Annotated in this window: 54 protein-coding genes (2 of these 54 running past the window's edge); 15 read left to right on the top strand and 39 right to left on the bottom strand. The window is 63.0% G+C overall.

The features are described from left to right. The 3 genes from IB265_RS18180 to IB265_RS18170 form a co-directional block, all read right to left on the bottom strand. Nucleotides 1-516, bottom strand: partial view of a HAMP domain-containing sensor histidine kinase gene (locus IB265_RS18180; protein ID WP_113133310.1) — the 5' portion only. The gene continues 942 nt to the left of window position 1, outside the view; only the first 516 of its 1,458 coding nucleotides appear in the window; it begins with the start codon at nt 514-516; its stop codon lies beyond the left edge, outside the window. Further along, nucleotides 513-1,187, bottom strand: coding sequence for a response regulator transcription factor (locus IB265_RS18175; RefSeq protein ID WP_113133309.1), 675 nt, complete (start codon nt 1,185-1,187; stop codon nt 513-515). Before IB265_RS18175 ends, IB265_RS18180 begins: the two co-directional genes overlap by 4 nt. 109 nt (nt 1,188-1,296) lie before the next feature. Continuing rightward, nucleotides 1,297-1,677 carry a hypothetical protein gene (locus IB265_RS18170; RefSeq protein ID WP_113133308.1) on the bottom strand — a complete coding sequence of 127 codons (381 nt, stop codon included), beginning with the start codon at nt 1,675-1,677 and terminating at the stop codon, nt 1,297-1,299. A 264-nt stretch (nt 1,678-1,941) separates the two neighbouring features. On the opposite strand from IB265_RS18170, the gene IB265_RS18165 reads away from it, so the two are divergent. After that, nucleotides 1,942-2,166, top strand: a complete 225-nt coding sequence (locus tag IB265_RS18165) for a hypothetical protein (protein ID WP_113133307.1) — start codon at nt 1,942-1,944, stop codon at nt 2,164-2,166. Nucleotides 2,167-2,190: 24 nt separating this feature from the next. Here IB265_RS18165 and IB265_RS18160 read toward each other — a convergent pair whose 3' ends face one another. Continuing rightward, complete coding sequence (locus tag IB265_RS18160) at nt 2,191-2,496, bottom strand: hypothetical protein (RefSeq protein ID WP_113133306.1); 306 nt, start codon at nt 2,494-2,496, stop codon at nt 2,191-2,193. Between the two features lie 534 nt (nt 2,497-3,030). On the opposite strand from IB265_RS18160, the gene IB265_RS18155 reads away from it, so the two are divergent. After that, the gene (locus tag IB265_RS18155; protein WP_113133305.1) at nt 3,031-4,179 is read left to right on the top strand and encodes a hypothetical protein; all 1,149 of its coding nucleotides are present in this window, start codon (nt 3,031-3,033) and stop codon (nt 4,177-4,179) included. A 10-nt stretch (nt 4,180-4,189) separates the two neighbouring features. Here IB265_RS18155 and IB265_RS18150 read toward each other — a convergent pair whose 3' ends face one another. From IB265_RS18150 to IB265_RS18085, 14 genes are all read right to left on the bottom strand, one after another. Beyond that, on the bottom strand, nt 4,190-5,272 hold the full coding sequence (locus IB265_RS18150) for an ABC transporter ATP-binding protein (RefSeq protein WP_113133304.1): 1,083 nt from the start codon (nt 5,270-5,272) through the stop codon (nt 4,190-4,192). 3 nt (nt 5,273-5,275) lie between these two features. Then, nucleotides 5,276-6,322: an NAD(P)-dependent alcohol dehydrogenase gene (locus IB265_RS18145; protein WP_113133303.1), complete on the bottom strand. Its 1,047-nt coding sequence runs from the start codon at nt 6,320-6,322 to the stop codon at nt 5,276-5,278. Between the two features lie 32 nt (nt 6,323-6,354). Beyond that, on the bottom strand, nt 6,355-7,176 hold the full coding sequence (locus IB265_RS18140; RefSeq protein ID WP_057251240.1) for a carbohydrate ABC transporter permease: 822 nt from the start codon (nt 7,174-7,176) through the stop codon (nt 6,355-6,357). Continuing rightward, nucleotides 7,176-8,036, bottom strand: a complete 861-nt coding sequence (locus tag IB265_RS18135; RefSeq protein ID WP_192494946.1) for a carbohydrate ABC transporter permease — start codon at nt 8,034-8,036, stop codon at nt 7,176-7,178. Before IB265_RS18135 ends, IB265_RS18140 begins: the two co-directional genes overlap by 1 nt. 90 nt (nt 8,037-8,126) lie before the next feature. Then, the gene (locus tag IB265_RS18130) at nt 8,127-9,404 is read right to left on the bottom strand and encodes a sugar ABC transporter substrate-binding protein (RefSeq protein WP_192494945.1); all 1,278 of its coding nucleotides are present in this window, start codon (nt 9,402-9,404) and stop codon (nt 8,127-8,129) included. A gap of 229 nt (nt 9,405-9,633) precedes the next feature. Continuing rightward, nucleotides 9,634-10,566: an AraC family transcriptional regulator gene (locus tag IB265_RS18125; RefSeq protein ID WP_192494944.1), complete on the bottom strand. Its 933-nt coding sequence runs from the start codon at nt 10,564-10,566 to the stop codon at nt 9,634-9,636. A gap of 58 nt (nt 10,567-10,624) precedes the next feature. Then, nucleotides 10,625-11,857 (bottom strand): peptidase T, encoded by a 1,233-nt coding sequence (pepT, locus tag IB265_RS18120; protein WP_192494943.1) that lies wholly within the window; start codon nt 11,855-11,857, stop codon nt 10,625-10,627. Between the two features lie 147 nt (nt 11,858-12,004). Beyond that, the gene (gene hpaI, locus IB265_RS18115) at nt 12,005-12,817 is read right to left on the bottom strand and encodes a 4-hydroxy-2-oxoheptanedioate aldolase (protein WP_192494942.1); all 813 of its coding nucleotides are present in this window, start codon (nt 12,815-12,817) and stop codon (nt 12,005-12,007) included. Between the two features lie 8 nt (nt 12,818-12,825). Continuing rightward, nucleotides 12,826-13,629, bottom strand: coding sequence for a 2-oxo-hept-4-ene-1,7-dioate hydratase (gene hpaH, locus IB265_RS18110; protein WP_192494941.1), 804 nt, complete (start codon nt 13,627-13,629; stop codon nt 12,826-12,828). 3 nt (nt 13,630-13,632) lie between these two features. Next, the gene (locus tag IB265_RS18105) at nt 13,633-14,502 is read right to left on the bottom strand and encodes a fumarylacetoacetate hydrolase family protein (RefSeq protein WP_192494940.1); all 870 of its coding nucleotides are present in this window, start codon (nt 14,500-14,502) and stop codon (nt 13,633-13,635) included. Next, the gene (locus IB265_RS18100; protein ID WP_192494939.1) at nt 14,499-15,935 is read right to left on the bottom strand and encodes a pyridoxal-dependent decarboxylase; all 1,437 of its coding nucleotides are present in this window, start codon (nt 15,933-15,935) and stop codon (nt 14,499-14,501) included. Before IB265_RS18100 ends, IB265_RS18105 begins: the two co-directional genes overlap by 4 nt. A gap of 53 nt (nt 15,936-15,988) precedes the next feature. Next, nucleotides 15,989-16,969, bottom strand: a complete 981-nt coding sequence (hpaD, locus tag IB265_RS18095) for a 3,4-dihydroxyphenylacetate 2,3-dioxygenase (protein WP_057251231.1) — start codon at nt 16,967-16,969, stop codon at nt 15,989-15,991. Between the two features lie 33 nt (nt 16,970-17,002). Then, nucleotides 17,003-18,520, bottom strand: coding sequence for a 5-carboxymethyl-2-hydroxymuconate semialdehyde dehydrogenase (hpaE, locus tag IB265_RS18090; RefSeq protein WP_057251230.1), 1,518 nt, complete (start codon nt 18,518-18,520; stop codon nt 17,003-17,005). Between the two features lie 63 nt (nt 18,521-18,583). After that, nucleotides 18,584-18,976: a 5-carboxymethyl-2-hydroxymuconate Delta-isomerase gene (locus IB265_RS18085; protein WP_057251229.1), complete on the bottom strand. Its 393-nt coding sequence runs from the start codon at nt 18,974-18,976 to the stop codon at nt 18,584-18,586. A gap of 108 nt (nt 18,977-19,084) precedes the next feature. Between IB265_RS18085 and hpaR the strand changes: the two genes are divergently transcribed. Further along, nucleotides 19,085-19,573: a homoprotocatechuate degradation operon regulator HpaR gene (hpaR, locus tag IB265_RS18080; RefSeq protein ID WP_057251228.1), complete on the top strand. Its 489-nt coding sequence runs from the start codon at nt 19,085-19,087 to the stop codon at nt 19,571-19,573. A 20-nt stretch (nt 19,574-19,593) separates the two neighbouring features. On the opposite strand, the gene IB265_RS18075 is transcribed toward hpaR, so the two are convergent. From IB265_RS18075 to IB265_RS18050, 6 genes are read right to left on the bottom strand one after another with little or no spacing between them, the layout of a single operon-like run. Continuing rightward, nucleotides 19,594-20,604, bottom strand: a complete 1,011-nt coding sequence (locus IB265_RS18075; protein ID WP_057251227.1) for a phosphotransferase — start codon at nt 20,602-20,604, stop codon at nt 19,594-19,596. 7 nt (nt 20,605-20,611) lie between these two features. Then, the gene (locus IB265_RS18070) at nt 20,612-21,895 is read right to left on the bottom strand and encodes an aspartate aminotransferase family protein (RefSeq protein WP_057251226.1); all 1,284 of its coding nucleotides are present in this window, start codon (nt 21,893-21,895) and stop codon (nt 20,612-20,614) included. A 4-nt stretch (nt 21,896-21,899) separates the two neighbouring features. Beyond that, nucleotides 21,900-23,255: an aspartate aminotransferase family protein gene (locus IB265_RS18065; protein ID WP_057251225.1), complete on the bottom strand. Its 1,356-nt coding sequence runs from the start codon at nt 23,253-23,255 to the stop codon at nt 21,900-21,902. A 2-nt stretch (nt 23,256-23,257) separates the two neighbouring features. Continuing rightward, nucleotides 23,258-23,920 carry an HAD family hydrolase gene (locus tag IB265_RS18060; RefSeq protein ID WP_057251280.1) on the bottom strand — a complete coding sequence of 221 codons (663 nt, stop codon included), beginning with the start codon at nt 23,918-23,920 and terminating at the stop codon, nt 23,258-23,260. A gap of 20 nt (nt 23,921-23,940) precedes the next feature. After that, a complete protein-coding gene (locus tag IB265_RS18055; RefSeq protein ID WP_057251224.1) occupies nt 23,941-25,194 on the bottom strand; it encodes a Tm-1-like ATP-binding domain-containing protein in 1,254 nt (417 codons plus the stop codon). After that, on the bottom strand, nt 25,194-25,976 hold the full coding sequence (locus IB265_RS18050) for an IclR family transcriptional regulator (protein WP_057251223.1): 783 nt from the start codon (nt 25,974-25,976) through the stop codon (nt 25,194-25,196). Before IB265_RS18050 ends, IB265_RS18055 begins: the two co-directional genes overlap by 1 nt. A 295-nt stretch (nt 25,977-26,271) precedes the next feature. Here IB265_RS18050 and IB265_RS18045 point away from each other — a divergent pair, with 295 nt between their 5' ends. Further along, the gene (locus IB265_RS18045; RefSeq protein ID WP_057251222.1) at nt 26,272-27,723 is read left to right on the top strand and encodes an APC family permease; all 1,452 of its coding nucleotides are present in this window, start codon (nt 26,272-26,274) and stop codon (nt 27,721-27,723) included. Between the two features lie 117 nt (nt 27,724-27,840). Then, nucleotides 27,841-29,319 carry an aldehyde dehydrogenase gene (locus tag IB265_RS18040; RefSeq protein WP_057251221.1) on the top strand — a complete coding sequence of 493 codons (1,479 nt, stop codon included), beginning with the start codon at nt 27,841-27,843 and terminating at the stop codon, nt 29,317-29,319. Nucleotides 29,320-29,372: 53 nt separating this feature from the next. Here IB265_RS18040 and IB265_RS18035 read toward each other — a convergent pair whose 3' ends face one another. The 3 genes from IB265_RS18035 to IB265_RS18025 all read right to left on the bottom strand — a co-directional run bounded on the left by IB265_RS18035 (nt 29,373) and on the right by IB265_RS18025 (nt 32,868). Next, on the bottom strand, nt 29,373-30,626 hold the full coding sequence (locus tag IB265_RS18035; RefSeq protein WP_057251220.1) for a sensor domain-containing diguanylate cyclase: 1,254 nt from the start codon (nt 30,624-30,626) through the stop codon (nt 29,373-29,375). A gap of 158 nt (nt 30,627-30,784) precedes the next feature. After that, nucleotides 30,785-31,297: a flavin reductase gene (locus IB265_RS18030; RefSeq protein ID WP_057251219.1), complete on the bottom strand. Its 513-nt coding sequence runs from the start codon at nt 31,295-31,297 to the stop codon at nt 30,785-30,787. Between the two features lie 8 nt (nt 31,298-31,305). Beyond that, a complete protein-coding gene (locus IB265_RS18025; protein ID WP_057251218.1) occupies nt 31,306-32,868 on the bottom strand; it encodes a 4-hydroxyphenylacetate 3-hydroxylase N-terminal domain-containing protein in 1,563 nt (520 codons plus the stop codon). Between the two features lie 94 nt (nt 32,869-32,962). Here IB265_RS18025 and IB265_RS18020 point away from each other — a divergent pair, with 94 nt between their 5' ends. Beyond that, on the top strand, nt 32,963-33,841 hold the full coding sequence (locus tag IB265_RS18020) for a helix-turn-helix domain-containing protein (RefSeq protein ID WP_057251217.1): 879 nt from the start codon (nt 32,963-32,965) through the stop codon (nt 33,839-33,841). 46 nt (nt 33,842-33,887) lie between these two features. Here IB265_RS18020 and IB265_RS18015 read toward each other — a convergent pair whose 3' ends face one another. Genes IB265_RS18015 through IB265_RS18000 form a run of 4 tightly spaced genes read right to left on the bottom strand, consistent with a single transcriptional unit; the run spans nt 33,888 to nt 37,849 of the window. Next, nucleotides 33,888-35,012, bottom strand: coding sequence for a P1 family peptidase (locus IB265_RS18015; protein ID WP_057251216.1), 1,125 nt, complete (start codon nt 35,010-35,012; stop codon nt 33,888-33,890). A gap of 2 nt (nt 35,013-35,014) precedes the next feature. Continuing rightward, nucleotides 35,015-35,845, bottom strand: a complete 831-nt coding sequence (locus IB265_RS18010) for an ABC transporter permease (protein ID WP_057251215.1) — start codon at nt 35,843-35,845, stop codon at nt 35,015-35,017. An 8-nt stretch (nt 35,846-35,853) separates the two neighbouring features. Beyond that, a complete protein-coding gene (locus IB265_RS18005) occupies nt 35,854-36,753 on the bottom strand; it encodes an ABC transporter permease (protein ID WP_057251214.1) in 900 nt (299 codons plus the stop codon). Nucleotide 36,754: 1 nt separating this feature from the next. After that, nucleotides 36,755-37,849 carry an ABC transporter ATP-binding protein gene (locus IB265_RS18000; protein ID WP_057251213.1) on the bottom strand — a complete coding sequence of 365 codons (1,095 nt, stop codon included), beginning with the start codon at nt 37,847-37,849 and terminating at the stop codon, nt 36,755-36,757. Nucleotides 37,850-38,018: 169 nt separating this feature from the next. Here IB265_RS18000 and IB265_RS17995 point away from each other — a divergent pair, with 169 nt between their 5' ends. Beyond that, entirely contained in the window at nt 38,019-39,092 is a 1,074-nt protein-coding gene (locus IB265_RS17995; protein ID WP_057251279.1) for a spermidine/putrescine ABC transporter substrate-binding protein, read from the top strand. Nucleotides 39,093-39,263: 171 nt separating this feature from the next. Continuing rightward, nucleotides 39,264-40,121, top strand: coding sequence for a MurR/RpiR family transcriptional regulator (locus IB265_RS17990; protein WP_057251212.1), 858 nt, complete (start codon nt 39,264-39,266; stop codon nt 40,119-40,121). Nucleotides 40,122-40,292: 171 nt separating this feature from the next. Here IB265_RS17990 and IB265_RS17985 read toward each other — a convergent pair whose 3' ends face one another. The 6 genes from IB265_RS17985 to IB265_RS17960 form a co-directional block, all read right to left on the bottom strand. Then, nucleotides 40,293-41,591, bottom strand: coding sequence for an amidohydrolase family protein (locus tag IB265_RS17985; RefSeq protein WP_057251211.1), 1,299 nt, complete (start codon nt 41,589-41,591; stop codon nt 40,293-40,295). Nucleotides 41,592-41,640: 49 nt separating this feature from the next. Further along, nucleotides 41,641-42,600 carry a GlxA family transcriptional regulator gene (locus IB265_RS17980; protein WP_057251210.1) on the bottom strand — a complete coding sequence of 320 codons (960 nt, stop codon included), beginning with the start codon at nt 42,598-42,600 and terminating at the stop codon, nt 41,641-41,643. Next, complete coding sequence (locus IB265_RS17975) at nt 42,600-43,595, bottom strand: SLAC1 anion channel family protein (protein ID WP_057251209.1); 996 nt, start codon at nt 43,593-43,595, stop codon at nt 42,600-42,602. Before IB265_RS17975 ends, IB265_RS17980 begins: the two co-directional genes overlap by 1 nt. Nucleotides 43,596-43,754: 159 nt before the next feature. Further along, nucleotides 43,755-44,516, bottom strand: coding sequence for a sulfite exporter TauE/SafE family protein (locus IB265_RS17970; RefSeq protein ID WP_057251208.1), 762 nt, complete (start codon nt 44,514-44,516; stop codon nt 43,755-43,757). 28 nt (nt 44,517-44,544) lie between these two features. After that, nucleotides 44,545-45,420 (bottom strand): MBL fold metallo-hydrolase, encoded by an 876-nt coding sequence (locus tag IB265_RS17965; protein WP_057251207.1) that lies wholly within the window; start codon nt 45,418-45,420, stop codon nt 44,545-44,547. Then, a complete protein-coding gene (locus tag IB265_RS17960) occupies nt 45,413-46,909 on the bottom strand; it encodes an aminotransferase class V-fold PLP-dependent enzyme (protein ID WP_057251206.1) in 1,497 nt (498 codons plus the stop codon). The genes IB265_RS17965 and IB265_RS17960 overlap by 8 nt, the downstream gene beginning before the upstream one ends. Nucleotides 46,910-47,012: 103 nt before the next feature. Between IB265_RS17960 and IB265_RS17955 the strand changes: the two genes are divergently transcribed. Beyond that, nucleotides 47,013-47,495, top strand: a complete 483-nt coding sequence (locus tag IB265_RS17955) for an Lrp/AsnC family transcriptional regulator (RefSeq protein WP_057251205.1) — start codon at nt 47,013-47,015, stop codon at nt 47,493-47,495. Between the two features lie 30 nt (nt 47,496-47,525). On the opposite strand, the gene IB265_RS17950 is transcribed toward IB265_RS17955, so the two are convergent. Then, on the bottom strand, nt 47,526-48,218 hold the full coding sequence (locus IB265_RS17950; protein ID WP_057251204.1) for an RraA family protein: 693 nt from the start codon (nt 48,216-48,218) through the stop codon (nt 47,526-47,528). Between the two features lie 10 nt (nt 48,219-48,228). After that, nucleotides 48,229-49,419 carry a mannonate dehydratase gene (gene uxuA / locus IB265_RS17945; protein WP_192494952.1) on the bottom strand — a complete coding sequence of 397 codons (1,191 nt, stop codon included), beginning with the start codon at nt 49,417-49,419 and terminating at the stop codon, nt 48,229-48,231. Between the two features lie 213 nt (nt 49,420-49,632). Here uxuA and IB265_RS17940 point away from each other — a divergent pair, with 213 nt between their 5' ends. The 6 genes from IB265_RS17940 to IB265_RS17915 form a co-directional block, all read left to right on the top strand. Next, nucleotides 49,633-50,376, top strand: a complete 744-nt coding sequence (locus IB265_RS17940; protein ID WP_192494938.1) for a FadR/GntR family transcriptional regulator — start codon at nt 49,633-49,635, stop codon at nt 50,374-50,376. Nucleotides 50,377-50,494: 118 nt separating this feature from the next. Then, nucleotides 50,495-51,460 (top strand): substrate-binding domain-containing protein, encoded by a 966-nt coding sequence (locus IB265_RS17935; RefSeq protein WP_057251201.1) that lies wholly within the window; start codon nt 50,495-50,497, stop codon nt 51,458-51,460. Between the two features lie 69 nt (nt 51,461-51,529). Continuing rightward, the gene (locus IB265_RS17930) at nt 51,530-53,074 is read left to right on the top strand and encodes a sugar ABC transporter ATP-binding protein (RefSeq protein WP_082615855.1); all 1,545 of its coding nucleotides are present in this window, start codon (nt 51,530-51,532) and stop codon (nt 53,072-53,074) included. After that, nucleotides 53,071-54,063 carry an ABC transporter permease gene (locus IB265_RS17925; protein WP_057251200.1) on the top strand — a complete coding sequence of 331 codons (993 nt, stop codon included), beginning with the start codon at nt 53,071-53,073 and terminating at the stop codon, nt 54,061-54,063. The genes IB265_RS17930 and IB265_RS17925 overlap by 4 nt, the downstream gene beginning before the upstream one ends. Before the next feature lie 106 nt (nt 54,064-54,169). Beyond that, complete coding sequence (locus IB265_RS17920; protein ID WP_057251199.1) at nt 54,170-54,955, top strand: SDR family NAD(P)-dependent oxidoreductase; 786 nt, start codon at nt 54,170-54,172, stop codon at nt 54,953-54,955. Between the two features lie 19 nt (nt 54,956-54,974). Then, a protein-coding gene (locus IB265_RS17915; RefSeq protein WP_057251198.1) for a mannonate dehydratase crosses the window boundary here: on the top strand, nt 54,975-55,882 show its 5' portion. 205 nt of this gene lie beyond the right edge of the window; only the first 908 of its 1,113 coding nucleotides appear in the window; it begins with the start codon at nt 54,975-54,977; its stop codon lies beyond the right edge, outside the window.

Genomic DNA, 55,882 nt, shown 5'->3' with positions numbered 1-55,882 from the left:
GCGTGCCATGTCGACATTGACGCTGATCTGCACGTCCAGCGGGCCATCGTCGCGGCGCGAAGCAACGGTCGAGGTGATGATCTGAACGCGGCCGGCGTCGGTGTCGGCGTTGTGGAGGACCGCGTCCGGTAACTTTCCGCCATCATCGAAGAGCAGCTTCGCACCTTCCACACGTCGGAGCAGGGCGCCACCGCTTTCGCCATAGGGAGGAGGAACGTTTCCCTGTCGGAGAACCTGACCGGCGTCGTCGCGGATGATGAACCAGAGATTGGGATGGGACTGGCGTAGCTCGCGCAGCTCGTCGGTCTCACGGACCATCAACGCGCCGCTCGCATCGCGCCCGACGCCGCGGTCGAGAACATCCACCGCCGCTTCGTTGTCGACGAGGAGGCGCGGCTGGGCGATGAACAATGCCACGAAAAGCAGGCCGATAAAGACAAACAGCGTTGCCGCCTGCAGCAGGATGAGGCGGCGCACGAGCACCCATTGCAGTGAGCGGGGCCGAGCCTTCGTCATGTCGTTGCGCGCAGGAGATAGCCGAGGTTGCGGATAGCCCTGATCTCGACGCCGGCACCGACATCATCGAGCTTCCGGCGCAGGCGCGACAGATGCGAGTCGAGCGCATTGGATTCGATCTCGTCTTCCATGGCGTAGACCGATTCCTCCAATGTCGCCCTGAGCACGGTTCGGCCCGGTCGACGCATCAAGGCTTCGAGCGCAAGGCGTTCTCTGCGCAGGAGATCGAGGGGCTTGTCGTCCACGGCCGCTTCGCGGTGATGGAAGTCGTAGATCAGGCGTCCGACCTTGGTCTGCTCGGCTTTCAATGAGACGGGGCGGCGGGCGAGCGCCCGCAGCCGGGCCATCAGTTCTTCGACGGCAAACGGCTTGGACAGATAGTCGTCGGCGCCGGCATCGAGCCCGGCGACCCGATCGTTGATCGATCCCAATGCCGTCAGCATCAATATCGGCGCCGCAACCCCGAGACTGCGCAGTTTCGGAATGAGGTCCAGGCCCTCGCCATCCGGTACTCGGCGATCGAGCACGACGACGTCATAGGGCCAGAGCTCGGCGACGGCTTCGGCATCGGCCAGCGTCGCGACGTGATCGACGATCACCTGACGCCGCTCCAGCGCCGCCTTGAGGGCCGAAGCCATCTCCGGCTCGTCTTCCAGCAGCAGGATGCGCATGCCAGTTCTCCCGATTGCAGGTCTTCCTGAGCAGGTTACTCAATGAAAAGATACATAAATTCAAATGCTTACAATGAACTCCATCCGCCTCGCAGTGAGGTTGAAGCCATCACTCGCATTCCAGCTTCGGCTGGCGGAAATTGGTGATGTACCAGCGGCCCTGCTGCATGCGCGCGTAGAATGTATAGAAGCATTCCTGCTCTTCGACGTAGCCCGGCGTCGAGTATTCCTCGTAGCGCATTCCTCGGCGCGTGTCCCTGATTTCACCACTGGATGTGCCGGAGACGACATTCGTCGAGATCTTGCGCCATTGATAGGCCCGTTCGTTCCAACTGAGATCAAGAATGTTCGTCGGCGGACCGTAGTCGATGATGACGGATTCGACCGGCTGGCCGATATAGGTTTTCATGGTGTCGGAAGCGCAGCCGGCGAGGAGCAACGCGGTAGCGGCAAAACATGCGAGGGCGCGGCGCCCCTTGCTGAAGAACATGACGGGTCCCGGTTTGTCCCGCATCGCCAGGCGTCCACCCGGACGCACAAAGCCCGCGGTCGTGCATTGACCTTTGGCATCCCCCGGTCGATCGCGAGTCCGGAGTGATGCAGCGAGAGAGCGGGTGCTAAAGGGGCAAGATTACAGGGACATTGCGTGGCCCGAGGCGCGGGACGTCGATGCGCTGTCATCGGACCAGAATCGAACCGGAGAACAGCCTGTGACTGACGATGGGCAAAACGAGCCTACGAAACGATACTGCGCGTGCTCGCCGTCGTTCTGATCGAGATCAGGGCGACCGAAAACCTGCAGATGGCCCAGATACTTGCGGACGTCTTCCACAACGTTCCGGCCGGGATCTCCAGCGGGTTCTACGCTGAGGCGATCGAGGCCGAGGTTATTGCACGGGCGGCGAGACTGGACTGTCAGCGCCAGATCGCAGCGATGTTCGACGCCGCGACGAGAAAATCCGTGAAACAGGGAGACTGACTCCGCAACCTGAAGCAAGAATCTTCAGGCAGCGCGATCCGCTTTTTTCCCCGGCTTCGCAGCGTCAGCCGCATAAACGAGACCGGGCTGGACGATCCATTCGCCGGTACGAAGTGCCCGCACGTCGAAGCCGCCGGATGTCAGGCGCGGCGCCACGCCAACGAAGCGGTAATGAAGGCCGTCGCCATCGCTTACGGCTTCCCGTATGGGCTTGCCGGCAAGATAGCCGATCACGGCGCCCTCGAATGCGACGTCCGCCAGAATGAAGTATTCCGTCGGCAATCGGCGGCTGGTCTTGGGGCTGGGCTTGAACCCGTTCGTGAATTTCATTGTCTTGCTCGTCGTGAGACGTTCCGGAACCGGGGAGGACCGGTGCCGAGGCGTCTATGCATTTCTCTCGTTTGCCACGCGGGGCGCGATGGGCGTCTACCCACCGCTGCAGTCAGGCTGCATATTGCAAAGATAACACGTACCGCATGCCGGCGATGTTCCCGGCGGCACGGCGCGTCTCAAGCCATCGAAAAACGGCGCTACGAAGGCGGAGCCATCGGGGTAGCTCGAACCAAGGTAGGAAATCGCTTGGGAAGTCAGGCGCGGGGCATAAAGAACCCATAAAGGCCGGAGCATAGTGGCGTTTTCAGGCAGCGCCTCCGCAGTACCGGCGGAAGGTCGCGTTTCGGATCGGCTGCGTCAAAAAAATCTTGCCAACACCGTTGTATCGTTTCATTCGGCCATATTCTCGACACCGAGATTGTCGACCTCTTCCCGCAGGCTGGGACCACCCGGCGCTCACCGAGCGCCCGCTTCCGCCTCCTTTATGGGAGGCAGGGGCGGGCGTTTTGCGCCTTTCGAGAGATCATCCACTTGTCATACGACAAACCCTCCGGGCACGTCACGAAACGTATCGTGCTGCACTTTCCGGGCTTTGAGCCCTTGGACGCCATCAGGCACCAGGCGCGCTACAAGCGATCAGCGGTGAAGACCGCCAAGCTTCAGGACTTCGAGGTCGAGGTGGGACCGGTACACACCGAAGGGCCTAGCCGCTACTTCGATGTCGACAGTCAAGGCGTCGATTGGCGAACGATGAGCCGCGTCTATGTTTTCGATCACGACGAAATCGTCAAAAGCCTGAACGGCCGGTCGACGCTGCGCAGAATGGTTGCGGGATATTCGAGTGCCGCGCGCGTCGTCTGGGAAGGCGGCGCATTTTCCTACTTCCGGCATGCCTGGCGCTTCGGCCTGTTCTTCATTTTTCCGTTCCTGCTCGTCGCGATCGGCATTGGCCTGAGCCTGCTGATCGGCACCGCGCCCTATTGGCTTGCGCTGGAGTCTTCGTTTCTGGTCCTGAGCGCGATCGTCGCCTACGTCGCCTTCTTCAAGCTGTTTCTCCCCTGGTCGGAGAAATGGCACACCCTGCATCTCTTTTCCGATTGGGAATTGGCCGTCGCAGTCGCCAGACTGGAAAAACCATATTTTAAACAATGGCTTGAGGAGAACCTGGCATCCGTGCGGGCAGCGCTCAACGAGCCGGCCGACGAATATGTCATCACCTCCCACAGCATGGGGTCCAGTATCGCCACTCAGGTTATCGGCACTTTGGTGGAAAGAGAGCCGAGCCTGTTCGAGGGAAAACGCATCATCTTCGTCACACTCGGCGGCGCGATCCTGCAGTGCGCGCTGCTGCGCTCCGCCGAGGTCTTGCGGGCGCGTGTCGGGGCCATCGCCCGTGTGAAGGACATCTTCTGGTTCGATGTCCAATGCCTCACCGATGCGATCAATTTCTACAGATGCCAGGTGGTGGCACTCGCCGGGCACCATGATGCGCCTCAGCCGCCGATCGTCTTCATACGGCTAAAGCACATGCTTTCACCGGAACGCTATCGCAGGATCAAGCGCGATTTCCTTCGGGTTCACCGCCAATATGTGCTCGACGCCGACGTCCGCGCGCCCTTCGATTTTACGCTAATGACGGCCGGACCATTCCCGGCCGCCTCATTTGCAAATCCGAACTGACGAAGGCGTCTCAGGATTTCAGCAGGGAGATGCCGCTTTCCCGATCGAAGAGGTGGAGACCTTCGGGCTCGACCGCGAAGGTGACAGCGTCGCCCGGTTTCGGGCAGGCGCTGGCCTTGACCAGCGCGCCGATTTCCTTGCCAGCAAAAAGGAAGGTCACCAACGCGTCATTGCCGTGAAACTCGACGAGATCGGCAATGCCTGACATGCGATTGGGGCCGGCCTCGGCGATTTTCAGATCCGCCGGCCGTATGCCGAGCACCAGCGGTTGGCCATGGCGCAGGGCGAACTTTCCATCCGAGATCGAGAAGTTGCCACCGGCACTGCGCAGCAGCCATCCGCCTTCGGTCCTATCCGCGGTGACGTCGATGAAGTTCATGTTGGGCGTGCCGATGAAGCCGGCGACGAAGAGCGTGCGCGGGCGCTCGTAGATTTCGGCCGGCGTTCCGACCTGTTCGATCGCACCGCCCTTCATCAGCACGATGCGGTCTGCGAGCGTCATCGCCTCCAGTTGGTCGTGCGTCACATAGATGGTCGTGGTCTTCAGCTTCTGGTGCAGCCGTGCGATCTCGACGCGCATGTGGTTGCGAAGCTTGGCGTCGAGATTGGAAAGCGGTTCGTCGAAGAGGAAGACCCGCGGCGTCTTGATCATGGCGCGGGCGATGGCGACGCGTTGTTGTTGTCCGCCGGACAACTCTGTGGGCTTGCGGCCGAGATAGGGCTCGAGCCCCAGCGTCGCAGCCACAGCACGGATGCGCGTGTCGATCTCCGCCTTCGGCACCTTCATTCGCTTTAGTCCGAAGGCGATGTTGTCGTAGATCGTCATGTGCGGGTAGAGCGCGTAGTTCTGGAAAACCATGGCGACGCCGCGGTCGCGTGGCGGCAGGTCGTTGACCGTCCGCCCGCCGATCGACACGGTGCCGCCGGAAATATCCTCAAGACCGGCGATCATGCGCAGAAGTGTGGACTTGCCGCAGCCCGAAGGACCGAGAAACACGATGAACTCGTGATCGGCCACATCGAGGTTGAAATCCGTGATGACGTCGACGGCGCCATATTGCTTGTCAACGCTGGAGCAGACGATGTTCGCCATGGCTCAATCCTTCCCGCTGTCCATGAGGATCTGCAGCTTGATGTCGGTTGGCCGGGCTGATGCGGCTCGCTCGAAGGCTTTGATGCTGTCTTCGAACCGGAACGTGTCTGTGATCAGCGGCTTCAAGTCGACCTTGCCCGATGCGATCAGCTGCAACGCGCGGTCGAAGATATTGGCGTAGCGGAACACCGTTTCGATGCGGACCTCCTTCGAGATCGCGCCCGGCACGTCGAACTGGACGGCTTCGACCGGCAGACCGACCAGCACGATGGCGCCGCCCGGTCGAACGAGATCGAAGATCCCCGAAAAGGCTTTGGCACTGCCGCTTGCTTCGAACACGATGTCAGCGCCCCAGCCGCCGGTCTCGGTGGCGATGACGTCGGCAAAGGCGCGATCAGCGATGTTGACCGGGATGATGCCCGGATATTGGGCGGCGATCGCCAGCTTCTCGGCGCTGAAATCGGAGATGAAGACGCGGCTGCAGCCGCCGGCGAGGGCTGCCAACGCCACCATGATGCCGATCGGCCCGCAGCCGATGACGGCAGCGACATCGCCCGGTGCGATCCGGGCGCGGGCGGCGGCCTGCATGCCGATGGCGAAAGGTTCGACCATCGCGCCTTCGGCAAAGGAGACGTTATCCGGCAGCTTGTAGGTGAAGGCTGCGGGATGGACGACGAAGGGGGCGAGCACGCCGTGCACCGGCGGCGTCGCCCAGAAACGCACCTTGGGGTCGACATTGTAGATGCCGAGCTTTGAGGCACGAGACGAAAGATCGGGAACACCCGGCTCCATGCAGACGCGGTCGCCGACTTCAAGCGTTTCGACATTGCTGCCGACCGCGACGACGGTGCCGGCCGCCTCGTGCCCGAGCACCATCGGCTCGCGCACCACATAGGGGCCGATCGCGCCGTGGGTGTAATAGTGCACGTCGCTGCCGCAGACGCCGACTGTGTGGATAGCGATCTTGACGTCATCCGGGCCGAGCTCCAGCGGGAGATTGATCTCCCTGAGCGCGAGCTTGCCTTTTTGCTCGAGGACCAACGCTTGCATGAAGGATTTCCTTGTTTTTCCAGTCTCGGGTTTCATTGGGTCTTGCGCTTGAAGGCGCTGTTGAGCATGCCGCTTAAGACCCCGATGAAGAGCAGCGGCGGGATGGACAGAAGCACGACGGAGGCGTTGAGAATGCCCCAGGGCACGTCTCGGCCGAGCTGGGTCAGTTCCGAAGCTACGATCGGCAGGGTCTTGGCGTCCGACGTCGTCAGCATCAGTGCGATCAGGAACTCGTTCCAGACGAGCACGAAGGCGAAGGCGACGGCGCCGATGAGCGAGCGCAGCGCTATCGGCAGCGCGATGAGGAAGAAGATCGCATAGGGGCCATAACCGTCGACGCGGGCGGCTTCCTCGACTTCCTTCGGCACTCGGGCGAAGGCCGGAACGCTGAGCCAGATGATGGTCGCAAGCGTCAGCAGCGAATAGGTGACGATCATCGAGAGGCGCGTGTCGTAAAGCCCGAAGTCGAGCCAGATCACCATCAGCGGAATGGCGATCGCCACCGGCGGCAGGAAGCGCAGCGACAGCACGAAGAACTGGATGTCGCGGGACCAGCGGTTGGGATAGCGCGCGATCGCATAAGCCGCCGGCAGGCCGAGCATGGCACCGATCAGAACCGCAGCGCCTGATATCAAGAGCGAGTTGACGAGGCCGGCAAAGACACTTTCACGGCCAAGCACGTAGGCGAAGTTGTCGAGCGTCGGCTCAAAGATGAACAGCGGTGTCGGCGTGACGATGTCGACGCGGTTCTTGAAGGCGTTGAGCGCCGTCCAGAACATCGGAAAGACGGCGGAGAAAGCGGCAAGGGCGAGGATCAATCGGCCAATGAGGCGGCCAAGAGTGTGGGCAGTCATCACTGAACCCTCTTCCAGATGAAGGTGAAGGCGATCGAGGTGGCGATCATCATCAGTACGGCCATGCTTGAGGCGTAGGAAATGCGGCCGGACTCGATGAAGCCTTGTGAGAAGGCGTACATGTCGAGTGTTTCGGTCGCGATGCCGGGGCCGCCGCGGGTCATGACGTAGATCAGGTCGAAGGCGCGCAGCGATTCGATCATCTTGACGAAGGCGAGCGAGATCAGCGGCGCCTTCAGCATCGGAAGCGCAATGAAAGCATAGATCTCCCAGGTGCGGGCGTGGTCGAGCCGTGCCGCCTCGAAGGGCTGCGGCGGCAGCGTTTCCAGCAACTTCAGCACGACGACGGCGAAGAACAGACCCCATTGCCAGACGTCCACCAGCGCCACGGTCGCAAGTGCGGTTGCCGGGTTGGAGAGCAGGTCGAGCGGCTGGCCGGTGATCGCCTTGTAAGGATAGGTGGCGATGCCATAGAGCGGATGGAAGGCGAACTTCCAGACGAAGGCGGCCGAGACCCTGGGCAGGATCACCGGCACCAGAAACAAGAGCGCCAGCAGATTGCGCGTCCGCGGCGCGACGCATTCGAACAGCAGGATGCCGAGGCCGACGGCGATCAGAAGCGTCATGCCGACGGTCACCGCTTCCCAGGTCAGGGAGACGCCGATGGCGTTGATGAAACGCCGATCAGAGAACAGGTCGATATAGTTGGCGAAGCCAATGAGGCTGCCGTCGGGACGGCTGAGCTCGCGGTTCTGGAAGGAGATGTAGATCGCATAGGCCGTCGGCACGAGGGCCAGCACGGCGAGGATCCCCATGGCCGGGGTGAGGAACACCGCCGGCAGACTGTTTTTCTGCTTCATGTCATGACGTCCTACGGCTTGTCGCGCCGATGGTGCGGCGGTCCACCGGCGCGGCTTTTTGCCTGCCGATGGACCCTGGGAGGAACGGTGTTACTGGCTGCGGGCAACCAGGTCCTTGGCAAAGCCGTCGAGTTCGTCGAGGCCTTCCTTGATGTCGCTGCGCGTTCCGGTGATCAGCTCTTCCAGGATGATGCCCCAGCGATCGCCGAGATCAGGCCATTGCGGGCTCTGCCAGAAATTGACGGCAGTGACCTTGCCGGTGTCGGCGAGCGCCTGGCCGAGATCGGGACCATAGAGCTCCGCGAATTTCGGGCTGGTCATGATGCTGGTGCGGTTGAGCTCGCTGAACTGGTTCGCCTCAAGCCGCCGCGCCTCGTTTTCCTTGGAGGTCGCCCAGGCGATGAAGAGACCGGCGCAGGCCTTGGACGCTTCGTCCTTGTTGGCCTTAGTGCCGATCGCCAGACCGTGGCCGTAGCCGCCGCCCGTCAGCGGTGCCGGCGGCGGCAGGTAGCCGACCTTGCCCGCCACCTTCGAGGATTTCGGATCAATCGCCATGCCGACGAGCGGGGTGGATTCGATGAGCATCGCCACCTGGCCGGAGGTGAAGGCGCCGACTGCCTCGTCCCAACCACCGGTCTGGCTACCCGGTGCCGAGTACTTGAACAGTTCGAGATAGGTCTCGGTCGCCTTGACTGCCTGTTCGCCGTCGAAGACGGGCGTCTTGCCGTCGAACCAGTTGCCGCCGAAGCCCTTAAAGAATGGCATCCAGCGCCAGACATTGGCGCCCGAGCCGCGCTGGCCGCGCAGTGCCGTGCCATAGATGCCCTGGTCCGGTTGATTGAGCTTCTTCACCGCGGCGATGTATTCGTCGAGCGTCTTCGGCGGCGCGATGCCGGCCGCTTCGAGCAGGTCCTTGCGGTAGACCATGAGGTCGCCGCCGCCGGTGATCGGCGCAAACCAGACCTTGCCGTCATAGGTCGCGACCTTCTGCCGGCCGGGATCGAAATCGGCATAGTCGTAGTCCGCAGGATAGTAGTCCATCAGCGGTGCGACCCAGCCGGCGGACGCAAAGAGCGCAACATTGGCCTCGTCGATGTAGTAGACGTTGTACTTGCCGATGGTCGAGGCGTCGGCCTTTGTCTTGGCGCGCCGGTCGTTTTCGTTGAGATAGTCGATTTCGAAGGATGCGCCGCCGGAGAGCTTCTCGAATTCGGACTTGTAGTCCTCGAGCAGCGTCAGGCCGTCGCGCGGCTGGGCGAGCACCTTGATCGTGCCCGAGCATTCGGCGGCGACCGCGACATTCGTCAGGCCGGTGGAAAGAAGGCATGCGAAGGCGATGCTCGAAACGAGCGTCTTGGTTTTTTTCATGTGAAGGACCTCCCCAAGGTCTTTGCGATACGCGCCGGAAACTCCTCAGTTCCAACGCACTCTTCCGGGTAGCGAACCGTTTCGCTGCCCACGATGATAGGCGCAATGATCCACCGAGCTAGCGCGCTCGATGCGGCCAATCTGTACTTTCTTGCGAGATTCTACCCATGATAAGCTATTTGCAGCGCAGCAAACGCAAGGATTCATCGTCTACGTTCGGGAGCCGGCCCTAAAGGCGTGCGGGACGGCGCTGTCCCGTCAGCCGCCGATAAGCTGACGGCGTCATCTTGTGCTGCCGCAGGAAGGTGCGGTTGAAGTTGGAGATGTTGAGGTAGCCGACTTCGAAGCAGATGTCGGTGATCGGCATGTCGGTTTCGGCCAAAAGCTTGCACGCTTGCCAGATGCGCAGCTTGTTGACGTGGTCGGTGAAGGTGTTGCCGGTGTTCTTCTTGAAGAAGCGGGAAAAGGCCGTTTCGCTCATGCCGGCGCGCCTGGCGAGATCGGCCAGGTGGATATCGGTCGCAATGTTCTCGTAGATGAAGGCCAGAGCGCCGCGGAGCACGTCGAGCGATTGCTGGTCGAGCTCCGGCGCGAATTCCGGCGAGGAGAGCAGTTCGTACTCTTCGGTGCTCACCAGCAGATCGAGCAACTGAATGAACAGCGAGAAACGCGAAAGCCCTTTCAGGCTCCCCATGCGTTCGATCAGTTCGCCACCTTGTGCCCGGGTCTCGCCATGAAACACCAGGCCGCGTTCGGCGCGTGCAAAGAAGGTCTCGAGCTCGGCAAACTCCGGCAAGGCGTCGGTGATCTCGCGCATCCGGTCCGGATGGAACTGGATGACGATGTCGCGTCCTTCGATCACTTCGTCGGGCTCGGTCGCCGTCACCCAGTCATGCGGCAGATTGCTGCCGATGACCGTGAGGTAGCCCGGATCGAACTGGCCGATGTGATCGCCGACGAAGGCAAGGCCAGAGGCTTTCCGGATGAGATGGATCTCGATTTCCGGATGGAAGTTCCAGACGTTCCGCTCCCAGGGATAATCGTCGAGACGCCAGAGGAACGTCTCGTTGACGTTGGTGACGATGTGCTCGAAGGTCGGCGGATTGGTTGCGAGCGAAGTCGGCCTCGCCGGCGGGCGCTTGGAGCTTCGCGCCGTGCTCATCGCCCGATCTCTGTTCGCGAAATGCCGATCGTTGTCTCCCTTCGCAGAGGTTGTTGCCTCAGGCGCGCTCCGCCCAGATCTTCGCCAGTTCGACGAGTGTCTTGACGCTGCGCTCCATATCCTGGCGGCTGACCCATTCGAGCGGTGAGTGGAAGGCATGACCGCCGGCAAAAAGATTGGCCGAGGGCAGGCCCATGAAGGAGAGCCGCGAGCCGTCCGTGCCGCCGCGGATGCTGCCGCGGACCGGCTGCATGCCGGCGCGCCGGATCGCCTCGATGGCGTTCTCGACGATTTCCGGATGGCGATCGAGCACGGCCTTCATGTTGCGGTACTGCTCTTTGACCTCGAAGCTGTAGGTCGAGCCGGGGTAGGCCTTCATCACGTCCTTGACGATCGTTTCGAGTACCGCTTCCTTCTCGACAAGGCCCGCCTCGTCGAAGTCGCGAACGATGAGGCCGAGCTGCGCCTTGTCCATCGAGCCGGTCACACCGGTCGGATGCACGAAGCCATCACGGCCCTCGGTACCTTCGGGAGACAAGTTTCTTGGAAGCCGGCTAATGATGTTGCCGGCGATCTTGATGGCGTTCTCCATCTTGTCCTTGGCGAAACCAGGATGGATCGCCACGCCATGAATGACGATCTCGACACCATCGGCGGAAAACGTCTCGTCCTCGATATGCCCGGCCGTTTCGCCGTCGACTGTGTAGGCGAACTCGGCGCCGAGCTTGTTGAGGTCGACCTTGTCGACGCCGCGGCCGATCTCCTCGTCGGTGGTGAAGAGCAGCTTGATCGTGCCGTGCTTGATAGCCGGATTGTCGATAAGCACCTGCGCAGCCGTGACGATCTCGGCCAGGCCGGCCTTGTCGTCGGCACCGAGTAGCGTCGTACCGTCGGTGGTGACGATGTCGTTGCCGATCTGGTCGTTCAAAACAGGGTGATCGCTGACGCGGATAATCTGCTGTGGGTCGCCCACAAGCCGGATGTCTCCGCCCTGGTAGTTGCGCAGGATCTGCGGTTTGACATTGGTGCCGGTGAAATCGGGCGCCGTGTCCATATGCGAGCACCAGCAGATCACCGGCACAGGCTTGTCCACGTTCGAAGGAATGGTGGCGTAGACATAACCGTTTTCGTCGAGATGGGCGTCCGCAAGACCGATCGCGAGCAATTCCTCGACGAGCACGCGGCCGAGGTTCTTCTGCTTCTCCGTGGAAGGCTGCGTCTTCGACTTGGCGTCGGATTGGGTGTCGATGACGACGTAACGGAGGAAGCGGTCGAGAACGGTATCGGTCATGAGCGGGATCCAATGCTGATGGGCGTGGAATCGCTATACTCCCAGACCGGGGCGAGGGAAAGTGTGCGGCCGCCTATCCGCGATGGCGGCCGCGTGTGTTCGCCCGATGTTAGCATCTCCGAGCATGCTGCGTTTGGCGGTGAGGCATCAGTAGGTCTTGCCGGCCTGTCCTTCGGGTCCTGTCTCGGTCTTGGTTCCCTTGAACTCCGCTGCGAGCTTGGACGTTGCGCCGACCAGCAGGCTGACGTCGTTGCCGACGGCGACGAAGGTGGCGCCGAGCTCGAGGTAACGGCGTGCGAGCGTCTGATCGGACGTGAGAATGCCGGCCGCTTTCCCGTGCAACTGGATGCGCAGCAGCGCCGCTTCGACCGCCTCCTGTACTTCCGGCGCACCGGGCTTGCCGAGGAAGCCCATGTCGGCTGCAAGGTCGGCCGGGCCGATGAAGACGCCGTCGACGCCGTCGGTGCTGGCGATCTCGTCGAGGGCGGCCAGGCCGGCGCGGCTTTCGATCTGCAGAAGCAGGCAGATCTCGTCATTGGCCGTCTGCAGGTAGTCCGGGATGCAGTTGAAGGCGGACGCCCGGGCAAGGGCCGCGCCGACACCGCGCACACCGTGGGGCGGATAGCGCACGGCCCGCACCAGTGCCCGGGCCTGTTCGGCGCTTTCGACCATCGGTATCAGCAGCGTCTGTGCGCCGATATCGAGGATCTGCTTGATCATCCAGGTCTCGCCTACAGGCGGGCGGACGATGGCGTGGCTTGGCGAGGCGGAGAGCGCCTGAAGCTGTGCCGCCAGAAGCGGCACGTCGTTCGGGGCGTGCTCGGCATCGAGCAGCAGCCAGTCGAAGCCGGCGCCGCCACAGACCTCCGCGGTATAGGGATTGGCGAGCGCCAGCCAGAGCCCGATCTGCGTGCGTTTCTCGGCGAGAGCCTGTTTGAACGGATTGCGGGGAGCGGGCATGATCGTTCCTATTCGAAGAAGCAGCTGACCGTGCCGGATGGGCCGAAGTCGGCGACGATGGTATCGCCATGACGGGCCTCGACCGGGCGGATGAAGGAACCGGCAAGCACGATTTGGCCGGCCTCGATGCGATCGCCATAGAGCGACAAGCGATTGGCGAGCCAGGCGATGCCGCGGGCCGGGTGGTTGAGCACGCCGGCGCCAAGCCCGGTTTCTTCCACCTCGGCGTTGCGCGAGACGATTGCGCCCATCCAGCGCATGTCGATCGCGTCAGGCCGCATCTGCCGGCCGCCGAGCACGATGCCGGCGTTGGCGGCGTTGTCAGAGATGGTATCGACGATGGTGCGTGCCTTCTTGGTTTCCGGATCGACGCGCAGGATGCGGGTGTCGAGGATTTCGAGCGCCGGCGTCACATAGTCAGTGGCGTTGAGCACGTCGAAGACGGTGACATTTGGCCCGGCAAGCGGCGCCTTCATCACGAAGGCGATTTCGGCTTCAATGCGCGGCTGGATGAAGCGGGTGCCGGGAATGCGCGCGCCGTCTTCGAACAGCATGTCGTCAAAGAGCACGCCGGAATCCGGGATGTCGATATTCAGCGCATATTGCATCGCCTTGGAGGTCAGGCCGATCTTCCAGCCGATCACCCGGCGCCCTGCGGCGATCTTCTGTCTTACCCAGGCGGCCTGCACCGCATAGGCGTCGTCCATGGTCATCTCGGGGTGCTTGAGCGAGAGCAGGCCGGTCTGGACGCGTTCGCGTTCGGCGGTGTCGAGCGCGGCAGCAGCCGCCTCGATCTGGATCTTGTCGAGCATGGGTCAGACCTCGTCGGCAATCGGGTTGATGAGCGTGCCGATCCCTTCGGCCTCGACCTCGACGATATCGCCGGGCTTCAGCCAGATCGGCGGATCGAAGCGCGCACCCGCGCCGGTCGGCGTACCGGTGACGATCACATCGCCGGGAACCAGCGTCGTGAAGGTCGAGACATAGTTGATGATCTTGCGAAAGGAGAAGATCATCCGGCTGGTGCGGTCCTGCTGCCGCACCTCACCGTTCACCCGCGTTTCGAGCTTGATATCCGCGAGCTGGGCTTCATCCGTGAAGGGCACCAGCCAGGGGCCGATCGAGCCGGTTCGGTCGAAGTTCTTGCCCTGGGTGACGTTGAACTTGGCGTGGCGCACCCAGTCGCGGATCGTGCCCTCATTGCAGAGCGACAGCGCCGCGATGTGGTCGAGTGCTGACGCCTCGGGAATCCGGCGCCCGCCCTTGCCGATGACGATGACGATCTCGCCTTCATAATCGAGCTGCGGGCTTTCCGGCGGGCGGATCAGCGGCTGCCCGTGCCCGGTAAAGGAGCGCGGGAAGCGGATGAACAGCGACGGGTTGGAGGGCGCTGCCTGGCCGTCCTTGTACTCCTCGTTACGGTCGGGAAAGTTGACGCCGACGCAGATGATCTTCTCCGGTGCCGGCACCGGGATTTCGTAGCGGATGTCATCGAGCGAAATATCTGCCGGCAGCCCGGCCGCCTCGTCCGCAAGGCGAACGAGCGCACCTGCTTCGATCACCTCGCGCAACGTCGGCCAGGTCGACGCATATCGCTTGGAAAGATCGATCAGACCGCTGCCGGAAACGAGGCCGTAGCCGCTTTTTCCACCAACCGAGAAGCTCACAAAACGGGGGTGGTTCATAGGGCCGCTCCCGTATTCTTTCGATGTTTGTTCAGCGCACCGGCGACTTCGGTGATGACCTCGAAGGCGGTGTCGGCATCCTCTTCCGTCATGTCGAACTGACCGGCCTGGAACCGGATCGCAACGTGGCCGTCGACGCGGGTTTGCGTCAGGTAGATGCGGCCATCGTCATTGATCGCATTGACGAGAGCAATGTTGTGAGCGTCCGAATCCTCTTGACTGCGGTGGCGGAAAGAGAACAGCGACAGCATGGGTTGAGTGACGATCTCGAAATCCCTGTGTTCGGCGAGCCGTGCCGCCAGGCGTTCGGACCAGCGCACATGATGGCGGATCATCGTCTGCAGGCCGTCGAGGCCGTGGAAACGCAGCAGGAACCAGAGCTTGAGCGCTCGAAAACGCCGCCCGAGCGGGATCGTCCATTCGGAATAGTTGATGATGCCGTCTCGGCCGTGGGTCTTCAGGTATTCGGGCTGGATCGCCAAGGTTTTGACCAGATCATCGGGGCTGCGGATGAAATGCGCCGAGCAGTCGAACTGGGCGCCTAGCCATTTGTGCGGGTTGAAGACGACCGAATCCGCCTTCTCGACGCCGGCCCAGAGTTCCCGGAATTCCTCGCAGATCATCGCGGCACCCGCCCAGGCGGCATCGACATGGACGTAGAGACCATGCGCGTGCGCGATGCGCACCACCTCGGCGATGTCGTCGCAGGCGCCCGTACTCGTGCCACCAGTGCAGGCGATCACGCCCGCCGGCAACAGCCCCGCCGCTTTGTCCCTGAGGATGGCTGCTTCCAGCGCGCTCACATCCATCGCGCGTCGCGACCCCTTGGCCGGGATGCGTACGAGATTTTCCTCGCCAATGCCCGACACCCAGATCGCCCGGTCGATCGACGTGTGAACCTGATCGGAGGAATAGATGCGAAGTTGCTTCTGGCCGGCGAGGCCCTTCTTGTTGCCCTGCCAGCCGAGCGCCTTTTCGCGCATGACAAGGACGGCCGAGAGCGTCGCCGAGGAGGCCGAGTCCTGGATCACCCCGGAGAAGCCCTCCGGCAGGCCGATCGCCTGGCGCAGCCAGTCGATCACTTTCGTCTCGAGCTCGGTCGCTGCCGGCGAGGTCTGCCAGAGCATGCATTGCGCCGCCATGGCGGTGACGAGGTATTCCGCGACGACGGAGACGGGTGCGGCATTCGCCGGGAAATAGGCGAAGAAGCGCGGATGCTGCCAGTGGGTCATGCCGGGCAGGATGATCTTCTCGAAATCCTCGAAGATCGCTTCCATGTCCTCGCCCGTCTGCGGCGGACGCGATGGTATCTGCGCGGCGATCGCACCCGGTGCCGTCTGGGCACGCACTCGCCGGTCGCGCAGTGATGCTCGATAGTCGGCACCCCACTGCGCTGCCCTTAGCGACCATTCTCCAAAAGTCTTCTGATCCATCTGCTTCCTCCCGTCCTGCTCTCTTGGCCCTACCCGATCCCTGTTGCCAACTGTCAGGGCGCGATGATCGGTTGGGTTTTCAGGATCGAGTCCCGTGTCTCGGCACCGGCAAACGCGCTGCCTTCCTCGAACCAGGATTTCGGTGCCGGCGCACCCCAGAGCGTCTGGCGCTGCGGGTCCTTCAGGTCCCATTTGATCGGCTCGAGATCGGGATCGACCGTCTGGTAATCCGAGCAGTAGATCTCGATGCGGTGGCCGTCCGGATCGCGCACATAGAGGAAGAAGGCATTGGAGATGCCGTGTCGGCCCGGGCCGCGCTCGATATTGGCGAGCCAGCCGGAGGTCGACATCAGGTCGAGCAGGTCGATGATGTTGAGCGGCGTCGGCACCCAGAACGCGGTGTGGTGCAGCCGCGGTCCGCGGCCGTTGGTAAAGGCGATGTCGTGCACGCCGCCCTTGCGATGGGTCCAGGCGGCCCAGAGCCGTCCGGTCTCCTCGTCGGCGGTGTATTCCGTTACCCGGAAACCGATCTCGTTGTAGAAGGCGACCGCCTGATCGACATCGGGCGAGAAGCAATTGAAGTGGTCGATGCGCAGCGGTTTCACGCCGCGATAAAGCGCATACTTCTGGTGGATCGGCGGCAAGCGGTCCATCTTCGAATAGAATTCGAGCGAGATGCCCTGCGGGTCGCGGGTGCGGAAGGTCCGCGACTGGTAGGGGCGTTCGATCCACTCGACAGGCAGGCCCTTGGCCCCAAAGAAATGCGCGGCCTTTTCGAGATCCTCCTCGCCATAGACCTTGAACCCCAGGTCGCGGGCCTCGGCAGTCGCCGCCTTCTTCAAGATAATGCAATGGTGGCCGCGCTCCTCCATGGCCCTGAGATAGATCGTGTCCGCCGTCTCGTCGGTGACCTGCAGACCCAGCACGTCCACATAGAAGGCGCGCGATCTTGCGAGATCGGTGACGGCGAGTTCCACATGGCTCAGCCGCACGATGTTGAAGGGCGGGTAGAGGTTCGGTTTCGGCAAGGGCATTGATGTCTCCTCCAGATTTTTCTGCCAGCGCGCTCAACCGCCAAGCTTGGCGATCGCATGCGCCGAGCTGGCAAAGGCGATGTTCTTGGTTTCCATATAAAAATCGAACGACCAGTCGCCGCCGTCGCGGCCGATGCCCGAGCTCTTGACGCCGCCAAACGGCGTCGGCAGGTGGCGCACGTTCTCCGAGTTTACCCAGATCATCCCGGCTTCGAGGTGATCGGTAAAGCGGAAGGCGCGGGTGACGTCGGAGGTCCAGAGATAACCGGTGAGGCCATATTGTACGTCATTGGCAAGCGCCAGCGCGTCTGCCTCGTCCTTGAACGGGATCGCCGTCAGTACTGGCCCGAAGATTTCCTCCTGGGCGATGCGCATGCGGTTGTTGGCGCCGGTGAAGAGCGTCGGGGTGACGTAGCAGCCACCGCCAGGCCCCGCGAACTTCTCGCCGCCGGCGGCAACAGTAGCACCTTCCTCTCGGCCGATGCGGATATAGTCGAATACCTTCTTCTCATGCACCGGATGGATGAGCGGGCCGACGACGGTTTCCGGATCGAGCGGATGGCCGACCTTGATGCGTTTCGCCTTTTCGGCGACGAGCCCGGTGAAGCGTTCGTAGATGCTGTCCTCGACCAGCAGGCGTGAGGACGAGGTGCAGCGTTCGCCGTTCAGCGAGTAGATCATGAAGACCGCCGCATCGGCGGCGCGCTCGAGATCGGCATCGGCAAAGACGATCACCGGGTTCTTGCCGCCGAGTTCGAAATGAACCCGCTTCAGCGTCTCGGCACCCTGCTTCATGATCATCGAGCCGGTGCGGCTTTCGCCGACGAAGCCGATCGCCTTGATGTCGGGGTGCTCGGTGAGTGCGCGTCCGGCATCCTCGCCGAAGCCGTTGACGAGGTTCCACACGCCCTTCGGCAGGCCGGCTTCCTCGGCGATCTCGACCAGCAGCCGCGCCGTCAGCGGCGAGAATTCCGCCGGCTTGTGCACGACCGTGCAGCCGGCGGCAAGCGCAGGCGCAATCTTCCAGGTCGACAGCATGAACGGCGTGTTCCAGGGGGTGATGATACCGACCGGGCCGATCGGCACGCGTGTCGTCATGTTGATCTGATTGCCGCCACGCAGCACCTTGCCGTCGCGCGCTTCAGGCGCCCGGTCGGCGAAAAAGCGGAAGTTCTCGGCACCGCGCAACGCCGCCTTGGCCATGAATTTCAGCGGTTGTCCGGTGTCCATGCACTCGACAAAGGCGATCTCTTCGGCGCGGGCAACGATCGCGTCGGCAATCTTGTGCAGCAGTTTCTTGCGCGTTTCGCCGGGCATAGCGGCCCATTCGGCGAAAGCAGCTTTCGCGGCCTTTGCCGCCCGGTCGATGTCGGCAGCCTTGCCGCGGGCGATCTTCGCAAGCGGTTTCAGGTCAACGGGCGAAATCGTTTCGAAAGTCTCACCGTCAAGTGCCGGCATCGCTTCGCCGTTGATGTGATTGAGCACGCCTTCGCTCTTGAAGCGGGCGAGGTAGCTTTCCGCCTTGGCGAGGTTTTCATCGAGCTTGGACATGGTGTTCTCCGATGCTGGCGCAGACTTTCGCCGCGCGCTGCTGTGCTTTGGGGGTGGCTGCGTCTAGCCTTTGGTGGCGCGCAGCCGGGGGTGAATGGCGTTTTTCTTCCAGCTCAGATCCGGGTCGATCTCGCGGATCTCCAGGCTGAGAGCAAAATGCGGTGTGGCGAAAAGCTCCGAAAGTTCGTCGCTCACGGCCTTGAAGATGGCTTCGCCGGTGGCCTTCTTCTCTGCCTCGCTGCGGCCGCGACCGATGCGGAAGGACATGTCGATGAAGCTGTTGTCCGGCAAAAGGTCGGCGATCGCGTAATCGGCGCTGCGGATCGTGCGCACCCTGACGGCGCCGAGCTCGAAAAGGCCGGTGCCGAGGATCGTCTTGTGGACGGTCCGGCAAAGCCGGGCGAAGTCGACGCGGTCGTCGAGATTGCCTGAGTATTCGATTGTCAGGTGCGGCATCTTTCCTCCCGATGCGCTCTCATATATTTAACACGTTAACGAAATCGATGGCGGTGTCAAGAAGGTCGAAGTCTCTGCCCGCGCCTGCCAATTGCAGAACGAAAGAAAATGTCCGATAGAACGCTCATGAGCCGCGAGAAAACCCCTGCTGACCTTGGCCACGACGCCCTTTTGCCGCACAACACCCGCCGTTCGCTGCCGATTGCCCTGTTGCGGGCACGCGAAGCGGTCATGGCGCATTTCCGGCCGATGCTGGCGCGCCACGACATTACCGAGCAGCAATGGCGGGTGATCCGCATCCTTGCGGAAGCCGGCCGGGTCGATGCGTCGGAAATGGCCGACAAGGCCTTCATCCTGGCGCCGAGCCTCACCCGCATCATCCGCTCGCTCGAGGAGCGGGGCCTGATCACCAAGCACAAGGATGCTGACGACGGCCGGCGCGTTTTGCTTGAGATCGCGCCGGAGGGCATGCGGGTGATCGCCGACGTCAGCCCCGAGAGCCGGGCGATCTACGAGGACCTCGAAACCCGCTACGGTCGTGAGCGCGTCGAAGTCCTGCTCGACATGCTGGACGAACTGGCCAGCCTCAACGACTGAGCGTTTTTGGCTCTCGGTCATCATGTGAAGCCCAGCTCTTTGGTAAGCGCCAGCGCCTCGTCGGCGTAGCGCAGAACACGCTCGCGGGCGCCCGGCAGTTCCGGCCGCGCCGAGAACCAGCCGATATAGGTGAGACTGCGAAGCACAAGAAACAGCGGCAGGCTGGACAGCATCTCGGCGCTGAGCGCGCGCCGGCTGCGATAGCCTGATATCAACGCCGCCTCGATCGCTCCATAGGCCGGCTCGCGTCGGTTCTTCAGCAGGGCGGTGGCGATATCGAACAGGCGGTAACCCCAGCCAGCATCGTCGAAGTCGATGAGTTTGACGCCCGCCTCGCCGACCAGCACATTTTCCCGAACGAGGTCCGCATGGATGAGGCCGAAATCCTTAGCCGGAGTCGGCAGAGTTGCGAGGCGCCGCCTGAGGTCACCGCGCAAAGCCGATAGCGCCATGGCTTGGGCCGGCGATAGGCCCTCGCAATCCCAGAAGCGCCCCCACAACGGACGATCCCCAAGCAGGCCTTCCTCATCCCAAGTCGGACGCCAAAAGCCCTCGGTCGGCGTCCAGCGATCGGCGAGGTTATGCATCTCGGCCATGGAGGCGCCGAGCGCCGAGAAGATCTCGACGAGCCTCTCGGGTGAGTGGGACAGCGGTTTACCGCTTTCGCCCAATGGCTCTCCATCCATCCAGTTGATCACATCGGCATGCTGTGCGGCAAACGCGCCACCTTCAGGCAGGGCGACAAGTAAGCGCCCGTCCGTCGTCGCGATCGGTTGCGGCACCGCGAGACCGCTGTTGCCGAGTGCTGCCATCCATTGCAGTTCCGAGTGCAGTGCCGCCGCACTGTGATAGCCGGCGCGGTGCAGCCGCAGCGCCGCCGGGCGACCATCGGCCAGGTGGACGCGAAACACGGCGTTTTCCCGGTACTTCAGCAACTCCGGCTCTTGGTCAGCAACGCCCCAATGGGCAAGTGCCTGGCACGCCCGGTTGTCGAGCGCGTCGCGAAAGGGTTTGGGCAGGTCCGCCGTCATCAGTCGCTCATAGGCCCGAAAGCACGTCGTCGAGCGTCGACAGCATCAAATCCGCATTGTCGCGGGTAAAGGGCATCGGCGGTCGGATCTTGGTCGTGCACTGGTGGATGCCGAGCTTGCCCATCAGCACGCCGCGCTCGCTCATGTCGTTGATCACCTTGGTCGCGAGCGCGCTTGCTGGCGTTTTTTCCGCGCGATCGGTGACGAGCTCCGCGCCGAAGAATAGTCCGCTGCCCCTGATGTCGCCGATCATTCCATGTTTGTCCGCAAGCCGCGCGAGGCCGGCCTTGGCATAGGCGCCGACTTGGGCGGCGTTCTCGATGAGGTTTTCGTCTGCGATCACATCGAGCACGGCCATGGCCGCTGCGCAGGAGACCGGATTGCCGCCGAAAGTGTTGAAGTAGCGAAACGCTTTGCGGAAGGCGTTGAGCGTTTCGGTGCCCGCAACGACGCCGCCGATCGGGTGGCCGTTGCCCATCGGCTTTCCAAGCGTGACGATATCGGGAACGATGCCCGCCTTCTGGTGCCCCCACATATGGCCGCCGGTTCGGCCGAAGCCCGGCTGCACTTCGTCGGCTATCAGGAGCCCGCCTGCCTTTCTGACGGCGGCGACGGCGCCGTCGAGAAAGCCGGAGGGCAGTTCCGGAAATCCTTCGTTGGCGAAGAAGGGATCGATGATCAGCGCGGCGAAGCCGTGCGGGCTTTGCTGCAGCGAGGCGATCGCTTCCTCGACCTTGGCGGTGAAGGCCGCGGCAAAAGCGGCGCCCGGCTCGCCGCCAAGCGGCCGGTAGCTGTCGGGCGCCGGCACGTGGCGGACATGGCCGCCGAAGCCGCCGACCGGCGGCATCCGGGTCGAAAGCTGAGAAACGGCGGCGGTATTGCCGTGATAAGTGTGGTCGGTGGCGATCACCCCGGTCTTGCCGGTCACGGCCTGGGCCATGCGCAGCGCCACGTCGTTCGCCTCGCTGCCGGTGCAGGTCAGGATCGCCGTGTCGAGGCTGTTGTCGAAGGTGGCGGTCAGACGCTCGACATAGTCGAGAATGCCTTCATGCAGATAGCGGGTGTGGGTGTTGAGGGTTGAGGCCTGCCGGGCGATCGCCTCGGTCACCCGCGGATGGCAATGGCCGACATGCGGTACGTTGTTGTAGCAGTCTAGGTAGCGGCGGCCGTCAGCATCAAAAAGCCAAACGCCTTCGCCACGCACGAGATGCACCGGCTCCTCGTAGAACAGCGACATGTTGCGCCCGAGCAGCCGCTCGCGGCGCGCAATCAGGTCCCGGTTGTCGCCCATCGCGCTAGCCCCGTGCTGCGGTCAGGCCGGCGTCGAGGGCCGTGAGGATACGGGCGACGTCGCCTGCGGTCACGATCAGCGGCGGCGACAGGATGACGTTGGCGCCGGATGTGCGCACCATGACGCCGGCATCATAGGTCACGTCCTGAACCTTCTGGACGACATCCTTTGCGGCACCGGCCTTCTTCTCCCTGTCCGAGACGAGCTCGATCGCGCACATCAGCCCCTTGCCGCGCACGTCGCCGATCAGTTCGTGCCGGGCCTTCAGCGCTTCGAGGCCGGCGATCAGCTCATCGCCGCGTGCCTTGGCATTTGCAGCGACATTGTGCTTGCGCGTTTCCTTCAGGGTTGCGAGTGCTGCCGCAGCACCCACCGGATGGCCGGAATAGGTGTAGCCATGGCCGATCGAACCGGCAGCCGTCTTGTTGCTTTCGAAAGCCTCGGCAACCTTGTCCGAGATCATCACGGCGCCGAAGGGATAGTAGCCATTGGTGATCGCCTTGGCGGTCGACATGAAATCCGGCTTCACGCCAAAGAGACGCGAGCCGGTCCAGGCACCGGTGCGGCCGAACGCGGTGATCACCTCGTCGGCGATCAGGAGGATGCCGTGGCGGTCGCAGATCTCGCGCATCAGCGGCATGAAGATTTCGTGCGGCACGATCACGCCGCCGGCGCCGAGCACCGGCTCCATGATCAGCGCCGCGATCGTGTCGGCGCCCTGGAAGGCGATCTCGTCTTCGAAGAGCCGCGCGATCGCCTTGGCGATTACGGCGCCATCGGTCGTGTCGAAGGGGTTGCGATAGGTATAGGGCGCCGGCAGGTGGTAGACGCCCGGCAGCAGCGGCTCGTAGTTGCGGCGGAAATTGGCATTGCCATTGACCGAGGCGCCGCCGAAATGGGTGCCGTGGTAGCCCTTCTTCAGCGCGACGAACTTGGTGCGTTCCGGCTGGCCGTTGAGCTTGTGGTACTGGCGGGCGAGGCGAAGGCAGGTCTCGACGGAGTCGGAACCGCCCGAGGTGAAGAACGAGCGCGTCAGCCCATCCTCGCGGAACCATTCGGCGAGCTCGTAGGAAAGCTCGATCAGCGGTGAGTTGGTGGTGCCGCGAAACGTCGAGTAATAGGGCAGCTCGTCGAGCTGGCGACGGATCGCCTCCTTCACCGGTTCGCAGGAATAGCCGAGATTGACGTTCCAGAGGCCGCCGACCGCATCGAGCACCTTCTTGCCATGGATGTCGACGATCTCGACACCTTCGCCGGCATTGATGATGCGCGGTGGCGTTGCCTGCATCTCGGCCGGATGCGCCATCGGGTGCCAGAGGTGGCGGGCGTTGTTCTCGATGAGGAAGTTGGTTTCGCGCATGGTCATGCTCCTGTCAGTTCGAGGCCGAGCATCTGAAGCGCTCTGGCGTAGCTTTCTGCGGGTCGGGTGACGTCGAAATGGACGTGAGGCAGGCCGACGGCCCGCGCACCCTCGATGTTCTTCAACTGGTCATCCACGAAGACGCAGGCTTCGCGCGGCAGGCCAAGCTGGCTCAGCACCAGCTCGTAGGCGTGCGGATCGGGCTTCAGGATGTTGGTGTAGGTGGCGTCGACGATCGTCTCGAAGAGCTCGATCAGCGGGAAGCGCTGACGGAACGCGACGCCATAGAAGAGGTCGAGTTCATTGGAGAGGATCGCGAGCCGAATGCCGGCCTTATGGGCGGCGAGGATCGCGTCGCGCGTCTCGGGCCGGAGCACCAGTTCCGGTTCCGCCCCACGCGCCCGCTGCACGAAGGTTTTCATGTCGCTCCAGTCTTCGCCAAGCAGGCGGCCGACTTCGCGGGTGCGTTCCGTCCAGTAGTCCCGTTCGGTGATTTCGCGCCGCTGCATGGCGGCCCAGAGCGGGTCGGTTGCGGGGTCGAAGGGACCGCGCCACGTAAGAGTGCCGGGCGCGAGCCCGAGCGCACGCTCCGTGATGTCGTGGGTTTCGAACAGCGTGCGGGTGACGACGCCGCCGAAATCGAGGATCAGTGCCTTGTCGCTCATGGTGTCGGGCATAGTGTTCGTCATGGCCGGCCCTCGGGCACGATGCCACGCGCCACCCAGTCGTCGAAGATCGCAAGCGCGGCTTGCGAGAACGCCGGCGCATTGATGTGGCTGTCGACCTCATGCAGGGCGACGCCTGAGGGGATCTGCCGGCGCATCTCGTCGATGAAGGCGTCGAGCGCTTCCGGTTCGTAGAGAGGCTCGTCAGGCTGGTCCCATTCCTGAATCCCCTTGAGCGGCAGGATGAAGGCGACCTCGGCACTGGTGCCGTTCAATTTGCCGCCGATGACGCGGGCGATCTCGCGTCGTCCCTCGGAAGATGTGGTCACCGAGCCGAGCAGCCGGTTGTGGGCGTGATAGGGGCGATCGGCAAAGGCCTGCGGAATCGGTTGCCAGGCCGGCAGGTCGACCATGTCGACGGCGCCTGGCGCGACGATCTGTGGGATTCCGGCACGTCCGGCATTCTCCAGCCGGTCGGGCCCTGATGTGACGACAGTTCCGTGGTGATGGTTGCTGACCTCCTGAATGCAGAAGTCGAAAACCGCGGTAAAGCCCTTCTCAGCCGCGATCGCCTCGAAGGCGCGGCCGCCCATGCCGGTCGAATGGAAGACAGCGACGTCATAGCCGCGGCGTTCGAGTTCGGGCTTCAGGTATTTCATGTATTTGAGGCAGCTCGAGCCGAGCGAGGTCATGCCAATCAGCGGCCGCGTCTTGTCCGGCCTGGTGCCGAAACGTGCGGCACCAACGACCGCGCCACAGGCCTGGGAGAGAACCGAGCGGCAGATGCCGTTGAGGCCGTAGAGGCCGCCGGCCCACAGGATCATCATCAGGTCGGGCGCAATGCGCTCGGGCGGCAGCAGGTGCGAATAGGCGATGGTCGAGACGATGAATTTCGGCACGCCGAGCGGCAGGGCCGCGGCGACGTCGAGGGCGAGATCCGTGCCCATCGAGCCGCCGAGAATGATGACGCCATCGGCCTGGCCGGCTTCGTAAAGGGAACGGGTGAGGGCAGAAGCACCACTTGCCATCAGCGCCATGGCGCTGTGTTCGTCGCCGCTGGCCGCAATCGCTTCAATGGTGACACCCGCGGCTTCGGCGATGTCATGGCGCGAGTATTCGGGCACATAGGGCGGATCACCGAGAATGCTGACATCCATCATCACGGGCAGGCCGCCGGCTTCGCGGATGACGGACGCCATGAACTGGAGTTCGTCGCATTTGGTGTCTCCCGTACCCACGACAAGAATGTTGGGGAGACGGTTCATTGCATTCATCAGCCGGCCCTCCTTGCCAGCGGATCGGCAGCAACCTGCTCCAACCCGAAAAGTCTTTCGGAAATGCGTCTGGCCGCTGTCATCGCGGCGCGGCCCATCTGCTCCACCGTCTCCTTCTCCGCCCGCGTTGCCGGGGCGGCGACGGCGATCGCGCCGACCGGTGTGCTGCCTGGCGCGCGGATCGGTGCGGCGACACTGACGACTCCGGTTTCGAGCCCGTGATGGCAGATCGAGTAGCCGCGCCGGAGAGTCTCGCTCAGGGTCTGGCGCAGGATTGCGGGGTCCGTCAGCGTCTGATCGGTAAAGGCCTCGAGCGGCGCCGACAGGACCGCGTCGATGTCCTTCGGCGGGCAGAAGGCAAGGAAGCCAAGGCCGGACGCGGTCGCGTGGAAAGGCAGGATGCTCCCGACATCGACGATGACGCGGTGGGCCCGCTGCGAGTCCTCCACATGAACAGTCGAAAGGCGGCCGGCGGCGTATTCAGAAAGGTGAACGGTCTCGCCCGCTAGGCTCGCAAGCTCCCGGGCGAAGGGGGTCGCCACGCTCAGATAGGGGAAGCGCGTCTCGCGGATGCGGGCAAGGCGCACCGGCGCGCCGCCGAGGCGATAGCGCCGCGTTTCCGGATCCTGTTCAACGAAACCGTGTTTCTCCAGTTCGACCAGAAAGCGCCGGGTGGTCGCCTTGTCGAGCCCGCAGTGCCGCGCGATGTCACTCAAGCCCGCTTCCTTCTCCAGGCGCGAGATCGTGTCGAGCAAAGTTAGGGCCTTACCGATGGTGCTCATCCATTCCTCCTCGTTGAGCGCCGTCGCAAGTCATCTCCGCCTGTTCCCGCCATGGGGCGGTGCGGCCGCCCTCATTGTCTCCAGCTGAGATACTTAACATGCGAAATAACTTGACAGGGCCGAACGCAATTTGCAAGTCTATATTTGAAGCTAAGGTTCATATATTGAACCGAAAGACTTGCGCGGCCAAGAAAAAAGCAAACCCCCGCGCTTCCAGTCCGCTTCAGGGAGCTGCTTCCGGAGAGAAGGACCGGAGGCGAAAAGGCGTTCGCGCCAACCAGGGGAGCCTAAGACTATGGACAATCCATCTTCGCCCGTGACCGGCGCGAACCAGTTGCGCAAGAACGCCCTTGGCGTCGGCGCGGTCACCTTTCTTGTCGTATCCGCTGCCGCACCGCTGACCGCGGTCGCCGGCGGCGTGCCGTTGTCGATGATGCTTGGAAACGGCGCCGGCATTCCCGGCACCTTCCTGCTCGTCACGCTGATCCTGCTGTTGTTTTCCGTCGGCTATGTCGCCATGGCACGGCATATCCGCAATGCCGGCGCCTTCTACGCCTATACGGCCCAGGGCCTCGGTGGCCTGATGGGCGGTGCCGCGGCGATGATCGCGATCCTTGCTTACAACGCCATGCAGATCGGCGTCTTCGGCCTGTTCGGGGCGGCGACCGCCGGGCTCTTCGCTGGTCTGGGGGTCGATCTACCCTGGTGGGTCTGGACGTTCGTGGGCATCGCCGCCGTCGGCGTTCTCGGCTATCGCCGCGTCGACCTCTCCGCCAAGGTGCTGACGGTTCTCGTCATCCTCGAATATCTTGTCGTGCTCGTCATTGACGTGGCGATCCTTGCCAAGGGCGGCGACAGCGGGCTGACGATGACGTCGTTTACGCCTTCGGCCGTTCTGTCCGGCTCGCCGTCGATCGGCATTCTCTTCTGCTTTGCCGCCTTCATCGGCTTCGAGGCGACGACGATTTACAGCGAGGAGGCCCGCGATCCGGCAAGGACGGTGCCGCGCGCCACCTATATCTCGGTGCTGATCATCGGCGTTTTCTACATGTTCACCTCCTGGCTGATGGTGAACGCCGCCGGCGCCGACAAGCTGGTGCCGGAACTGCAGGGCCTTGCCGATCCGACCACTTTCCTCTTCGGCCTCGCCGAGCGTTATGCCGGCGGCTGGCTGCCGCCGCTGATGAACGTGCTCTTCGTCACCAGCCTCTTTGCCGGTGTTCTGGCCTTCCACAACGGCGTCGCCCGTTATCTCTACGTCGCCGGCCGCGAACGGCTGCTGCCCGCCTCGATCGGCGTCACCCATCCGGTCTACCACAGCCCGCATGTCGGCTCGCTGATCCAGACCGTGATCGCCGTCCTCGTCGTGGCACTCTTTGCGGCAACGGGTCAGGATCCGGTGCTGGCGCTGTTCTCGTGGCTGACGAATGTCGGCACGCTCGCCGTCATGACGTTGATGGCCTTCACCGCCTTCGCGATCGTCGCCTTCTTCAGCCGCAATCCCGGCCTCGAACGGAACCCGCTGGTGACCAAAGTCATTCCCGTCGTCACCGGCCTGATCCTCGTTGCCGTCATCATCGCAATTGCGGTCAACTTCGGTGACCTGGCAGGCGCCACCGGCATGCTCGCCGTGTTCCTGCCGGGCCTTGTCGTGATCTTCGGTGTTATCGGTCTGGCGCTTGCGGCATCGCTGAAGTCGGGCAATCCGATCGAGTTCGCCCGCCTTGGCGCAGGCCAGGAGATCTGATCGCTGCCACGCAGTTCCCGGAACGACGCCAAGCGGCTTCCGTCCGGAACTGCGTATCACCTAAGAAGGGATGGCGGACCCTCCGCCGTCCCGGCAATGCAAACGGGAGCAGACATCATGCAGGACAAGATCGACCAATTGCGTAGCCTCGCCGTCGAGGGCCAAAAGCTGTTCATCAACGGCCACTGGCAGGAGAGCTTGTCCGGCGAAACGCTCGACGTCGTCTCGCCGATCGACGGCAGCCACCTGACGACGATAGCAGACGCGGGCGCATCCGACGTCGACGCGGCGGTCCGTGCCGCGCGCGCCGTTTTCGAAAAAGGAAGCTGGTCGAAGGCGGCTCCGGCGTTCCGCAAGAAGGTGCTGACGCGCATTGCCGAAATCATCGAAGCGCAGGCGCTGGAGCTTGCGGTCCTTGGCGTGCGCGACAATGGCACCGAAATTTCGATGGCGCTGAAGGCCGAGCCTGGCAGCGCCGCCGGAACCTTCCGCTACTATGCCGAGGCGCTCGACAAGGTCTATGGCGAAATCGCGCCGACCGCCGACAACATTCTCGGCCTCGTGCATCGCGAACCGATCGGCGTGGTCGCCGCGATCGTTCCCTGGAATTTCCCTTTGATGATCGGCGCCTGGAAGATCGCGCCGGCGCTCGCCGCCGGCAATTCCGTGGTGCTGAAGCCGGCGGAGGGCGCCTCGCTCAGCTTGCTCAGGCTCGCCGAAATCTGCGCCGAAGCCGGCCTGCCGGAGGGCGTTCTGAATGTTGTGACCGGCCTGGGTGCGACGACGGGTGAGGCTATCGGGCTGCATGGAGATATCGACGTGCTCGCCTTCACCGGCTCGGGCGGTGTCGGCCGCCGGCTGCTCGAATATTCGGCACGCTCGAACCTGAAACGCGTCTATCTCGAACTCGGCGGCAAGTCGCCGAACGTCGTCTTCGCCGATGCGCCGGATCTCGATCAGGCCGCGCGCATCTCGGCCTATGGCATCTTCCGCAACTCCGGCCAGGTCTGTGTTGCCGGTTCACGGTTGCTGGTCGAGCGCTCCATTCACGAAGCCTTCGCGGAGAAGGTGGCAGCGATCGCGGCAGGTATGAAGGTTGGCGATCCGCTGCTTCTTTCGACCGAGGCTGGAGCGATTTCGAGCAGCGTCCAGCTGAGCAAGAACCTCGATTTCGTCCGTGAAGCGGAAGTGGAAGGCGCGCGCCTGCGTTGGGGCGGCAAGCGCATCCTTGAAGAGACTGGCGGCTATTACATGCAGCCGACCGTCTTCGACATTCAGCCTGAAATGAAGCTGGCGAAGGAAGAGGTCTTCGGGCCGGTACTTGCAATCATTCCCTTCGACGACGATGCCGACGCACTCCGGATCGCCAATGCGACGGACTACGGGCTGGCTTCCGCAGTCTGGACCGCAAACCTGTCGCGCGCGCACCGGATGGTGCGCGGCATCCGCGCCGGCGTCGTGCACGTCAATACCTATGGCGGCGCCGACAACACGGTGCCGCTCGGCGGCGTCAGGCAATCGGGCAACGGCCACGACAAGTCGTTGCACGCGCTGGACAAATACACCGATCTGAAGACCGCCTGGATTCAGCTCTGACCGGGCTCGCAGGGACCGGGGCCGGACGACCGCGCGTGTCTGTCGGGACCGTGCTATCCGAAGGCGAGTTCGAGATTTTGCCGGTCTCGCGCCACCACATGGCATTTGGTCTCGAAACCCTCGCCGGCGACGACCAGAACCAGCTCCGGTGGTATGCCGGCCGAATTCGAAACCGTGACCGCAGCGCCATCGGCACCAAGCGACCGGATAGTGCACTCTATCTTTGAATGCCTGTCGTCGAAAAGAATGGTGCCGGCTTTCAGTACGCGCTGACGAGGACCCAGCGGATAGCCGACTTCGAGACTGCTCCACTCGACGCAGCGGTTCCGTCCGCTGGCCTTGGCGAGATACATTGCCGCGTCCGCCTGGGCGAGCAATGTACCGATCTCCCTGCTCTTGAGCGATAGCGCCGATGTGCCGAAGCTCGCGGTGACTGCAAGCTGACCAAAGTCTCCGTGGATTGTTTGAGCGGCAATCGCTGCCCGCAGCTTTTCCGCTGCGGCGAGTGCGCCGTTCGCGTCGACGTGCGGCAGCACGATGGCGAACTCCTCGCCGCCGAGCCGCCCGAACAGATCGCTTGCCCGCAGATTGGACTGGCAGACGGCGCTCACGGCCTTCAGGACCTCGTCTCCTGCCGCATGCCCGTGCGTGTCGTTGACCCGCTTGAAGTGGTCGACGTCGAGGACGATGCACGACACGTCGTGCTGGTGCCTTATGGCGAGCGAAATCAGCTTGTCCGCCTCCTCGCGGAAGGCGCGGCGCGTCAACGTGCCGGTGAGCCCATCCGTCGCGGCCGACCGGAGCAAATCGATCCGGTCCATCGCCACGCCCGCCAGTTCGGTCAGGATCGTCAGGTCTTTGTCGGTGAAGTGTCTCGGCGCGCGGTCGATCGCGCATACGGTCCCGACCGTATGACCATCCCGCGTCTTGAACGGAACGCCTGCGTAGAACCGAACATGTTCCGGGCCGGTGACGGCGGGATGTCGCGAAAACCGCGGATCCTGCGTGGCGTCGTGCACGACAAGCGGTTCCTCCGAGGCGACAACATATCGGCAGAAAGTGTCTTCCCGGGGAACTTCGTCTAATGCAAGCCCCGAGCAGGCCCTGTACCATTGTCGATGTGCGTCGACCAAAGAGATGATGCCGATGTCGATGGCGAAGATCTGCTTTATCAGCCGCACGATCCGTTCAAGGCCCTGATCCTTCGGCGTGTCGAGAATGTCGAGATGTCCAAGGGCGGTCAGGCGATCGAATTCCCTGCCTTTCGCGTCCGTCGTCGGCCGCCCGGCTGGCTCAGCAACCACCATTCCGTTTTCCTTTCTCATTGCGCGCCAAGCAAATAGAGCGTTTTACGGAAAAAACAAAAGGCACTGAACAGCACGTGGATGTGGATTGCCTCGGCTCTTTGGCGAAACGTCCGTCAATGGGCCGTGTTCATGTAGGCGGGGCGAGACCCCGCCTACGCCTAGCCGCCGAAACTTCCGAGCTGCGTCGGTACATGCACGTAGTTGCGATCGAAATAGAGCAGCGCATTGCCGTCGCTGCGCGAGCGGATGCCGACGACCCGGCCGATGAGGATGTGGTGTGTTCCAAGCAGCCGCGCCTCGGCGAGTTCGCAGTCGAGCGAGACGATGGCGTCTTTGACCGCGAAGCTGCCGGATTGCATCTCGACCCAGTCGGCCGCGGCATAGCGGGCCGCCATATCCTGCGTCGCGCCGGCGAAGTGGCCGGCGAGATCCCTATGGTCGTGGCTGAGCACGTTGACGCAGAAGCGCCGGTTGTCGATGAAAAGGCCGCATTGGGTGGAGTTGCGGTTCATGCAGACGAGCAGCGTCGGCGGCTCGTCGGTCACCGAGCACATGGCGGTGGCGGTGAACCCGCCGCGTCCGGCGGGTCCGTTGGTGGTGATGACGTTGACCGGCGCGCAGACCCGCGCCATGGCGTTGCGAAACTCCGTCTTCGAAACGAGCGGTTCCATGACGGGCCTCATTCGGCGGCGTTGCGCAGAGCGGACGCATCGTCGAGCGGCGGCAGCCAGGTGCTGCCGGTCCAGCCGTTCTCGTCATAGTCCGCCATGCACTGGTCGACGAGCGCTTCCATCTCCTTGAGACGCCCGCCGCGTTCGGCCCCTTTCAATACCTGCAGCCGAACCTCTTCAGGCGCGCCGGCATAGTTGAGTTCGTAGAGCGCGTGGCGTCCGCCGAACTCCGTGCCGGTCGCGTCCCAGAGCAGTTTCATGATCTTGATGCGCTCGATGTGCCCCATATCGTTAGAGCCGCGGACATATTGCGCCAGGTAGCGGTCGATCTCGGGATTGCCGAAGTCACGCACGGAGGACGGCAGGTAGATCAGCCCCGATGCAATCACCTTGCGGATCGTCTCGACGACACGCGGATAGGCCTCCGACATGAAGGTTCGATAGGAAAGCGCGGCTTCCAGATTGGGAAGCACGGCGCCGTCGGCCCAAGGAATGGGATTGTGGGCCATGGCATTGGAGAAGCTCCAGAACATGTGGCGGAGCGCGATCACCTCGCCGAGTGCTGCCTGATTGCCGCGGAAGGCGTCGCCGCCGGTGGCGCGCAGCGCCTTGGCAAGCAGGCCTGCCAGGAAGTCGAGTTTCACGGCGAAACGGGTGCAGCCCTGGAAGCAGTAGCCGTGCATGAAGCCGGAAGCCGGGTGGAAGGAGAGGATCTTGGCGGCATCGCGCAAGACCAGGACGTCCTCCCACGGCACGAAGACGTTGTCGAGCACCAGGATCGCATCGTTCTCGTCGAAGCGCGACGACAGCGGATAGTCGAAGGGATGGCCGACGGTGTTGGCTGTCTGCTCGTAGGAGACGCGGCAGAACATCTTGATCCCGGGCGCGTTCATCGGAACGATGAACATCACCGAGAGCGAGGGATCCTCCGTTACCGTCGCCGAACTTTGCGCCAGGAAATTGTAGTGCGTCAGTGCCGAGGAGGTCGCGACCACCTTGGCACCTGAGACGTAGATGCCGGCGTCCGTTTCCTTGGTGATGTGGACGAAGACGTCCTTGACCGCGTCCGCCGGCTTGTGCCGATCGATCGGCGGATTGACGATCGCGTGGTTCATGAAGAGCGCCGCTTCCTGGGCGCGTTTATGCCAGGCGAGCGCGTTGTCCTTGAACGGGCCATACCAATTGGCATTGGCGCCGAGCGTGTTCATCAGCGCCGCCTTGTAGTCGGCGGTGCGGCCCATCCAGCCATAGGACATGCGTGCCCATTCGGCGATCGCGCCCTGCTGGGCGGCAAGATCGGCGGAGGAGCGGGCGACGCGGAAATATTTGTGGGTGTAGCCGCCGGAGCCCGTGTCGGTCGGCGCCGTCAGGATGTCCCTCTTTGCCGGATCATGCAGCGCGTCATAGAGCCTGGCGAGCGACCGGGTGGAATTGCGCATCGCCGGATGGCTGGTCACGTCCTTGATGCGTTCGCCGTTGATATAGACCTCGCGGCCGTCGCGCAGGCTTTCCAGATATTCGGCGCCGGTGAAGGGCCGCGTCCTGTCGGCGCGGAAATCCTCTGCTCTCATTTTCTCCTCCTTGAGTTTCGTCAAGGCTAGGCGTTGAAATCATTGGCCGCCATGGACAGAATGGCAAAATGACTTGTACTTTTTTCGGTGGGCCATGACCGACGCCATTCCAAGTTTCTTCGTCTACGGTGAACCGGAGCAACAACTCGAACCCGGATTTTTCCATGTCGAGACGGTGATGGCGCGGCGTAACCTGCATCAGGGACAGGTGAAGGCGCATAAACACGATCAGATGGGGCAGATCACCTTCTGGATGAGCGGCCGCGGCACCTATTTCATCGACGACAGGCCATTGGACTTTTTGGCACCGGCCGTCAGCTTCGTGCCGAGCGGCATCGTGCATGGTTTTTCCGTCGATCCTGAGACGAGCGACGCGGTCGTCGTCTCGGTCGCTGATGGCGCGCTGCTCTCGATCCGGGAGAACACCACGCTTCCTGTTGATGCGCCGGTCATGATCCGTGGCGACGGCGAGGACCGGGGCTGGCGCCGTCTTGCCGAACTGCTCGATATCGTTGCCGACGAATATGCCGGCGGTGCGCCCGGCACCCAACAGATGCTCGCCTCGCTGGTCGCGGCCGTCCTCACCCAGATCGCCCGTCTGGCATCCGCCACGCCATCTCCGGCCCAGCCGTCGCAGGCGATGCTGGCGGCTCAGCTGCGCCGGCTTATCGATTTGCACTTCCGGGAAAACTGGAGCGTCGCGCAATACACCGACGCGCTGGCAACGACACCGCACCTCATCGCCAAGGCGAGCAGGGACGCCTTCGGCATGCAGGTCAAGGAGCTCATCAACGAGCGTCGATTGCTCGAGGCCAAGCGCCTGCTGCTCTTCACTGTACGGCCGCTGGAAGACATCGCCTATGAGATCGGCTTTGCCGATGCCGCCTATTTCTCGCGCTTCTTTCGGTTACGCGTGGGCGAGGCGCCGAGCGACTGGCGCCGCGCGCGGGTGAGCTCGTCAGGAGCCGGCTAAGATTGCCGGTCCCGAAAAGATAACGCATTGCCACGTTGGTCGCCGACTATCGGCCGTAGTTCCGCATCACCTCGATCAGCGGCACATGCCGGATCGCCTGGATCTTGAAGCGATCATGGGCGGTGCCGCCGGAATCTTCCGCCGCGATCATCGCGTTGACCACCGCTTCCTCGACGCTGTCGACAGTCGCGAGATAGACCGGGTCGAGCAGGTCGTCGTTGACGATCTCCAGCGAGAGGCGCGGCGGCGCCTTGTGCGCCATCGGCTGGGTATTGGCCGTGGAGAAGGCAAGGAAGATGTCGCCGGAATTGTTGCCACCCGGAGTACCATTGCGGCCGATGCCGATCGCCGCCCGTCGCGCCAGCCGCTTCAACTGGTGCGGCGCCATCGGCAGGTCGGTGGCGATCACGACGATGATCGAGCCGCGCTCCTGCATCTGGCTTTGCGGCGTGCCGTCGCGCATGTGCTCGCCGACCGGAACGCCACGGATCGTCAGCCAGTCGCGCTGGCCGTGATTGGCCTGCACCAGCGTGCCGATCGTATAGTCGCGACCGCCGAATTCGACGACGCGGGATGCGGTGCCGGTGCCGCCCTTGAAGCCATAGGCGATCATGCCGGTGCCGCCACCGCAATTGCCCTCCTGCACCGGGCCCGAGGTGGCGCTGTCGAGTGCTGCGCGCACATCTGTCTCGGTGATCGGCTGGCCGTTGATGTCGTTCAGAACGCCGTCATAGGTCTCCGCCACGACCGGCATCAACCATAGAAAGTCGTCGCTGTCGTAGGTCGACCGGTAGCGCTCCAGCATCCACCTGATGGTGGCGTGATGGGTCATGCCGACGGCGTGGGTGTTGGTGATCATGACCGGCCCGAGGAAGAAGCCGCCGTCCTCGATCCAGTGGGTGCCGGTCATCTCGCCGTTGCCGTTGAAGCGATGCACCCCAGCGTAGACCGGGACGGGGGTGGCCGAAGCGGCATGCGGCAGGATGGCGGTGACGCCGGTGCGGACAGGACGCTTGCGGCCCGGGCGCGGCGTCTCTTCCGCGATCGTGCGGAAGCCGACGGTTATGCCTTCGACGTCGGTGATGGCGTTGAAGCGGCCGGTGCGGCCGGAAAAGGGCAGCCCGATATCGCGGGCGCGAGCGGTGGGCGAGGCGGGAGTTTTATCGTTCATGATCATTTCTGCCGAGAGCGAAGGTAGAGGCCGAGCGAGGCGACGACGAAGGAGAAGGAGAGCATCATCACGGCAATCGCGTTGATCTCCGGTTTGATGCCGCGCCGAAGCATGGAGAAGATGAACATCGGCAGCGTAGTGACGTCGACGCCGGCGATGAAATAGGTGATGACGAGATCGTCCATCGAGATGATGAAGGCGAGCAGCGCGCCGCCGACGATTGCCGGAAAGAGCTGCGGCAGCACCACCCGGCGAAAGGTCATCCATTCATTGGCGCCGAGATCGGCGGACGCGTGCTCCAGCGTCCGGTCCATGCCGGCAAGTCGGGCCGAGACGACGATGAAGACGTAGGAGATCAGGAAGGTGCACTGGCCGATGATGATCGTCGTCAGCCCCAGCCGGATGCCGGAATTGACGAAGAAGATCAGAAGCGCGATGCCGAGCACGATATCCGGCATCAGCATCGGCATGAACATCACCACGCGGTAGAAGCGCTGGCCGACGAATTCGAAGCGATAGAGGCCGATGGCGATCGCCGTGCCGAAGATGGTCGCAATGGCTGTCGTAGAGGCGGCGATCACCAGACTGTTCCAGACCGCCTGCAGCAGTTGGCCCGTCGATTCGATGTAGAGAGCGCTTTCGGAGACCTTGGTCTTGAAGCCGAGAACCTGGGCGTACCATTCGGTGGTGAAGCCCGTCCAGGTCATCATGTTCACCGGATTGGCGTTGAACGAATAGACGGCGATGACGACGAGCGGAATGTAGATGAAGGCGAAGAAGAGGCCGGTATAGGCGAGCAGGCTACCGGTAAAGAGGGTTCGAGCGATCTTCATGGATCACCTCACCGTGCCAGCGCAGCGGCGGCGCTGCGCCGACCGGAAAGAACCACATGGGCGATCATCATGATCAGCATGACGGTCATCACCATCATCGCCAGTGCGGCCCCGAAGGGCCAGTTGCGGGCCGCGAGGAACTGCTGTTCGATCAGGTTGCCGAACATCATCACCTTGGCGCCGCCGAGCACCGCCGGCACGACGAAGTTGCCAAGCGCCGGAATGAAGACGATGACCGCGCCGCCGGCAATGCCGGGAGCGGTCAGGGGCAGGATGATGCGCCAGAAGGTGCGCAGCGGCCCGGCGCCGAGATCGAGCGAGGCGCGCACCAGCGTCCAGTCAAGTTTCTCGACGCTGGCATAAACAGGCATGAACATAAAGGGAATGAACACATAGGTCATGCCGAGGATGATCGCGCCCCTGGTGTAGATCAGGTCGAGCGGCCGCTCGATCAGCCCCGTTGACAGAAGCATCTCGTTGACGAGGCCGGTCTGGCGCAGGATCAACACCCAGACGAAGAGCCGCACGATCAGGCTGGTGAAGAAAGGCAGCGTGATCAGGAACAGGCAGAAATTCTTCCAGCGCTCGGAAAGCCGGGCGATGCAGAAGGCGGCGGGATAGCAGACGAGAAGGGTCGCGAGCACCGTCAGGGCCGCGATCTCGACCGAGCGCAGGAAGATCGCGATGTAGATCGGATCGAACTCCTCGAACATCGGATCGGCAAAACCGAGGATGCGACCGAAGTTATGCGGGTAGAAGGTCCACTCCACCCCACCATAGAGGCCGGGCGCGAGAAGGCTGGTGACGACCATGATCGCGAGCGGCCCGAGGAAGAAGACGGCAAGGAAGGCCGAGACGGGTCCGAGCAAAACGGCGAGCTGAAAGCGGCGGCGGCTGGCGATCGACATCTCACGCACCCCCGGCATTGGCACCGATGAAGTGCACGGCAGCAGGGTCATAGGCAAGCCGCGCCTTGCGTGTCCGTTCGACCGTGCCGACGAGATTGCGCCGATTGGCGGGAACTTCCGCAATCACCTTGCGTCCCTCGGCAGTGCGGCCGAACAGCTCGAAGGTGGAGCCGACAAAAACGATCTGGTCGAGATCGACGTCGATCGTCGGAAAGGGGGCGTTTTCCTCCGCAAGGAAGAACTGTTCCGGCCGGATCAATGCCGTCGCTTTGGTCGAAATTTTCTTGTCGCAGGGCTGGTGGCGGATCGCCATGCCATCCGCCGTCATCAGCCGGTCGCCGTCGAGCGTGCCCTCGAACAGGTTGCTGGCGCCGATGAAGGTGGCGACGAAGGTGTTGACCGGGTGGTCGTAGATGGCGCGCGGCGTATCGAGCTGCTGGATGCGGCCACCGGAGAGCACGGCGACGCGATCCGACATCGTCAGCGCTTCCTGCTGGTCGTGGGTGACGAAGATGAAGGAGATGCCGAGCTCGTTCTGCAGCGTCTTCAGTTCGATCTGCATCGCCTGACGCAGGTTCTTGTCGAGCGCCGACAGCGGTTCGTCGAGCAGCAAGAGTTTCGGCCGGGCGATGATGGCGCGGGCCAGCGCCACACGCTGTTGCTGGCCGCCGGAGAGCTGGCGCGGCCTGCGGCCTTCCATACCTTCCAGTCCTACCATCTTCAAGGCGGCGGAGACCTTTTCACGGCGCGCCGGCTTGGCGACGCCCGCGACTTCCAGCGAATAGGCGACGTTTTCGCCGACCGTCATGTGCGGAAACAGCGCATAGTTCTGGAAGACCGTGTTGACCGGGCGGCGGTAGGGCGGCCGGTCGGTGATGTCCTCGCCGTCGATGAGGATCGAGCCGCCGTCGAGTTCGACGAAACCGCTGATCGCCTGCAGCAGGGTGGTCTTGCCGCAGCCGGAAGGCCCGAGCAAGGTCAGGAATTCGTTGCGGCGGACGTCGAGATCGATGCTGTCGAGAGCGGTCACGATGCCGCCTTCCGGAGTGGTGAAGGCCTTGCTCGCCTCCACCAGCCGGACGATGGAATTCTGCATACTTCTGTTCCCCAAAATGTTATGCAAATAACGCTTGTGCGTTTCCGATATATGGATACCATTTGCCTATCGGAGTCAACGGCCACCAGAAGCCGTGATCCGGAAGCGGCCGGCAAGGGCCGTAGAGGGGCCGAACGGCCATGACCATCAGAGGAGAATGATGATGACAATGACGAATGGGGTGACGTGTGAAGGCAAGAGGCCTTTCGCCACCCGCGCACGTGGCGTGGCCGTTTTGCTGACGACACTTTCCGCTCTGTTCGGCACCGCCGAAGCGGCCGAGCTCAACATCTACAACTGGGGCGAATACATCAATCCGGCTGTCCTCAAGAAGTTCGAGGAAGAGACCCAGATCAAGGTCAACCTCTCCACCTATTCCTCGAACGAGGAGATGCTGGCGAAGATCCAGGGTGGGGCCACGGGTTACGACATCGTCTTCCCGTCGGTCCACATGCAGGACATTATGGCCAAGCTCGACCTGCTCGAAAAGACGGACATCAACGACTACGAGGGCTTCAAGAATATCGACCCGACCTTCCTTCGGGCCAAGAGCGATCCGAAGGGCGAGTATTGCCTCCCTTACGCCTTCGGCTCGGTCGGCATCCTCTACAACAGAAAACTTCTCGGCAAGGACGTGACCGGCTGGCGCGACCTGATCGAGACGGTGAAGGCGAAAGGGCTGAAGTTCACGCTGCTCGACGACATGCGCGAGGTGCTTTCGGTGGGTCTGATCCTCAACGGTCACAAGGTCAATTCCACCGACCCGGCGGAATTGCAGCAGGCTGCCGATACGATCATCGCGATGAAGCCCGACGTTGCCGCCTTTACCTATGACACCCGCCCGATGGTCGCCGCCGGCGATGTCGCGGCTGGTCACTTCTTCGTCGGCTCGATGGTCGATGTCTTCGCCAACCCCAAGGATCTCGGTTACGTGATCCCGGAGGAAGGGGCGACGATGTACCAGGAGGATATCTGCGTCCTGAAGTCGGCCCCCAACAAGGACAACGCGGTCAAGTTCCTGCAGTTCTATACGCGCCCGGACGTCGCGGCGCTCAATATTGAACAGCAGACCAACGGGACGGCCAACGTGCCGGCGCGGCAATTGACCCCCGAGCAGATCAAGAACAGCAAGGAAATCAACCCGCCGCCGGAAACCATGCAGAAGCTGCAAATCTTCGAAGACCTCGGCCCCGGCGTGCGCCAGCTCGACCGGGTCTGGACGAAGGTGAAGACGGCGGAATAAACACGCGATGCGATGACAGGAGCGGATGCGGGTTTGTTACCCGGCATCCGCTTCGGCAGACTTGCGTGTTTCCTTACCTCGTGGCTGAGGATAAACATGCAGCAATTCAAAGTGCTGCAGCGACCTTTTTCCGTCTGATAAGACCGGTGGCGCTGTAGAATGGGAGGGGACGTGGCACCGCGCATCCTGAAGCTGCTGCGCAGCGACGAGATGAGACGCTCGAAGTCGGACAAGCTCATCGCCAACTACATCGAGCGCAACCTCGCCGAGATCCCCTTCGAAACGGCGCGCTCGATCGCGACCCGCCTCGAGGTCTCGCCGATGACCGTCGGGCGCTATCTCCGGCGTTTAGGCTTCGATGGCCTCGACCAGCTGAAGCACGAGCTCAGGCGTGACGGCTCCAACAATCCCGCCTGGCAGGTCAAGGGCTCTGTCGGCCGGTTGCGGGAGGATAACCGCGAAGGCAAGCTGCTTGCCGGCCTGATCCAGCAGCAGGTCGACAATCTCGGCATGATCTACGAGCTGACGACCGCGCCGGAATGGCAGCAGACGATCGACGCCCTGATTGCTGCGAGCGAAGTCTATGTCGCCGCCTATCAGAACGTTCGCGGCATCGCGCAATATTTCGCCAGCCAACTGTCCTATACCCGGCCGCGCGTGCAGTTCGTCGACGGCCTCAACGGCACCTATGCCGAGCTGCTCGATGGCTCGGTCGAGGGGCGTGTGCTGTTCCTGCACGATGTGCGCCGTTTCGCCGCCAAGGCGCGGCCGCTTGCCGAGGAAGCCCGCCGCGCCGGCGTCAAGGTCATCCTCTATACCGACGAGTTCTGCCCCTGGGCACCTGAGGTCTCCGATATCTGCCTCATTGTGCCCGGGTCGCACGGTCCGCTGTGGGACGGGGCGGCGACAACCGTCGCGGTCATGGACCTGCTCTTGAGCAACATCATTGTCGTGCTCGGCGATGATGTCGGTGAGCGCGTCGCCCAGCTGACCCGGCTGCAGAACATCTTCGGCGATTTCGAGGACTAGAGCGCCGTGCGTTCGTTTGAACGCACAAAGGACGCTCTAGCACTTTGATTCTAGAGCATCTTTCTGCCTCAAATGATTCCACTTGAGGGCAGGATGCTCTAGGCAGCGATACCAGGAAAAGTGTGCAGCGGTTTTCTGTCCGGAATCGCGTCCAAAATTCGAAGTCTCCGTTCAGCCCTGGGTCGCCTGCGGGATGTAATCCCGCGCAATATCGATCGATGTCGGGCGCCCATCGAGAAAGAGCTCACCGATGCGCGGCGCCGTCCGGGCGATGACCTTGCCAGCCTTGATCACGAACAACCGGTTTGGCTTCAGCCGCAGGGCCTCGCTGACATCGGCCGCCTGCAAGAGGACCAGATCGGCCTTGAAGCCCACCTCCAGCCCATAGCCCTCAAGGCCCATGGTTTTCGCCGAGTTCACGGTGATCGCGTCGAAGATCCTGCGCTTGTCCTCGATGCCGCCCATCTGCGTCACGTGAACAGCCATATGGGCGACTTCCAGCATGTCGCCCGACCCCATCGAGTACCAGGGATCCATGACGCAATCGTGCCCGAAGGCGACGTTGAGCCCCGCCGCCATCAACTCCTTCACTCGTGTCATGCCGCGGCGTTTGGGATAGCTGTCGTGGCGCCCCTGCAGCATGATGTTGATCAGCGGATTGGGGATCACGTTGATCTTCGCTTCCACCATCAGCGGGATGAGCTTGGAAACATAGTAGTTGTCCATCGAGTGCATCGAAGTGAGATGCGAGCCCGCAACGCGTCCCTGCAATCCGAAGCGCACGGTCTCGGCCGCCAGCGTCTCGATGTGGCGCGACAGCGGGTCATCGGTCTCGTCGCAATGCATGTCGACGGGCAGGCCGCGCTCGGCAGCGATGCGGCAGAGCGCCTCCACCGAGCGTGCGCCATCCTCCATCGTCCGCTCAAAATGGGGAATGCCGCCGACGATATCGACGCCCATGTCGAGCGCACGCTCAAGCGATGCGACGCCATCGGGCGCGCGGTAGTAGCCATCCTGCGGGAAGGCAACGAGCTGCAGGTCGATATAGGGCGCGACCTTCTGCCTGACCTCGAGCAGCGCTTCGGCCGTGACCAGCCGAGGATCCGACGTGTCCACATGGCTGCGGATGGCGAGAAGCCCCTGGCTGACGGCGAGATCGCAATAACGCAGCGCCCGCTCGACCAGCGCCTCCTTGGTCAAGGTTGGGCGCAACTCGCCCCAGAGCGCGATGCCCTCAAGCAGGGTGCCGGAGACGTTCATCCGTGGCAGGCCGAGCGACAGCGTTGCGTCCATGTGGAAATGCGGATCGCAGAAGGGTGGGCTCAGCAACCGGCCGGTGGCGTCGATCTCTTCGCCTGCGGTCGCGGCAAGGTCCGGCTCGATTGCGGCGATCTTTCCGCCCACAACACCGACATCAATGCCCTGGCGTCCGTCCGGAAGGTTGGCGTTGCGGATGATCAGGTCGAACATGGCTGGCTTCTCCAGATGTCAGCGCCGCTTGTGGACCAAGCTGGCATGCCTACGATCCGAAGCTCTTGCGATAGGCGGCCGGCGACGTGCCGAATCGACGAACGAAGGAACGACGGAAGGCGATATCGTCATGGAAGCCGATATCCGTGGCAATCTTTTTGAGTGGAATGCCGGTGTCTTCGGCAAGCCTGCGCCCCGCCTCCAGCCGCATGCTCTCCACATAGTCGGCGGGCGTCATGCCCACCTCCTGTTTGAACTGCCTGGAGAAGTTTCGCTCGCTCATGCCGACGCGCCGGGCAACCGCTGCGACGCTGAGGTCGGCAGAGAGATTGTCGGCAATAAAATCCTGAGCCGCACGAATGGGTGTCTTCTGTGCAAGCTGGCCGGCGAGAAGGGTGCTGAACTGGGTCTGGCCTCCGGGCCGCTTGAGAAAGACAACGAGTTCACGCGCGACCTTCAAAGCGATGTCCAGGCCGAGATCCTTCTCGACGATGGCAAGCGCCAGGTCGATGCCGGCCGTTACGCCGGCTGAGGTCCAGACGTTGCCGTCCTTGGTGAAAATGCGGTTGGGCTCGAGTTTCACCTCCGGGAAGCGCTTGCCGAATTCCGCCGCTTGCGACCAATGCGTCGTCGCCCGCCTGCCGTTTAAGAGGCCCGCCTCGCCGAGCACGAAGGCGCCGGAGCACACCGATCCGAAACGGCTGGCGCGAGCCGATGCTTCCTTCACCCAGGCGAGAAGCGATGCCGGCAGTGGCCGTTCATGAATGAGCGGATCCCCGGCCACAAGCAACGTATCGATGTCGGAAAAACCTTCCTCCAGCGACCGATCCGGCAGCAGCGTCAACCCGGAAGATCCGCGCACCGGACTGCCGGACGCGCTGACGACCTCCACGGAATAATGGTCGGTGCCGCTCTGACGGTTGGCCTCCGCAAACACGTCCGAGGGCCCGATGACGTCGAGAAGCTGCACGCCCTGCATGGCGACGATGGCGATCTTGTGAACGGCCATTAACGAACCTCGAACAATCTGCCGGTCAGGACGATGCTGACCGTACGATAGAAGACGACAGCGATGGCGCCGGCCAGAAACAGGAAGAACAGTCCCGCCAGGCCGGTCAGGATAGCGCTCCCGGCAGAAGCGGCATACCGGAAGAAGGCGATCGACAGGGCAGCAAGCGGAAAGCTGATGGCCCACCAGGTGACGCTAAAGGGAACATGGGAGCGGAACACCATCGGCGACAGGACGAGCATGAGAAACAGGGCAAAGTAGAACAGGACCGTGGCGAAGAGATCGACCGAACCCGTGACGTTAGTATAGGCGAGGAAGCCGACGGCAAAGGGGGCGACGAGAACCATGAGGGACGGCCGAGCCAGCGCCGGAAGCGGATCTTCGTGGCGCAACCGCGAGAAGATGAGCGCGATAAAGACCGCGGCGATGACGCTGCCGACCGAAAAGGCAAGCATATTGACTTCATGCGCCCAGGAGAACGGCATGGCGTGGCCGGTAACGGCGATATCAAGGGTGGCGACGCCGGGGATGAGTAGCGGCGGCAGGGTGGTATCGCGCGACTGCTGCCGGCCGAGGAAGCCTCTGGCGACGACATAGGCGAGGGCGAAGGTCAGCGCAGACGCGATGGTCCAGACGACCTCTGACAGCAGCGGGCTGTAAAGGTTCAGAAAGGCAGACTGCAGAAGCAGGCCGATTGCGACGGTCGCAAAGAAGTTGCTTTGAACCGGATGGGCGAATTCAGCGGCGACCAAGCCAGGGTACCGGCGCCATTTGATGGCATAGCCCAGGGCAAGGCTCAGAAAGATCGAGGTACCGAGCCAGCCGACATATTCCCCGGGAAGGGCCGGCAGTCCGATCGTCCTGGTGGCTTCGCGCCAGGCGAGGCTCAGGCCCGTGATGCCCATTACCGATGCGAACAGGTTGATCGGAAGCTGCGAGATCGACCGCTTGGTCAGCGGCGTGCTGTTCGAGAGATCTATGGATTGAACGGTCATTGGCTTGTTCCTGTCCGAAAGAGTGCTGACAGGATTAAAACACGCTACACCTTTGTCTTGAATGATGCAAACAGTACGATTTCGGACTGGCTGCGTATGTTTCCGGCCAAGGACCGCTCAGTATCGCCGCCAGGTCGGTTGCCGACCACCGCGGCCGGGTCACGGTGCCCCGTAGCTGCGCCAGAGAACATAGAGGCTGACGGAAAAGATGATGGCGCGGAAAATCTGCGTCAGCGTATCGCGCTGGGTCGCAAGCCGGGTGGAGACGAAGGTGCCGACGATTCCGCCCAAAATGCCGCCGGCGATGAAGTAGCCGGCGATGCGCCAGTCCACCAAACCCGAGGAAGCGTAGTTGATCGCGGTCGTCAGGCCGAAGGTGCCGACGGCAAGCAACGACGTGCCGACCGCATTGATGAGCGGCATGCCGGTTGCAAGCAGGAGGCCGGGGACGATCAGGAAACCGCCGCCGATGCCGAAGAAACCGGAGCAGGTACCGGTCAAAAGCGCCGTCACTCCGGTCTTGCCGTGCGTCCCGATCGAAAGCGATTGCGGCGTGGCCGCCGTGTCGCACTTTACCTTTTTCATGGCGAAGCTGACGAACATCATCACCAGCCCGAACAGGAACAGCAGGCGCTGGCCGTCGACCAGTTTGCCGAGGCTGGAGCCAAGATAGGCGCCGAGCGAGCCGGCCACCGTGAAAATCAGAGCGCACCGCCACCAGAGGTGGCCGCGAAGCGCATGGCTGATGAGGTTGAGATAGGCGTTTGCGGAAACGGCGAGCGCTCCGGTGCCGAGCGCCGTATGCACGTCGCGAATGCCGACCACATAGATGAGGAGCGGGGTTGCCAGGATCGAGCCGCCGCCACCGATCAGGCCGAGCGTGAAGCCGGTGAGCGAGCCGGAGCCGATCGCGAGCAGCATTTGCTGGAAAGGATCCGCCACGATGCCTCTACCCCCAGACCGAACCGGGAAGGGCGTCGAGCGGGATTTTCAGGTAGCGCCGGCCATTGTCTTCGGTGGCCGGGAGCTCGCCGCCGCGGACATTCACCTGCAGCGCATGCAGAATGAGTTTCGGCATCGGCAAGGTACGGTCGCGCGCCTCGCGCAAGCCGACGAAATCGGCCTCGGACTTGCCGGCGACATGGGGGTTTTTGGACTTCTGCTCGGCGACCGTGCTTTCCCAGCGCGCCTTGCGGCCGCCCGGGCAATAATCGTGGCCGGTGAACAGCCGAGTCTCATCCGGCAGTGCCAGGATCGCCTGGATCGAACGCCAGAGGTCGGCAGCGCTGCCCCCCGGGAAATCGGCGCGGGCCGAGCCGCTATCGGGCATGAACAGCGTGTCGTGAATGAAGGCTGCGTCGCCGATCACATAGCTGATGGACGCGAGTGTGTGGCCGGGCGAATGCAGGACGCGAGCCTTGAGCTCGCCGATCCGGAACGTCTCGCCGTCAGTAAACAGCCGGTCCCATTGCGAACCGTCGCAGGCGAAATCCGGCCAGTTATAGATCGCTTTCCAGATCCCCTGCACGCCCTTCACGTGTTCGCCGATCGCCGTCGGCGCTCCCGTCCGGGCCTTGAGATAGCGCGCCGCCGAGAAATGGTCGGCATGAGGGTGGGTGTCGAGGATCCATTCGACGGTCAGGCCTTTGGCCGCGACATGGTCGAGGATCGCGTCGGCATTCCGCGTGGCGGTCGAGCCCGACTTCTCGTCGAAATCGAGCACCGGGTCGATGATCGCGCATTTGCCCGTCGCCGGATCGGCAACAACATACTGGATGCTGCCGGTGCGGACGTCGTAAAAGCCGGTCACATCGGGCTTATGCATAGGCGAGCGCCTCTTCAGCCGTTGCGCACGGGAAGAAGATTGCGCGAGCGGGGTCAAAATCGTAATCGGCTTCGAAGGTGGGCGCGTCCGCCGCCAGCTGGGCGACGCAATCGAGGATGAACTTCACCTTTTCGTCCGAAAGCAGGACGCTGAAGTTCAGCCGTGTGAACCCGGGCTTCTCGATCTCTTCGCCGGCGAGGATCGCCTGTCGGATCTGTTCGGAGTGTTCGGCATCGATCGACAGCAGCCGGTGTACGTAGGGCCCGGCACAGGCGCAGCCGCCGCGTGCCTGGATGCCGAAGCGATCGCTGAGCATGCGAGTAACGAGCTGCTGGTGGACATAGCCGCCCTTGCCGTTCCTGATGCGGAAGGAGAAGATCGGCAGGCGATCCGGTTCCTTAAGGCCGAGCAGCTCCAGCTGCGGGACGGTCTTCCAGGCGGCAAGGGCCTGTTGGGCCAGCGCGCGGTTGCGCCTTTCCATTTCTTCAAGACCGATCGCATGCTTGACGATGAAGGCGAGGGCTGCGCGGATGTCGCCGACGACATTCGGTGTTCCCGCTTCTTCGCGTGCTTCGAGATTGCCGCTGTAGTCGTGGGTATCAGGCGAAACGAACTTCACGGTGCCGCCACCCGGCCAGGTCGGTTTGTCGGTCACGACGCGGTCGCGGCGAACGATCAGGATGCCGGAGGCGCCCGGACCGCCGATGAACTTGTGCGGCGAGACGACAATGGCGTCGATCTCGAAACCGGCAGGCGACATGGAAATCGGAACGTAAGGACCGGCGCCTGCATAGTCCCAGATCATCTTCGCGCCGGCCGCCTTGACCATCCGGGTGATCGCCGCGACGTCGCTGGTGATGCCGGTGATGTTCGAACCGGCAGAGAGCGTGCAGACCGTCAGGTCCCGTGAACCGGCGTTTAGCGCTTGGGCAAGTTGGCCAAGATCCGGACCGCCCGCCTGGCATTCGGCGATTTCCACGATCTCGGCGCCGCTTTCGCGCCAGGGAAGGATGTTGGAGTGGTGCTCATAGGGGCCGATGATGACGCGGACCTGTTTGCCCGCCTCAGCCGCCGCGGTGACGCCGAACAGCTTGACCAACCGGTTGATGCCCGAAGTGGCGCCGGAACCTGTGAAAATCACGGCGTGGTCGGCAGTCGCGCCACAGAATTCGCCGATCAGCGCGCGCGCTTCCCGCCGCAACCGGGTCATGAAGCCGCCGCAATAGGAGGCTTCCGTGTGGCTGTTGGCGTAATAGGGCAGGACTTCGTCGAGCACGAAGCTTTCGATCACCCGCAGTGCCCGGCCGGAAGCGACATAGTCAGCATAGACGAGCGGCTTCGTGCCGTATGGGCCGACGATCTGCGCCTTCGCGCCGACGAGATCGTCGCGAAGATCGGCAATCACGCCCGGGCGGTTCAAAGCCTGGCGGAACTTGGCAAGCGGGCTAAGCTCCTCACAGGAGTGGCGGTGAACTGTTGGAACGATCATCTCGCTGACCTCCCTTGGAGCGAACATTGACAGCGATTATATTCCCCTTCATGGTCAAAAAATTCACCTATCTTCCTGCGCCAGTCGCGCTGTATTGTGTCAAATGATCGAAGAATCATCAAAAATAGATAGTTTTGATCTGAAGATCATGACGTTGCTGCAAAAGGATTCGAGCCTCTCGCAGCGTGAGTTGGCCGAGCGGGTCGGGTTATCGCAAAATGCCTGCTGGCGGCGCCTTCAGCGTCTGCAGTCGATCGGCATGATCCGGGGTTCGCACTGCGACATCGATCTCAGTGCTCTGGGCCTGGATCTGACGGTGATCGTGATGATCCGCACACGCCATCACTCCAAGGAATGGAGCGACGGCTTCCGGCAGCATGTCGAGCGACTGCCGGAAGTGATCGACTTCTACAGGATCGGCGGGGACTGGGACTATCTAATCAAGGTGGTGACCCGGGGCATGGGCGGCTACGACGCCTTTTATCAGAAGCTCATCACCAACTTCGATCTCGCCACGGTCACGGGCTTCTTTTCCATGGAGGCGATCATCAACAATCGCCCGGTGGATCTCAGCCGGTTGAAGTAAGGCGCCGGGCTCCGGCGCCCCATTTTGTGGTCACATCACGCCGAAGCGCTCGAAGGCCTCGACCGTGCTCATGCCGGCCTCGATCGCGAGGCGCACCTTGCTTTCGGTTTCGGCCTTTTCCAGCGCCAGCGCGATTGCTTCCCGTTCCGCCTCGCGCGGGATGACGAGCACGCCGTCACGGTCGCCGAAGAGGATATCGCCCGGCCGGATGCGGATGCCGCCGATCTCGATCGGGATACCGTAGTCGACGACCTTGCCGCGCGGCCCCTGGTCCTGCGCATAGGATCCGTAGCAGAAAGTCGGAAAATCGAGCGCAAGAATGCCGGCGCTGTCGCGGCAATAGCCGTCGCAGATCGCGCCGGCGGCTTTTAGTTTCATTGCACGGGTCGACATCAGCTCGCCCCAGACGGCGTAACGTGGCGAGGAGCCGGAACAGACATAGATCTCGTTGGGTTTCAGGCTATCGAGCGCGTGGAACATCAGGCCGAACGGTTTCGAGCTGAATTCCGAATGGCCGCTCGCCTCGGCGGTTGCGAAGAAATCGGCTTCGAGTACGGGCATCGCCCGCCCGACGGCGACCATGTCGTCGCGGAGCGCCCGGATCTGCGGCGGCAGGAACTGGTGTTGCAGCCCCATCGTGTCGAGGATGTCGCCGACCACGGCCGTGAACAGACGGCTGCGCATGGCGGTAAACAGTTCGGTATCGTCTTCAAAACGTGTCATTTCTCTTCCCTCAAGCCATGTGTGCCATGGCGGTAGCGATGCCCTGCATCACGCCTCTGATTTCCGCGAGGCCCTTCAACCGGCCGATCAGCGAATAGCCGGGGTTGATCCGCTCCTTGCCGATGTCGTCGGCCAGGAGGTGCCCGTGATCCGGGCGAAGCGGGATTTGCCAGTCGGCGCGGCCTTCCTGTAGCCGACGCTCCTGTTCCTGCATCAGCGCAAGGATCACTGCCGGCATGTCGCTCGATCCGCCGAGATGATCGGCCTCGTAGAAGGAGCCGTCCTCCTCCCGCTGGACATTGCGAAGGTGGGCAAAGTGAATGCGTGGGCCGAATTCACGAACCATGGCTGGCAGATCATTGTCGGTGCGCGTGCCATAGGATCCGGTGCAGAAGGTGATGCCGTTGGCTTGGCTGTCGACGGCGGCGAGGATGCGCCTTACATCCGCGGCCGTCGAAACGATGCGCGGCAGGCCATAGAGCGAAAAGGCCGGATCATCGGGGTGGATGCAAAGCCGGATACCGACCTCTTCGGCGACCGGCACGATTTCTCTGAGGAAACGCGCCAGATTGGCGTGCAAGTGATCGGCCGTCACGCCGTCGTATTCGGCAAGGGCGGCCAGAAAGCTCGACCGGTCGTACTGGCGTTCGGTCGCCGGCAGGCCGGCGATGAGGTTGCGCTCGATCCGGTCGATCTTTGCCGCGTCCATCTGGTCGAAACGCTGGCGGGCGACGAAGATCTGGCGCTCGGAATAGCTTTCCTCGACGCGCGGCCGCTGCAGGACGAAGAGGTCGTAGGCGGCAAAGTCGATGGCATCGTAGCGCAGTGCGTAACCGCCATGTGCAAGCGGCTGCATCAGGTCGGTGCGCGTCCAGTCGACCACCGGCATGAAGTTGTAGCAGACGGTGGTGATGCCGGCGCGCGCAAGCGCCCGCAGCGTATCCTTGTACCAGCCGATATAGCGGGCGCTCTCTGGTGTCGCGAGCTTGATCGAATTGTGGACCGGAATGCTCTCGACGACGCTCCAGCGCATGCCGGCGGCCTCGATCAGCGCCTTGTGGGCGAGGATCGCCTCATCCGGCCAGGGGGAGCCATCATAGATGTGGTGCAGCGCCGAGACGATCCCCGTTGCCCCGGCCTGCCGGATATGACCGAGCGGCACGGGGTCATTCGGACCGTACCAGCGAAAGCACTCTTCCATCAGTCTCATGCAGATCTCCTCGCCGCGTCGGATCCCTATTGTTGGACCACGTCCGGCATTAATGTCCGCCTGGCCCAACAATTCAAGCCCAAAATGAGCAAAAATAGCTCGATATCACCGAAATAACGCGAAAATTGATATGGCTCTGCGATTTCTTCTTGACGCATTGGCAAATCTGGACCAACAAATAAGGCATTGCAGGGAGGGCAGTCAGTGAGCAGTTCCGTACGGGAAGAGGCGTTGTCGGGTGTGGAGGCCGTCGAGCCGGGCAAGACCTCGGCCGTGGACCGGCTGGTCGAGCAGATCCGCGACATGATCTCCGAGCGCGGTCTCGGTATCGGCGATGCGCTTCCGACCGAGCGCGATCTTGGCGAACAATTCCAGGCCGGGCGCAACACGGTGCGCGAGGCGCTGCAGGTGCTGCGCGCCTATGGCATGGTCGAGACGCGACCGAAGGTCGGCGCCGTTATCAGCGGCGGCCACGGCGAGGCGATCCGCCGGCTCTTTGCTTTTCACAACGGCATCTCGCCGGACTCTTTCCGCGACCTGCAGGGCTTCCGCCGCATCATCGAGACGGGTGTCGGCGAGCACATCATCCTGACGGCTGCTGACGCCGATTTCGACCGGCTGGATGCGATCAACGCGCGGATCCTAGAAGCGGACAGCGTCGAGGAAGCGGCGCAGTGCGACTACCAGTTCCATCAGGCGATCGTGGAGCTATCCGGCAATCGCACGACGGTCGCCGCCTACCACATGCTGCGCTCGGTGATCGAGGAGGTCATGCGGCTCGGCAAGGCGGAGCGCCCGGTGCATGCGGCGACTTTCGAGGCCCATGCCGAGATCATCAGGGCGCTGAGGGCCCGCGACCGCATCGCCTACGTCTACCTGATGAGCCGCCACCTGGAGTTCGGCATCCGCTTCGTCGATGCCGCGCCCGGCGGCCAGCCGTCGCGATGAGCACATAGAGATTTTCGCCTGGACCGCTCCCCAAATGGGCGGTGCTGGCATCCGTTTGCCGGATCCACTCGCCCGTTGGTCCGGCGGCACGAACAGGGCACTTGGGAGGAGAACCGACATGAACAATTCGAAACGTCACATTCTGGCGCTTGCAGCATTGCTTGCCACCGTCAGCCTTGCGCCGGGTGCGGCACATGCCGGCGGCAAGGCGATCGCCGGCATCGTCTTTCAGCAGGACCAGTATTTCCGCGGCATCCAGATCGGGATGGAAAAGGCGGCCGAAGCCGCCGGCGACGAACTGCTCGCCGGCAACAGCGACAGCAAGCTGGAGAAGGAAGCTCAGCTCATCGACACCTACATCGCCCGCGGCGTGAACTCGATCGTCGTCGCGCCGCTTTCGGCCGACGCTTCGGTGCCGGCTCTGAAGAAAGCGCGTGACGCCGGCATCACGGTCGTCACCTACGGCACCTCGGCCAATGGCGACGTCGCCCAGGCGACGGTGACGAGCTCGGACCGCGATATCGGCATCGGCACTGGCAAGGCCGCGACCGATTTCTTGAAGACGCTCGGCAACGGCGAGAAGGTCAAGATCGGCACGCTCGCCTTCAAGGCGCTGCTTCCCGAACAGTCGAATGCCCGCGTCGATGGTTTCCTGAGTGTCGTCAAGGATCAGGTGGACATCGTCGCGCAACAGGACGCCTGGCTCGCCGAAAAGGCACTCGCCGTCGCAAGCGACATGCTGACGGCCAATCCCGATATCCGGGTGATCTATGCTGCCAACGAAGGCGGCACGATCGGTGCAGTGCAGGCGGTCAAGAAGGCGGGCCTTGAAGGCAAGGTCTTCGTCTTCGGCACCGACGGTTCCGAGCAACTCGCCAATATGCTCTTAAACTCCGACAACGTGCTGCAGGCGACGACGGCGCAGCAGCCGCTCGAGGTCGGCAAGCAGGCAATCGAAGCCGCGCAGAACCTGCTCGACGGCAAAAAGATCGAGACCAAGGTCAACGTGCCCGTTCTGCCTCTGACACGCGTCAACGCTGAAGGGGTCGCTGCCTACAAGGAAGGCCTGAAGGCCCTGAAGTAAGAGCCTAAGAGTGAACCGAGCGGCGGGCATCGCCCGCCGCTCCTTCGCCGCCGACAGCAGGAAATCCGCATGAGTTATCCGCAGCCAAGGTCAGCCGCGTTGCAAGGGGTGCAGGGACGGCTGGACTTTCGGACCGTGACCAAGCGTTACGGCCCGACTGTAGCCCTCTCCGAATTCACCCACAGCTTCGCACCCGGCCAGGTGCATGCCCTCATGGGCAAGAACGGCTCGGGCAAGTCGACGCTTGTCAAGCTTCTCGCCGGCGTGACCGAGCCGACATCCGGCACGATCAGCGTCAATGGCGAGGACCGCCATTTCACATCGCCGCATGATGCCTTTGCCGCCGGCATCGTCACCGTCCACCAGGAGCTCTCGCTGGTGCCGGAGCTCTCTGTCGGCGAGAACATCTTTCTCGGTCGGCTGCCGCACCGCCGCCGCGCCGGCTTTAGCGTCGTCGACTGGGCCGGCCTGCACCGGCGCGCCGGCGAACTGCTCGCCGACATGGGGCTTGCGATCGATTCCCGCCAACCGGTCTCCGCACTCAGCGTCGGCCAGCAGCAGGTGGTCGAGATCGTCAAGGCAATGTCCTTCAACCCGTCTATCCTGCTTCTGGACGAGCCGACCTCGGCGCTCGCTTCCCGCGAGGTCAAGCAGCTCTTCGCGCTGATCGAGCGGCTGCGCGCCCGTGGCGTGACGATGATCTACATCACCCACCGCATGAGCGAACTCTTCGAAATCGCCGATACTTGCACGGTGATCCGCGACGGCCACTATATCGGTTCCGTTGCGATGAAGGAGACGACGCCTTCCGCGATTGTCGGCATGATGTTCGGCGATGCGGCGCGCGCCACACGTCCGCCGCGGCGAACGCTTGACCGCGCCAAACCCGTGCTCGAGGTCCGCAATCTCAGTCGGGCCGGACATTTTCAGGATGTCTCCTTCGATCTCTATCCCGGCGAGATCCTCGGCATCGCCGGTCTGCTTGGTGCCGGCCGCACCGAGCTCATGCGGGCGATTTTTGGGGCCGACCGGATCGACGGCGGTTCGGTCACGTTCGACGGTCGCGACATGACCGGTGCCAGCCCGCGCGACATGCGCAAGGCCGGGCTCGGCTATACGCCGGAAAACCGCAAGGAGGTCGGCCTCGTGCAGTCGCTCTCGACGGCGGACAATCTCTGCATGGCGAGCCTCGGGCCGATTTCACGCAACGGCTTCATCTCGCGCCGGCGCGAGCAGCCGCATGTCCGCCGTCAGATTGCCGATCTGCACATCAAGTGCGGCGATCCGGAACTGCCGGTGTCGTCGCTGTCAGGCGGCAACCAGCAGAAGGTGGTGATCGGCAAATGGCTGAACCGGCAGCCCTCGGTGATGTTCTTCGACGAGCCGAGCCGCGGCGTCGATGTCCAGGCCAAGCGGCAGATCTTCGACATCATCTGGCAGCAGGCGGCTGACGGTCTCGCCAGCCTCTTCGTCTCGACGGAACTCGAGGAAGTGCTGGAAGTCGCCGACCGCATCCTCGTCATGCACCACGGCGCTGTCGTCGCCGAGGTGGATCCGACGAAAACCGACCTTACCGAACTTTACGGCCTGTGCATGGAAGGGGCCAAGCAATGACACTTGTGAGCCAAACGACCGAAGCTGGTGGCCAGAACACGCCGCTCAAGTTCCTCAAAACCTACCCGATGGAGATCATTCTCGCGGCGCTGGTGATCTTTCTGATCCTGGTCGCGCCCGGCTTCGCCTCTACCGGCAATGTGCTGAACGTGCTGCGCACGGTCTCGATGCTCGGCATCATCGCCTTCGGCATGACCGCCGTGATCATCAGCGGCGAAATCGACCTTTCGGTCGGAGCCGGTGCCGCGCTCGCCGGCTGCATCGTCGCCTGGTTCGCCGACCGCTTCGCCGGTGTCTTCGGCGACTGGGGTGCGGTCACGGTCGGTTTTGGCGTGGCGCTGTTACTCGGCTTCACGCTCGGCTACCTCACCGGTCGCTTCCGGCAATGGTTCAACGTGCCGACCTTCATCACCACGCTCGCGCTTTTCGCGGCGCTGCGCGGTGTCGCCAACCTGATCACCGGCGGCTTCCCGATGTCGTCCTTCCCGCTGGGCTTCGATTTCCTCGGCGGCGGCTATCTCTTCGGCATTCCGTTCCCGGTCTATATCTTCGCGCTGACCTTTGCCGGCATGCACTTCCTGATGAAGTACACGAGCTTCGGCCGCGAGGTTTATGCCGTCGGCGGCAATATGGAGGCCGCACGCCTTTCCGGCATCGACATCTGGAAGGTGAAGGCGCTGACGCTCGGCCTCACCGGCGCGCTGACCGCCGTGTCCGGCACGCTGATCGCCTCGCAGATTGGGGCTGGAACCGGGACGACGGCAACCGGCATGGAGCTCGACGTGATCGCGGCCGTCATCATCGGCGGCACGTCACTCTTCGGCGGCAAGGGCCGTATCTGGGGCACGCTGATCGGGGTCCTTTTCCTCGGCTGCATCTCCAACGGCATGACGCTGATGAATGTCAGCGAGTACTGGCAATACGTCGTGCGCGGCGGGATCATCCTCGGCGCCGTGCTTCTCAACCAGGTCCTGGAACGGGTGCGTTGAGACCGGAGCGGGGTGCTCGCATCCCGCTCCCTCAAGAAAATCGATCACGCTTGTGATTTCGGGTCTGTGCGGCCCGAGACCATCGCGATCCATCGCGGAGACAATCATGACTGAATTCAAGGGAAAAATCGCGCTGGTCACCGGCACCTCAGGGATCGGCCTCGCCTCGGCAATCCGTCTGGCTTCATCAGGGGCGACTGTGCTGGCCTGCGGCAATGACGTCGCCATCAATGAGATCTTCGATCGGATTGCCAAAGAACGCGACCTGCCGATGTCGACACGGCTGACGGACGTCTCCGTCGAGGCTGAGGTGGAGGCAGCGGTGCGCGAAGCGGTGCTGCGCCGTGGCGGGCTGGACATCATCGTCAATGCGGCGGCCGTTCATCCCTATGGCACGGTTCTCGATACCAGCGCCGAGACCTTTGCGCGCTGCCTCTCGGTCAATGTCGGCTCGATCTATCTGACCGGTCGCTTCGGTATTCCGGAAATGATGAAGCGCGGCGGCGGCGCCATCGTCAACATTTCCTCGGTGCAGGGCCATGCCTGCCAGCAGAACGTTGCGGCCTATGTCGCCTCCAAGGGCGCGATCCATGCGCTGACCCGTGCCATGGCGCTGGACCATGCGGCGGCGAAGGTTCGGGTAAACTCGGTCAGTCCCGGCTCCGTACGCACGCCGCTGCTCTCGCTCGCGGCCCGCACCTATGGCGGCGAGGGCGTCAGCGAGGCGGAAGCCTTCGCCCGCTTCGGCGCCGCGCACCCGGTCGGACGCATCGGTGAGCCGGAGGAGGTGGCGGAACTCGTCGCCTATCTCGCCTCCGACCGCGCCGCTTTCGTCACCGGTTCGGATTTCCGCATCGACGGCGGCCTCACTGCCGGTATCGGCGTCAAGTAATCAGACAGGAATTGATAAGATGAAGATCGGCCTCGGGCTTTACCGGGAACAGCTCACCCCGGACAATTTTCAGTTTGCGCAGCAGGCAGGTGCGACCCATGTGGTCGCGCATCTGACCAACTATTTCGCCGGCAAGGATCCGAAGATTGACAGCGGTGACCAGGGCGGCTGGGGCGATTGTTCCGGCGACCGGCTCTGGACTTACGAGGAGCTGTCGGCACTGGTGAAGGACGTGCGCGCCGGCGGCCTGGAGATCGCGGCGATCGAGAATTTCTCGCCGCGCTTTTGGTTCGACGTGCTTCTCGATGGACCTGAGCGCGCCCAGCAGATCGAGGGGCTGAAACAGCTGATCCGCGATGCCGGTCGCGCCGGCATCCCCTGCATCGGCTATAACTTCTCGCTCGCCGGCGTCTATGGCTGGACACGCGGCCCCTATGCCCGTGGTGGCGCCGAGTCCGTCGGCTTCGGGGTCGAAAACAGCATCGCGCCAAGCCCGGATGCGCCGATTCCCGACGGCATGGTCTGGAACATGCGCTACCGCCGTGGTGTCGCGGGAGCCGCTTCGGTCTCCGTCAGTTCGGCGGAGCTCTGGGATCGGCTTGCCCATTTCTTGAAGGAAGTCGTCCCGGTCGCCGAGGAGGCGGGTGTGGTGCTCGGCGCCCATCCGGATGATCCGCCGGCGGAGGAGTTGCGCGGGACTGCGCGGCTCGTCAATCGGCCAGAAAAATACGACCGGCTGATGGCCATCGTCGACTCGCCGTCGAACGGCCTGGAGCTCTGCCTCGGCTCGCTGCAGGAGATGCCGGGCGGCGATATCTATGAGCACGTCCGCCGTTTCGCCCGCTCCGGCCGCATTGGCTACATCCATTTCCGCAACGTACGCGGAAAGATGCCGCGTTATGTCGAAACCTTCGTCGACGAGGGTGA

The sequence above is a fragment of the Ensifer sp. ENS10 genome (assembly GCF_014852025.1).
Taxonomy (GTDB): Bacteria; Pseudomonadota; Alphaproteobacteria; order Rhizobiales; family Rhizobiaceae; genus Ensifer.
The sequence above is the reverse complement of the archived record's forward strand: the minus strand, read 5'-3'. Positions and strand labels throughout refer to the sequence as shown.

What these genes read in the sequence shown, in the direction of transcription:
- IB265_RS18070 (WP_057251226.1), bottom strand. Translation starts at nt 21,895, where the DNA reads ATGGGCGACAACCGGGACCTGATTGCGCGCCGCGAGCGGCTGCTCGGG.
- IB265_RS18060 (WP_057251280.1), bottom strand. Translation starts at nt 23,920, where the DNA reads ATGAGCGACAAGGCACTGATCCTCGATTTCGGCGGCGTCGTCACCCGC.
- IB265_RS18010 (WP_057251215.1), bottom strand. Translation starts at nt 35,845, where the DNA reads ATGAAGATCGCTCGAACCCTCTTTACCGGTAGCCTGCTCGCCTATACC.
- IB265_RS18035 (WP_057251220.1), bottom strand. Translation starts at nt 30,626, where the DNA reads ATGGTGGTTGCTGAGCCAGCCGGGCGGCCGACGACGGACGCGAAAGGC.
- IB265_RS17970 (WP_057251208.1), bottom strand. Translation starts at nt 44,516, where the DNA reads ATGCTGCTCGCGATCGGCTCCGGCTCGCTCACCGGCTTCACGCTCGGC.
- IB265_RS18135 (WP_192494946.1), bottom strand. Translation starts at nt 8,036, where the DNA reads ATGAAGCAGAAAAACAGTCTGCCGGCGGTGTTCCTCACCCCGGCCATG.
- IB265_RS18000 (WP_057251213.1), bottom strand. Translation starts at nt 37,849, where the DNA reads ATGCAGAATTCCATCGTCCGGCTGGTGGAGGCGAGCAAGGCCTTCACC.
- IB265_RS18130 (WP_192494945.1), bottom strand. Translation starts at nt 9,404, where the DNA reads ATGAAAAAAACCAAGACGCTCGTTTCGAGCATCGCCTTCGCATGCCTT.
- IB265_RS18075 (WP_057251227.1), bottom strand. Translation starts at nt 20,604, where the DNA reads ATGACGGCGGACCTGCCCAAACCCTTTCGCGACGCGCTCGACAACCGG.
- IB265_RS17920 (WP_057251199.1), top strand. Translation starts at nt 54,170, where the DNA reads ATGACTGAATTCAAGGGAAAAATCGCGCTGGTCACCGGCACCTCAGGG.
- IB265_RS18085 (WP_057251229.1), bottom strand. Translation starts at nt 18,976, where the DNA reads ATGCCGCACCTGACAATCGAATACTCAGGCAATCTCGACGACCGCGTC.
- IB265_RS18145 (WP_113133303.1), bottom strand. Translation starts at nt 6,322, where the DNA reads ATGCAAGCGTTGGTCCTCGAGCAAAAAGGCAAGCTCGCGCTCAGGGAG.
- IB265_RS17950 (WP_057251204.1), bottom strand. Translation starts at nt 48,218, where the DNA reads ATGACACGTTTTGAAGACGATACCGAACTGTTTACCGCCATGCGCAGC.
- IB265_RS18105 (WP_192494940.1), bottom strand. Translation starts at nt 14,502, where the DNA reads ATGAACCACCCCCGTTTTGTGAGCTTCTCGGTTGGTGGAAAAAGCGGC.
- IB265_RS18040 (WP_057251221.1), top strand. Translation starts at nt 27,841, where the DNA reads ATGCAGGACAAGATCGACCAATTGCGTAGCCTCGCCGTCGAGGGCCAA.
- hpaH (WP_192494941.1), bottom strand. Translation starts at nt 13,629, where the DNA reads ATGCTCGACAAGATCCAGATCGAGGCGGCTGCTGCCGCGCTCGACACC.
- hpaI (WP_192494942.1), bottom strand. Translation starts at nt 12,817, where the DNA reads ATGCCCGCTCCCCGCAATCCGTTCAAACAGGCTCTCGCCGAGAAACGC.
- IB265_RS17955 (WP_057251205.1), top strand. Translation starts at nt 47,013, where the DNA reads ATGATCGAAGAATCATCAAAAATAGATAGTTTTGATCTGAAGATCATG.
- IB265_RS18170 (WP_113133308.1), bottom strand. Translation starts at nt 1,677, where the DNA reads ATGTTCTTCAGCAAGGGGCGCCGCGCCCTCGCATGTTTTGCCGCTACC.
- uxuA (WP_192494952.1), bottom strand. Translation starts at nt 49,419, where the DNA reads ATGGAAGAGTGCTTTCGCTGGTACGGTCCGAATGACCCCGTGCCGCTC.
- IB265_RS18015 (WP_057251216.1), bottom strand. Translation starts at nt 35,012, where the DNA reads ATGAACGATAAAACTCCCGCCTCGCCCACCGCTCGCGCCCGCGATATC.
- IB265_RS18150 (WP_113133304.1), bottom strand. Translation starts at nt 5,272, where the DNA reads ATGGCGAACATCGTCTGCTCCAGCGTTGACAAGCAATATGGCGCCGTC.
- IB265_RS17980 (WP_057251210.1), bottom strand. Translation starts at nt 42,600, where the DNA reads ATGGCCGTTCACAAGATCGCCATCGTCGCCATGCAGGGCGTGCAGCTT.
- IB265_RS18025 (WP_057251218.1), bottom strand. Translation starts at nt 32,868, where the DNA reads ATGAGAGCAGAGGATTTCCGCGCCGACAGGACGCGGCCCTTCACCGGC.
- IB265_RS18005 (WP_057251214.1), bottom strand. Translation starts at nt 36,753, where the DNA reads ATGTCGATCGCCAGCCGCCGCCGCTTTCAGCTCGCCGTTTTGCTCGGA.
- IB265_RS18175 (WP_113133309.1), bottom strand. Translation starts at nt 1,187, where the DNA reads ATGCGCATCCTGCTGCTGGAAGACGAGCCGGAGATGGCTTCGGCCCTC.
- hpaR (WP_057251228.1), top strand. Translation starts at nt 19,085, where the DNA reads ATGTCCGATAGAACGCTCATGAGCCGCGAGAAAACCCCTGCTGACCTT.
- hpaD (WP_057251231.1), bottom strand. Translation starts at nt 16,969, where the DNA reads ATGCCCTTGCCGAAACCGAACCTCTACCCGCCCTTCAACATCGTGCGG.
- hpaE (WP_057251230.1), bottom strand. Translation starts at nt 18,520, where the DNA reads ATGTCCAAGCTCGATGAAAACCTCGCCAAGGCGGAAAGCTACCTCGCC.
- IB265_RS18050 (WP_057251223.1), bottom strand. Translation starts at nt 25,976, where the DNA reads ATGAGCACCATCGGTAAGGCCCTAACTTTGCTCGACACGATCTCGCGC.
- IB265_RS17960 (WP_057251206.1), bottom strand. Translation starts at nt 46,909, where the DNA reads ATGATCGTTCCAACAGTTCACCGCCACTCCTGTGAGGAGCTTAGCCCG.
- IB265_RS17985 (WP_057251211.1), bottom strand. Translation starts at nt 41,591, where the DNA reads ATGTTCGACCTGATCATCCGCAACGCCAACCTTCCGGACGGACGCCAG.
- IB265_RS17925 (WP_057251200.1), top strand. Translation starts at nt 53,071, where the DNA reads ATGACACTTGTGAGCCAAACGACCGAAGCTGGTGGCCAGAACACGCCG.
- IB265_RS18140 (WP_057251240.1), bottom strand. Translation starts at nt 7,176, where the DNA reads ATGACTGCCCACACTCTTGGCCGCCTCATTGGCCGATTGATCCTCGCC.
- IB265_RS18055 (WP_057251224.1), bottom strand. Translation starts at nt 25,194, where the DNA reads ATGAATGCAATGAACCGTCTCCCCAACATTCTTGTCGTGGGTACGGGA.
- IB265_RS17930 (WP_082615855.1), top strand. Translation starts at nt 51,530, where the DNA reads ATGAGTTATCCGCAGCCAAGGTCAGCCGCGTTGCAAGGGGTGCAGGGA.
- IB265_RS18125 (WP_192494944.1), bottom strand. Translation starts at nt 10,566, where the DNA reads ATGAGCACGGCGCGAAGCTCCAAGCGCCCGCCGGCGAGGCCGACTTCG.
- IB265_RS17965 (WP_057251207.1), bottom strand. Translation starts at nt 45,420, where the DNA reads ATGCATAAGCCCGATGTGACCGGCTTTTACGACGTCCGCACCGGCAGC.
- IB265_RS18020 (WP_057251217.1), top strand. Translation starts at nt 32,963, where the DNA reads ATGACCGACGCCATTCCAAGTTTCTTCGTCTACGGTGAACCGGAGCAA.
- IB265_RS18100 (WP_192494939.1), bottom strand. Translation starts at nt 15,935, where the DNA reads ATGGATCAGAAGACTTTTGGAGAATGGTCGCTAAGGGCAGCGCAGTGG.
- IB265_RS18160 (WP_113133306.1), bottom strand. Translation starts at nt 2,496, where the DNA reads ATGAAATTCACGAACGGGTTCAAGCCCAGCCCCAAGACCAGCCGCCGA.
- IB265_RS18065 (WP_057251225.1), bottom strand. Translation starts at nt 23,255, where the DNA reads ATGCGCGAAACCAACTTCCTCATCGAGAACAACGCCCGCCACCTCTGG.
- IB265_RS18045 (WP_057251222.1), top strand. Translation starts at nt 26,272, where the DNA reads ATGGACAATCCATCTTCGCCCGTGACCGGCGCGAACCAGTTGCGCAAG.
- IB265_RS17975 (WP_057251209.1), bottom strand. Translation starts at nt 43,595, where the DNA reads ATGACCGTTCAATCCATAGATCTCTCGAACAGCACGCCGCTGACCAAG.
- IB265_RS17995 (WP_057251279.1), top strand. Translation starts at nt 38,019, where the DNA reads ATGACGAATGGGGTGACGTGTGAAGGCAAGAGGCCTTTCGCCACCCGC.
- IB265_RS17935 (WP_057251201.1), top strand. Translation starts at nt 50,495, where the DNA reads ATGAACAATTCGAAACGTCACATTCTGGCGCTTGCAGCATTGCTTGCC.
- IB265_RS18030 (WP_057251219.1), bottom strand. Translation starts at nt 31,297, where the DNA reads ATGGAACCGCTCGTTTCGAAGACGGAGTTTCGCAACGCCATGGCGCGG.
- pepT (WP_192494943.1), bottom strand. Translation starts at nt 11,857, where the DNA reads ATGACCGATACCGTTCTCGACCGCTTCCTCCGTTACGTCGTCATCGAC.